The organism is Desulfovibrio sp., from assembly GCF_041907885.1.
Taxonomy (GTDB): Bacteria; Desulfobacterota; Desulfovibrionia; order Desulfovibrionales; family Desulfovibrionaceae; genus Desulfovibrio.
The window spans coordinates 229,549-287,219 of record NZ_JAYRGM010000001.1; the positions used below are offsets into that span (position 1 = coordinate 229,549).

Below are 57,671 nucleotides of genomic sequence, written 5' to 3' on the forward strand. Positions count from 1 at the left end.
AGCACCGGGCGCGAATCGGCAGACATGGAATTGCCAAAATCAAGCTGCACAATGCGCGTCAGCCAGTCCCAGTACTGCACATACAGCGGGCGATCGAGGCCGTACAGCGCCTCAAGCCGCTGGCGCGCCGCAGCACCAGCCAGCGGATTGAGCGTGGTTTCCAGATCTGTGGGCGAACCCGGGGCCAGATGGATGACCCAAAAACTGATAATGGTAATGCCCCACAGCACAAGCAGCATCCACAGCGTTTTGTGAAAAACGTGCAGAAGCGGGCCAGAAAGGCGGCTTTTTGCGGCAGGCTGGGGCAGGGTGCTCATGAAAAAAGCTTACTCCGTGCGGGTCATCCACTGGCGCATGTCGTCCACTTCCTTTTGCCAGCCAGAAGAAAGGCGCAGCTTGAGAAAGCGGGCGTACAGAGAATCCAGCAGACCGGTACACACTTCCATAAGATAGAATTTTTCGAGCAGCAGGGCATCGGGGTCGTCGTCGCTGTCACTCTGGTCGAGCTTTGGCGTTTTGAGGCTGTTGAGGCAAAAATCCTCTGCCTTCAGGCTTACCTGAAAGGCCAGCTCTTCTTTTTCTAGGCGCAGCAGGGCGCGGCTGACCTGCTTGCCATTGCCAAGGCCAAAGCGGGCCTCGCGAAGAGGGGAGAGCGAGCCGGAAACAGAGGCTGTTTCGCGGGCATCGCCTTCGCCGCCTTCGACCACGATACGCTGCTCCATCGAAACGGCAAAGGGCGCGCCGTCCTTGTCGGTAAACGCGCCGGGGGCGGTGTCGCTCTGGTACCAAAGCCAGGTCAGAAATTCCTTGCCGAGAATACTGTCTGTTGATTCACCAAGATAAGGCATATTCATGGGGGCTCCGTGCCGTCATCAGGAAAGGGGCGCGAACTGCGTGGGTTCCAGCTTATCCAGGCGGATAAGGCTTTCTTCATCCAGCATGGAAACCGCCAGATTATAAGGAGTCAGCTGCTCCAGATGCAGTTCGAAGGATTTAAGAAATTCTTCCATGAAGAGGTCGATCATCTTGTTTTGGGTAGATGCGAACCAGACTTCGTTTTTGTCCGTGGCCCACAGCACGTTGAATTCGCCGGGAACCGGCAAAAAACGCGAGCGCAGGCGCAGCAGAACCTGCTCCTTGAGCTCTTTTTTGCGTTCGCGGGCAATGTAGTTTTTGCCCTGTTGGGCCATTCGCGCTTTTTCTTCCTTGAGCGCCATGGCCACATGCTTTTTGACCACGCCCGCAGGAATGCGACGCATATCGAGCCGCAGCGAAAAAACGATGTACGCGCCTTTTTGGGGCGGGGCAGTAACCCAATCGGTATCAAGCATGTCCTCAAAGCATGCCCAACCCTGGGCCTGCATTTCGGGAATATCGTCAATGTCGCGCATGGCGAACTGCTTCAGCTTGTCCGGTATTTGCGGCCAGAGCGTGGCCGGAACGGGATCAAGAATACGAAACCGTGTAAAGCTGCAAGAGCTGTTGGCAAAGCCCATGTAAACTCCTTGCTTGTAAAACCTGTGTTGGCAGTGTTGTACGTCAGAGCCGCTTCGGGGGCAAGTGCAGGCAGATGCCCTTGTTCGTGGCCGGGCCGAGTTTTTCCGCACCAGACGCGCAGACGGGGAAAGCATTGCTGGCAGCAGAATTTTCAGATCATTCATTACTATAATGATGGAAACCCGTCTGCCAGGCCTCAAAAATGGCTGCGGCTATGGCGACACCAAATGCCACAGGCGTGCTGCAAGCGGTGCGGTTGGTCTACAAGGCGGCCAGATTCCCGCAGTGTACAACTAATTTGTCAGATTTTTCATCAGATGCAAGCCCGTTTCGGGCTGACAGATTGGATGAAAAAGTGCGTGAGAAAGGGTTTCGCCAGTGGCGATCTGAGGGTGGCTTTGCCCCTTTTTCGAGGCAAGGGTTGCGCTGCGCCGTGTATTTATAAATGTCCCATAATGATAATTATGTAAACTTTTGAAGATGGAAAGGGTTTTGATCCCTTAATTTCGGTGACAACCAAGGTCGCCCGCCCTTGACGGCATGCCCCACTTCACGCACGATGTGCGCATCTTGCCAAGGAGAATTACCGTGCCGCCCAAACATTCCGGCAATGCCGGATCATCAAATAATAATCGTCCCCAAACCAGCTCGTCTTCAAGGTCATCAAAAAAGGAACCGGTTCGGGATTCGACGCGGAATTCGACACGGGACTCTTCAAGGGAAATTTCCAGGGGAAAACCTGGAGATCATTCATCTGGCGCGCACAAAAAAAATGCTGCCCGGCCTGATGGCCGACCCGCCAACGCCCCTCATGGCCGCCGCGAGGCCCGGGCCGAAGGTTCTGCTCTGCGCAGGCCCCAACCTGTGGCTGAACCTGAAGCGCCGGCAGGCGTGCGTCTCAACAAGGCCATTGCCGCCACAGGCCATTGCTCACGCCGCAATGCGGACGAGCTTATTCTTGCTGGCCGCGTGCGAGTTGACGGCCAACCCGAATCAAACCCGGCGCGGCGCGTGCTGCCTTTTGAAAGTATTGCCGTTGATGGCCGAATTTTGTCGGGCCCGCAGGCCTTTACCTATCTTATGCTCAACAAGCCCGTGCAGGTGGTTTGCACAGTAAGCGACCCGGAAGGCAGGCCCACAGTGCTGGATTGCCTGCCGCAGGAATTCAAGGGGCTGCGTCTTTATCCTGTTGGAAGGCTTGATTATTTTTCTGAGGGCATGCTGCTTTTGACCAACGATGGCGATCTGGCGCAGCGCCTTACCCATCCCCGGCACCACCAGCCCAAAACCTACGAAGTGCTGGTGCGCGGCGCAGTGCCGGAAGACGCCCTTAAAACCATGCGGCGCGGCATGCGCCTTGCTGAAGGCGAAGACCTGCTGCCCGTGGATGTGACCGCCCAGCCCGCCGCTGGCAATACCTTGTTGCAAATGGTGCTTCGTCAGGGCTTTAACCGCCAGATTCGCCGCATGTGCCGCGATTTGGGGCTTACCGTGCTGCGCCTGTGCCGCGTTGCCCAGGGGGCCTTGCGCCTTGGCAACCTGGCAAGCGGCAAGGCCCGGCCCCTGACAGATGCAGAAATTACCAACTTGCGCGAAAGCGCAGGCCTGACCGCCATCCGCTAGGTGTAGTGTTCCAATAGGTTGCAGCCTGCCCGGCTCCACGTTATTTGCCTAAAAAAAGCGCAGCCGCACCCGGTTTAACGGTATTGCGGCTGCGCCTATATCATTTTTTTGGTATATCACTTAATATATACAAGAAATCTCTCGACAGTCACGGTGTCAGCCTTTGTCACCAGCGCTTGACTTCCCGCACGGGAATCAGTCCTTGCTTTTCAGCAGCTGCTCCAGAAAATCAATGGCGTCCTTTTGCACGGCCTGAAGGTGATCCTCACCCTTGAAGCTCTCTGTGTAGACCTTGCAGATGGCTTCCGTGCCAGAGGGCCGCACGGCAAACCAGCCATCATCGCTGACCACCTTTACCCCGCCAATGGAAGCATCGTTGCCGGGTGCGCGGGTGAGCACACTGGTGACTGGCGAGCCGCCCAGGGTTTTGAGAGTGACGCTTTCGGGCGTAAGTGCCGCCAGTTTGGCGCGCACGTGGTCGTCTGCCGGGGCATCGAGCCGCTGATAGGCGGGCGCACCCAGGCGTTCGGTCAGCTTGGCATAGAGTTCGCCGGGTGACGACTGCTCCACTGCCATCATCTCTGCCGCCAGCAGGCACATGAGAGGGCCGTCTTTGTCTGTGCTCCAGGGCGTGCCGTCAAAACAAAGGAAGGACGCACCAGCGCTTTCTTCGCAGCCAAGGCCGCAACGCCCGTTGAGCAGATAGGGCACAAACCACTTGAAGCCCACGGGCACTTCCACCACCGGGCGGCCAAGCTCCTTGGCTACCCGGTCGAGCATGGCGCTTGTAACCAGTGTTTTGCCAATACCGCGCTGCGCGGGCCACTGCCTGCGGGTGCGGAACAGATACCAGGCGGCAACGCTCAGGTAGTGGTTGGGATTCATGAGCTCCTGGCGCGTCACTACGCCGTGGCGGTCAGAATCGGGGTCGCAGGCAAAGCTGAGGTCAAAATGGTCGCGCAGATCCAGCAGGCGGCTCATGGCATAGGGCGAGGAACAATCCATGCGGATTTTGCCGTCCTTGTCGCAGGGAACAAAGCGAAAGGTGGGATCAACCGCCCTGTTCACCACTTCCAGATCAATGCCGTAGGCATCGGCAATGGGTTCCCACATGGGCAGGCTTGCGCCGCCCAGCGGGTCAACGCCAATGCGCAAGCCCGATGAGGCAATGGCCTTCATGTCCAGCACCCCGGCCAGATCCTGCACATAGCTGCCAATAAAGTCGTACTCTTCCACCAGAGACGATGCGCGCGCGGCGCGCAGATGCGTAAGCTTTACGCCCTTGTTGCCGTTCTCAAGGTAGGTATTGGCGCATTTTTCAATCTGGCTGGTTACCTCAGACTCGGCAGGCCCACCGTGGGGCGGATTGTACTTGAAGCCGCCGTCGCGCGGGGGGTTGTGTGAAGGGGTGATAACAATGCCGTCGGCAAGGCCGTTGACACGGCCCGCGTTCCACTTGAGCACCGCATGCGAAATGGCGGGCGTGGCCGTGTAGGTTCCGCCCTGCGCAATGCGCACAGAAACGTTGTTGGCTACCAGTACTTCAAGCGCAGAGCGAAAGGCCGCCTCGGAAAGAGCGTGCGTATCGCCGCCCAGAAACAGAGGGCCATCAATGCCTTTGGCGGCGCGGTAATCGCATACTGCCTGGGTGATGGCATAGATGTGCTCTTCGTTGAAGCTGCACAGCACCGAAGTGCCACGATGCCCCGAAGTGCCGAATGAAACCCGCTGGGCCGCAAGCGCCGGATTGGGAAATTCCGTGTAGTAAGCGCTCATGAGCGCGGGTATGTTCTCCAGCTTTTCCAGCGCGGGCAGATGCCCGGCATCGCTATGCACAACCGGCATTGATATTCCTCCAAAAGAGATGGCTGATCAGACTATAGGCCCAATTGTACGAGGCCGCAACGCTGCACTGCTGCCGGTGCGGCTGGTATGGGCAACCCAGAAATGGCTGTACTCGCGCAGATCGGGCCCTAGACTTCGTTAAGACACAATTTTTTAAAAAATTCGCGGTGTTGTTGCAGATTGGGGTCGGTAATTTCGCTGGCAAGTATGCCGTAGGCCGCCCTTATGAGGGTAGATCTTTTTTCAAGCGACTGTTCAAGCCGTTCTTTGTGCGCGTGGGTTGCGCACAGCTCGGCCAAAATCTGGGTCAGCCGCACGGCGCGCACGGTGTCGGTATGCCGCTGCCTCACTGCCCTGCTGCCCGCACTGGCCACATCGGCCAGCATTTGCGGCTGGGCGAGCGCACTGGCCGCAATGGCTGCCGCCGCTCGCGCATCGTTGCGCGGAAAAGTGGGCAGAATCTCCTGCTCCGGGGCAAACAGCTCTTCAAGGCCGTTGCCGCAGGTTTCCATCAACAGAGCCGCGCCGCAAGACATGGCCTCAAAACAACGAAAATTCACTTCGGAGGCTGCGGTCTGGTTCAGGGCAATGCGGCTGCGCCCAAAAATGGGACGATAATCGCCGGTAAGAATAACCAGCGGTTGCTGTGCGCGAAAAGCCTTGAGAAAAGGTTCCCGGTCAGGATTGTTTTTGTGCCCCAGGGTTCCCACAAAGCTTACGGGAATATCGCGCTCGTCAAAATCTGATTCGGCGGGCGAAAACTGCGGGCAAAAAAGCGGAAACCACTGTGCGGCCATGCCCTCTTGCGAAAAGAGCTCCACATATTCCTTTTGAGCCACAAGGGTGGCGTCGAAACCCCAGGAATAGGGAATGTGCCAGGGATTGCAGTAGGTATCGATGGAATAGCGCACCGCAGGCCACGGCACATTTTGCGGGTCAAGCAGCTGGGGCATGTTGCCATCGTCACAGTAAAACAGGGCGTCCGGCTTGAAATCGGCAGCCTCAAGGCGTTGCAGCAGATGCCGCACGGTATAGGGGTGTGGGGTGGGTAAATCCGCGTGCGAACCGGGGTGGACGGTAAGCGTGCGGTGCCCTAGACGGTTGAGGGCGGGAACCAGCAGTGGCGCGCCCATGCAGAGTATGCGTAAGCTCATGGATAAAAAAAAGGGCTGCCCCCCGCTAGAGAGGCAGCCCGAATGTTTGATGCCTGTTATTTGCCCAGGCTCACTGTGCGGAAGTACACATCGCCACGCCGCGAGATTTGCAGCATCACGGCACCGCGCGCAGCGCCCTCGTCGTTGACGATCTTGGACAGTTCCGCAGCACTGCGAACCGGCTTGAGGTTTGCCTTGAGAATCACGTCGCCAGGCCGCAGATCGGCTTCGGCAGCGGGTTTGTCAGGGTTTACGTCAATAATCAGCAGGCCTTCGTTCTTTTCTATCTTGAGGTCACGGCGTTCTTCATCCGTAAGCTGACGGACAGAGATACCCAGCAGACCTTCATTCTTCTGCTTCTGATCCTTGTCATTCTGGTCGGCAGACTGGTTGGTTTTGCGCTCGCCAAGGGTCACCGTAAGGTCGGTGGTCTTGCCATCGCGCCACACCGTGATAGCCGTTTTGCTGCCAGGGGCCTTGTCGGCAATGGCACGCAGCAGGGCTGCGGCATCGTCAATGGCCTTGCCGTCTACGGCAACAATGATGTCACCGTCCTTCATGCCAGCCTTTGCGGCAGGCTCGCCTTCCATCACGTTGCCCACAAGTGCGCCCTTGGCTTCCTTGAGGCCCAGTGCCTTGGCGGTGTTTTCTTCCACATCCTGAATGCCCACGCCAATCCAGCCACGGCTGATCTTTTTGCCCGACTTGATCTGGTCAACAATCTTGGCGGCCATGTTGCTGGGTATGGCAAAACCAAGGCCCTGCCCGCTGGCAAGAATGGCCGTGTTTATGCCTATGACCTGACCGGCCATGTTGAGCAGCGGGCCGCCGCTGTTACCAGGGTTGATGGACGCATCCGTTTGCAGAAAGTTATCAAAGGGGCCAGCGTGTATGTTGCGGTTTTTGGCCGAAAGAATACCCGCCGTCACCGTATGATCGAGGCCAAAGGGGTTGCCAATGGCCAGCAGCCACTCGCCCACCTTGAGTTCGTCAGAATTGCCAAACGAAAGGAAAGGCAAGGTTTTTTTGGTTTCAATCTTCAGCAGGGCAAGGTCGGTTTCTTCGTCCGCACCAACCAGCTTGGCTGTTACGGGTTCGCTCTTGCCGTTGCTCTGGTCAAGGGTTACGCGAATAACATCCGCATCGGCAACCACATGATTATTGGTAACAATATAGCCATCGGCGGAGACAATAAAGCCAGACCCCAGAGACTTCTGCTTCGACTGGGGGCGCTTGCCACCGCGCTTGCCGCCAAACTGATCAAAAAACTTGTCGAATCCTGGCGGCATATTGCGGAACATTTCCCCCATGAGATCGTCCTGGCTGTTGCCGCTGGCCTTCTTTTCCGTACCGATATTCACGACCGCCGGGCCGCTTTTGGCCGCAAGATCGCTAAAATCGGGCAGATTAACTGCCTGGGCAAGCTGCGATGCCGCGAGAAAGGTCACGGCAAGCATGGCTGCAAGACATTTTTTTATCATCATGGAAAAGCTCCTGGTTACTTATTTTTCAGAGCCTTTTGCAAAGCCTGTGCCATGATGTTCATTCCAGAGCCGCCGGTGGAGCTTCCGGCTGCTGCATGCTGCTTCCAGGCCTTGTCTTCAGCCGGTTCGGCAGGCTGCTCGCCTTCGGGGGCCAGGCTGATACGACGGGCTGCGGTGTCCAAATTTTGTACAGTCAGGGTAACGGCATCGCCCTTGTCCAGTTTGCTGTACTGCTTGCCCTGCTTGGAGTTTTTGATAACCCCGGCAGGCAGCAGGCCGGTGATGCCGGGCGCCAGCGTGATAAACAGGCCATAGGGGGTGCGGCTTTCAACCGTGCCGTTGACCGTGGAGCCCACGGCAAACTGCTGGGCGGCTTCCTTCCAGGGGTCACCTTCGGCATCGCGCAGGCTCAGGGAGATACGGCGGTTTTCAAGGTTGATTTCCTTAACCTTGACCGAAACGGTATCACCGGCAGTCAGCACGTCTTCGGCCTTGGCCACGCGCTTGGTCCACGACATTTCAGAAATGTGAACAAGGCCTTCAATGCCGGGCAGCACTTCCACAAAAGCGCCAAAGGGAGCCAGGCGCACAACCTTGCCGGAAACAACCGCGCCGGCTTCAAGGCGTGTGGCCACGTCCTGCCAGGGGTCGCCCTCGGCCTGCTTGCGCGAAAGTGAAATGCGCACATGGCCCTTGCTGTCCTTGCTGATGGAGATAACCTTGGCGCGCACGGTGTCGCCCAGCGTCAGGGCTTCGTCAGGAGCCCCCACCCGCGACCAGGAAAGCTCGGAAAGGTGGATCATGCCTTCAACAGAAGGCGCAAGTTCCATAAATGCGCCAAATGCTGCAAAACGCGTGATCTTGCCCTCAACGGTATCGCCGGGCTTGAGGCTTTCAAGCAGTGCGTCAAGTTGTTCGGCGCGTTCGCGTTCAATAATGGCACGGTGCGAAACCACAACATTTCTGCCCCGGTTTTCAACCCGGATAACCAGAAACTGCATGCTGCGGCCCACAAGCGCGGTTGCGTCTTCTGTCGCAGCAACGCCGATCTGGCTGCCGGGGCAGAAAGCCGATTTGCCAAGCACGTCAACAGTATAGCCGCCCTTGCACACGGCGGTTACGCGGCCATCAACCGGAACTGCCGCATCGCGGGCTTCTTCAAGCGCGGCCACGCCGCTGCCGCTCATGGAGCGGGAAAGGCGAATCTCTTGCGAAGAAACGCCGGTCACCCACGCTTCGAGGCTATCGCCGGGCTTAACGCTTTCATTGCCCTCAGCGTCAAGAATGTCCTTGCGGTCAATGATGCCGTCAACCTTGATGCCCACGTCCACAAAAACGCTGTCGCCGGTAATGGCAATTACAGTTCCGGTCACTTTTTGGCCGGGCTGCAAACGGCTGGATGCGGTTTCGTGGGCCGCCAGCATGGCGGCAAAATCCTCAGCGCCTTCCTCCGACATGGAGGTTGCGATCTTGTCCTCGGTCATAGTTTTCCTGCTCCTTACAAGCTGGGCTTATTGCTCAAGTCCGTTATATTACGCCATCCGCACAAGGAAAACAATTGTCTTTTTGAGCCATGTTTTTGAAGGCTGCCGCTGGGCCCCTGAATCAAATTTATACAGGTGGATATTTTTTGATCACACCGCTCAAAAAAAATGTGGACTCATCCTGTAGGTCTTGTTTTCAGGCAAGGCTTGGATGCAATAATATTTATAATTTTACATGACACACTGTTAGCTACTATTTTCTATTATACTGTGTAAACAAACAATACCATGAACAAGCATATGTTAAAAAAATAATTTTATTGCTTTTTAATCGCATGTTTTGCTATAGCACTTTTCGACTGATGCTTTATATTGCATGTTGTTCCCAAGTAGAATGAGCAATCAGTTTATGTTAAACAACGCTTATTCATTTATTTGTAGGCAATAAATGAATTAAAATATTTTTTTGACAATTGTTAAGAAGTTTTCTTGTAGTTATATTTTAAAAGAAGAAAATTTTTTATAACCAGAGAAAATATATTTTTCTGCAATAAAGGAGGAAATAATATTTATAATATTGCTTCAAGCAGTATTAGTAAAAATTTATGAGGGAATATGCTGTATAACAAGACATTATAAGGCCAACAGCCAGGATAACAGCTATGAAGTATTTGAATATTTTGTATGTTCAGGTTCTCATTGCCATATTCATAGGCATTCTTTTGGGGCATTTTTATCCTGAACTGGCCGTTAAAATGCAGCCCTTGGGCAAGGGTTTCATCAACCTGATCAAAATGATCATCGCACCGCTGATTTTCTCAACAGTTGTTACCGGCATTGCCGGTATGAAGGACATCAAGGCTGTTGGCAAAACCGGCGGTATGGCCCTTGTTTATTTTACGGTTATTACCCTTACGGCCTTGGCCATCGGCCTTGTGGTGGTAAACCTGGCCCAGCCCGGCGCGGGCATGAATGTTGACGTAAGCACCTTCAACGCCGCCGACAAGAACATTGCCGCCCAATACGCCGGCAAGGCCAAAGACAATAATATTGTCAGTTTCTTCCTTAATATTATTCCCAACACCTTTGTTTCGGCCTTTACCAGTGGCGAGATTTTGCAGGTACTGCTGGTGGCTATTCTGTTTGCCTTTGCCCTGAATTACAGCGGCGAAAAGGGCAAGCTGTGTTTTGACCTCATCAAGAGCCTTTCTGAAGTGTTGTTCAAGGTCATCGGCATCATCATGCATGTGGCCCCCATCGGCGCTTTTGGCGCAATGGCCTTTACCATCGGCAAGGAGGGTATTGGCTCTGTTCTTGTGCTGGGTGAGCTTATTGTGTGTTTTTACGTCACAAGCATTCTGTTTGTGGTGTTCATTCTGGGCAGTATTGCCTTTAGCTGCGGGTTCAATATCTTCAAGTTCCTGCGCTATATCCGCTCCGAGCTGTTCATTGTGCTTGGCACTTCTTCTTCAGAATCTGTGCTGCCCAACATGCTGCGCAAAATGGAAAAAGCCGGTTGCAACAAGAGCGTGGTCGACCTGGTCATCCCTGCCGGGTACTCGTTCAACCTGGACGGTACGGCCATTTACCTGACCATGGCCGCCATCTTTCTGGCTCAGGCCACCAACACCCCCATGCCCCTTGGTGATCAGCTGGTGCTGCTGGGCATCTTGCTTATCTCGTCCAAGGGTGCGGCGGCTGTTACCGGCGGCGGCTTTATCGTGCTTGCCGGTACGCTAAGCTCGGTTGGCAGCATCCCGCCCGAAAGTATCGCCGTTATCTTTGGTATCGACCGCTTCATGTCTGAAGCGCGCGCCCTTACCAACCTGGTAGGCAACGGCGTTGCCACCATCTTTATCTCAAAAGTTACTGGAAACCTTGATTCTGGTAAGCTCAACGAGGTTCTGGATCAAAAAAAACAAGCAGGTGAGGCTGTGCCCGCAGTGCAGCCCTAGCAAATCCCTCAAAAATCTGTGCCCGCCTGTAGAAAATTGTCTGGCGGGCGCAGATTTTTTCAATTCCCGCCAACCAATCCAACTCCTGATTCGTCTGTCAGCCACGCGCCAGCAGGCGATTTTTCTTTATTCTCGCCCCATCTCGCTGTAGGCTTGCGTATGTGCTGAGTGGTGTTTTGCTGCATGGCAAATACAAGCAGGTGAAAATGTATGGATACCAGCATATTTGACGCTTACTGGGCAGATAGGCAACCCGACCGCTCTGATATGGCAGATTTCTGGACCCGCCGCGCAAGCTCGTTTAACGCGCACGGCAACGAGCCGGATTCAAGCGCCTACCGGCAGGCCCTTGTTGCCAAGATTGCCAAACGGGCAGGTATTGACGGGCAAAGCGCCGTGCTTGATGTGGGCTGTGGACCAGGAAGGCACGCTCTCGACTTTGCGCAACTGGCTGGTAACGTTGAAGGCTGCGATATCGCCCCCGGCATGATCGAGTGCGCCACTGCCAATGCCGCAGAGGCCAGCGTGGGCAATGCCAGTTTTAGGGTGCTGGACTGGGCAGCGGCTGATCTGGAAGAACTGGGTTGGAAAAAGCGTTTTAACCTTGTATTTGCCTCGCGCACCCCTGCGATTTACGACCGCTCTACCCTCAATAAAATGACCGAAGCTTCGGCGGGGCATTGCTGCCTTCTCACTCAGGTGACGGGTGACAATTCTGTACGGCGCGCGCTTGCGCCCATTGCGGGCGAGGACAAACACGATGAAATGAGACGCCGGGGGCTTTATTGCGCCTTCAATATTCTCTGGCTTCAGGGGTATTATCCCGAAGTGGAATATTGGGAACGTTCGTGGGATTCTGAATGTGCGCTGGACGAGGCCATCTTGATGTACACGCGCCACTTCAACAATAGTGGGCAGCTTACGGAAGAACAACAGACTGCCATTGCTGACAGGCTGCGTCACATGAGCAATAATGGAGTTATACGCGAACAGGGCCAGTCGCGGGTTGCCCTGCTGTTTTGGAGCGCCAGATCATAGGCGCAGCATGCAGGGGCGGTAAAACTGGGCCAGATTAACCAGACATGTGGCCAGATTTATGGTCAGAATCAGGCCAGAATCGGGGGCCAGTCATCAGGCAGATATCAGGCCAAAACAAAGGCTGTCCACAGGGCTGATTGCTGGCCAGACCAGGTGGCCAGACTAGGTGGCAGATTACCGGCCAGCCAACTGGCCAAACTGCTGAACCATCCAGCGCAGGCCGCTTTTGCCCGTGCATCGCCCCCCTGCCCGTCTAGCTCTTTTCGATCAGCCAGGTTCTGAGAGGAAAGGCCGTTTCTGTCCAGTGCGATTTATATTGCATCTTTGGGCCATCGAGAGGCCCCATGTCATAGCGTTGCACGCCTTCCTCGCAAAGCCAGCGTATTTTTTCGATCTGCATGAGGTTGCCGAGCGACAAAGCCTGGCAATCGTGCGCGTAGCTGAATTGCTGCCCACGGTACACCTGCCCCGCCAGACCGCCAAATATAAAACCCACGTCCTTGTCATCGCGGCGGGCAAAGATCACCCTGGCCCCCTTTTCCGGGGCCAGCCTTTCAAGCAAAAATGCATAAAAATCGCATATGCCGGGTTCGGCCATGCCGCAGTGGTCAATGCCCTTCCAGCTGGTGCGCTCCACGGCGATCATGCGGGTGTAGGTGCTTTTTGCTTCCTCGGCAGTGGCGGGCAGCACACGTTGGTAGTAGATGCCATGTTCTGCCGCTTTTAAGGTGGCCCGTTTGAGATTGCGGCGCAGATTGGCTGAGCGGCGCGAAAGAAAGCCATCGAGCCCGCCCGCAAGCGAGGCAGAGCCCTGAATACCGGCCTTTACCAAATGCGCCTGAAGCTGCAAGCCTGTTTTGTTCAGCAACTGCTGCACATAGGTGAGCCCCGGCCCAAGCCCCCCCACCAGAATTTTGGGAAAGTTCGGCGCGTAGGTTTTTGCAAAAAAATGTACTGCTTCGGCAAAAAGCTGCGGGGCTGCGTCACCCAGCAGGGGGCAGCCAAAAAACCACGAAGGCTCAAGCGGTGTGATGTAGATTTCGTCAGCTGAAACAAGGCCTTCGGCAAAGGCAATAACACTGCCCTCTGCCTGGGCTATCAAGAGCCGTCTTTTGGGGCCAAAAGCATCATGAAAGGCCAGCTGCCACGATGGCGTGCAGCAGAAAGGGTCTGTATGGCTGCCGTGCAGGGCGGCTTGCAGCCAGGTGTCGTACTGCTCCGGCTTGGCGTTGTGGGGCAAACTTATAAACTGCATGTATTCAACCGGGCAATAACAAGGCGTCTATGCCATGCGCACTGCGCAACAAAAGCATAAAAACGCAATGAAAGTTGATTTAAGGGTATTACGACAATGATTGGGGCCCGCTGCGGCAGCACAAAACTGACCAGTCAGTCCTTTGTCGCAGAATCCCGCTTCTTCTTTTCTTCAAGGTACTGCTCTTCATCAATCAGGGTGCTGCCGCACCTGGGGCAGCACAGCAATTTAAAAAGCAGGCGGAATTTAAAGATCACTTCGTCCACAAATCCTGTCGGGCAATAAAAAACATCACCACAGCGCTTGCAGCGGTAAACGGTTTTTTCTTTCATATTTATGCCCCCAGTGCAAACGTGGATGATTCTAAAATTAGCACGCATCATAATTATTATCAATATGATTGGAAATTGAGCATTATGCGACACAAACAATACAGGAGCGCAAAACCCAAGGTTTTATACTTCTCGGGCGCTGCCAGATTTGTATAATCGTCCTTAACGCACGGATTCTGAAAAAAGAGGAGGCAGCCCCCTCCTTGGGGACTGCCCTCCGCCCTATGAATAATGCCGAGAATGCTAGCTATTGAATGTATACTCTTGCCAGGGGATGCGTGCAGGATCGATATTGCTTAAAAAATTAACAATATCTTTTCGGCCAAAATATTCTGGCGTTCCCTGTGAATCTTGCCGCATGAGAATAATTGGCATGTCGGAAAAGTAGACGCTAAATGCATTGGCAGCTTCATCTCTGCTGCCAGGTGTGTTGAAAACATGGTTTTTGACAACAACGATGGCAAAGGTGACACCCTGTTCCTTGATAACTGCGCCGTGTATTTTTTCCATACTATCTCCTATATTGTTTTACTGATAGTATGCCAAGTTTAGCTGTTCATCAAGTCCTTTTGGGCTATACCGGCTCTTTGGGGCTCTACCTCAAAGTCCCGGCATAGCGGCATCAAAAACATCGACAAACAAAACAAAGGCGCTCATGATTCCTGTATCAACAGAAAGCATGAGCGCCTTATATATTTAGCACGTTATGTGCTGTATTTACTGGTAGCAAGGGAGGGATTTGAACCCCCGACACTGCGGGTATGAACCGCATGCTCTGACCAACTGAGCTACCTTGCCGTGTCTGCGCCTCGTTAGCGCGACGATTTATTTATAAAATTTGTCGCACCTTGGCAAGCATTTTTTTTAGTTCACCATAAAATAATATACGAAGGGGGCAATCAGCAGCCGGTAAATGGCAAAAGGTACCAGCGTAAGCCGCCCCATCAGGCGGATAAAAACCTTAACAGCCAGCAGGGCCGCCAAAAACGAGCCGATCATACCCACCGCAAAAAAGGGAATATCGGCAGAGCTGAACAGATGCCAGCTTTTCAGCATGTCGTAGCCGGTGGCGGCAACCATGATGGGCACGGCGGCGATAAACGAATACTCTGCCGCCAGCGAACGCTTGGAACCAAGCAGCATGGCCCCCATGATTGTCGATGCCGAGCGCGAGAATCCGGGCCAGAGGGCAAGACACTGAAAACAGCCAATACCCAGAGCAAGCTTTGGGGTCATGTCATCAAGCGAAATATACGAGGGCTTGAACTTGCGGCGTTCAACCAGAATCATCACAATGGCACCCACCACCAGAGCGCCCAAAACCGTTACGGGGCGAAAAAGGTAGGTTTTGATGGTTGAATGCAGCAAAAGCCCCAGCACACTGGCGGGCAGCGATGTAAGAATAAGCAGCATGATGCCCCGCATGCCCGCAAAGCGCACGTAGGGCTGGGGCCGCACAAGGCCCCAAAAGCGCTTCCAGTACAGCACCACAACGGCCATGATGGCACCGAGCTGAATAACCACTTCAAAGGTGGCGGCCTTTTCACCCGAAAAATTGAGCAGATCGCCCACCAGAATCAGGTGTCCAGAGGATGAAACGGGCAAAAACTCCGTCAGGCCCTCAACGATGCTCAGAATCAGCGCAGTAAACAAATTGTCCATAAAACCCTCTGGCCCGCTATGCTGTCGCCGACTGAGGAATGTTTTGCCCAGCAAGGGCGCAGCATTGCCAAAAGACGGCACAACGGCTATGGGTGAACAAAAAAGGATATCTCCATGACAACCATTATGCCGCAAGGCGAACTTGTGCGTAAAGCCGCTGCCTTTTTGGCAGAACAGCGGGCTTTGCAACCCGGCAAAAGCCTGGCTGCCCTGCTTGACGAGGCAGGCATGCGTTTTAACCTTACCCCGCTTGACGCAGCCGCTCTTGAGCGTTTGTTCCGCGAGGAGCAGGCAAAGGCCAACTGATCAGCCAGCATTGGCTGCCTTCGCAGTATGCCTGCGGGCCTGCGCAGACGTCGCGCTTCTTTGAGCAAGAGGCGCGACGCCGCATTATTTAGACAAATCAGGCAATTTCGCTGCCGTCGGGCACGTCGCGGTCTACGGCCAAAAGGCCCAGCGCGCTGTCTGAACCGGCGGTGAGCACCATACCGTGCGAAACCAGCCCGCGAATTTTGCGCGGGGCCAGGTTGAGCACAGCGCACACCCTTTTGCCCACCAAATCTTCAGGCGCATAGTGCTCTGCCAGACCAGAAAGAATCTGGCGAAGCTCACCCTCTCCAAAATCAATTTCAAGCCGCAGAATGCGGTCGGCGTTGGGGTGCTTTTCTGCCACCTTTACCGTGCCAACCCGCAGATCCAGAGCCTTGAACTGGTCAAATTCCACATTGGGCTTGGCTGCGGTGGCTGCGGCATCCGCCTCGGCGGGCTTTGCTGCCGTGCTGGGGGCGGTTTTTTCCTGCGGCTTCTTTTCCTGCGCCTTTTTCTGGGGCTTGGGTTCCTTTTCCTGCGCGCCCTCTTTCTTTACCTCAATGCGCGGAAACAGGTTGGAGCTCTCTGCCACCACAAGGCCCGGTTCAAGGCCGTCAAAATGGCCGAGCTCGTCTTCGATATTGCCAACAGGGGGCATGCCCTCCTGCACGGGCTGGGCAAGCTGGGCCAGCATTTTGCCCGAAGCCACGGGCATGACAGGCCAGAGGCACAGCGCGGTTTTGCGCATGGCCGCAAGCATCACGTACATGACTGTGGCGAGGCGCTCCATGTTGCCCTGCTTGTAAAGCGCCCACGGGGCCTGCGTATCCACATATTTATTGAGCGCACGCACAAGTTCCCACAGCGATTCAAGCCCTTGCGCAAACTGCACGTTGCCAAAAAGCTGCACAAAATTGCGCATGGAGTTTGCACACAGGTCGGCAATGGCCTTGTCGTCTTCCTGCAACTGCGCAGGCATGGGCACGCGGCTGCCAAAATATTTGGCGGTCATGGAAAGCACCCGGCTGAACAGGTTGCCAAGGTCGTTGGCAAGGTCGGCGTTGATGCGCCCCACAAGGGCCTCGTCGCTAAAGCTGGCATCAGACCCAAAGTGCATTTCGCGCAGCAGAAAATAGCGGAAGGCATCGGGCCCAAAACGCTGTGCCATGTCGCTGGGTTCCACAACATTGCCCAGTGATTTTGACATTTTTGTGTCGCGCACAAGCCAGTAGCCGTGTACGTTCAGGTGTTCGTACTGCGGCAGACCGGCAGATTTGAGCATGGTGGGCCAAAATACGGCGTGGGGCTTCAGAATATCCTTGGCCACCAGGTGTTCGCCGGGCCAGAATTTTTTAAAGGCATCGCCATCGGGCCATTCCAGGGCGCTTATGTAGTTGAGCAGTGCGTCAAACCACACATAACACACGTAATCCTTGTCAAAAGGCAGCTCAATGCCCCAGGTGAGGCGCGACTTGGGCCGCGAGATGCACAGGTCTTCCAGCGCGCCCGACTCCAGCATGGCCAGCACTTCGCTGCGGTAGCGTTCGGGCCGGATAAATGAGGGATTGTCGGTAATGTGCTGCTTGAGCCAGGGCAGATATTTGGACATGCGGAAGAAGTAGTTCTTCTCGCTGATAAATTCAGGCTTGGTCAGGTGCTGGGGGCACAGGCCGTTTTCCAGCTCTTTTTCTGTATAGAAGCGCTCGCAGCCGTAGCAGTAATGCCCGCCAAATTCGCCAAAATAGATGTCGCCCGCGTCGTAGACCCTTTGCAAAAAGGCCTGCACGGCCTTGATATGTTCCGGGTCGGTGGTGCGCACAAAGCGGTCGTTGGCCACATCGAGCTGGGGCCACAGGGCACGGAACCGGGCGCTGATGGCGTCCACAAATTCCTTGGGCGTCTTGCCTTCCTTTTCCGCAGCCTGAACAATCTTGTCGCCGTGTTCGTCCGTGCCGGTGAGGAACATGGTATCCTCGCCGATGAGCTTGTGGTAGCGGGCCATGGCGTCGGCAACCACAGTGGTATAGGCATGCCCAAGGTGGGGCTTGGCATTAACGTAGTAGATGGGCGTTGTGATGAAAAAGCTGTTCACTCAAGGCTCCGTAGGCTTTGTTGGCTACTCGTGGTCGGGGCGCTGCGACTTGCGGCGACGTTTGCGGCGGCTTTTGCCAGGCTCTGCCTGAGCATCTGCACCAGCGCCCCGCTCGCCCGGTTCGGCTGCAGCGGGTTCGTCGGCCTGTGCATCGCGTTCGTCCTGACGGAATTCATCCATAAAATCAAGAGAATCAAGGGTGTCTGGCGTGGCAGAAACCACCAGCAGGCTGTCGCCCACTGGTCCCTTGGGCGGCTGCTTTTGCTGCACACCCTGGGGAGCTTCTGGCCGGTGCGGCGAAAGCGCCTGCCAGTCGTCGAGACTCAGTTCCACTTCTTCGTTGTTTTCTGTGAGCACAGAAAGAGAATTGCGAAACATGTTGGCCCGCAAAACCTTCATGGGGCCTTTGTCTGTCTGGTATTTTTTTCCAAGGCGGGGGCACATGCGGTGGAAGTGGTCGTAGTTGTCCTGCTCGTAAGAGAGGCAACACAGCAGGCGGCCACAAATGCCCGAAATCTTAGCCGGGTTCAAAAAGAGGTTCTGCTCTTTTGCCATGCGTATGGTCACCGGCGCAAACTTGCGCAGATAACGGCGGCAGCAGCACACCATGCCGCAGTTGCCCACAGCGCCCACCATCTGCGTTTCGTGGCGCACGCCGATCTGGCGCAGCTCGATACGGGCGCGGTATTCGCGCACCAGGTCTTTGACAAGGTCGCGAAAATCAATGCGTGAGGGGGCGGTAAAGTAAAAGATGAGCTTGCTGCGGTCAAAAAAGACTTCCACATCCACAAGCTTCATATCAAGGTTGCGGTCGCGTATGCACTGACGGCAGAATTGCTGCGCTTCACGCGCCATCTGCTCGTTGGCTTCGCCACGGTGGATGTCTTCGGAACTGGCGTGCCGCAAAATGGAAGGCAGCTCCTGTTCCATCTGACCGGGCAGATGTTCTGCCGGGCCAGATACTATCTCGGCCAGGGTTTGCCCCTGTTCGGCCTCGATAAGCACATGATCTCCCCTTTTGAAGCCGGGGAGGCCGCAATAATAGCTTGTCTGTCCAAGCGTTCTGAAACGGAGGCCATATATGGGCATAAGTAGTCGCTTCGGCAAAGGTAGTAGAAAATGAATTCTGAAAAGGTTCTTTTCCGTCATTAATGCCGTGCTGTCAACTGGGCTGCGGCTGCGGCCACGGCTGGGGCCGCGCGGAGAAGAGACGTTTTTGTGACAGCGGCTTGCAAAGCAGGGTTGCCTGATTTACATTTTTGAGCATACGGGAGTAATTGCCATGATACAACGTCAAGCGGCCCTTGATCTGCTGGCCGAAAACAACACACCACCCTCACTGCTGCAACATGCCCTTGCCTCAGAGGCCATCATGCGTGCCCTTGCCGTGCGCTTTGGCGAAAATGAAGACCTGTGGGGCCTCACCGGCCTGCTGCACGATCTCGACTACCCCACCACTGCCGAAAATCCTGCCCGCCATGGGCTTGATACCGCTGATATGCTGGCTGGCCAGCTTCCCGACGAAGCCCTTGCCGCCATTCGCGCCCATAATGCCGAAATGAACGGCGCAGGCGCTCCGTCCTGCCGGTTTGATTACGCCCTGCGCTGCGGCGAAACCGTTACCGGGCTTATTTCTGCGGCAGCCCTGATGCGGCCCACCGGCATGGAGGGCATGGAAGTAAAAAGTATAAAGAAAAAGATGAAGGACAAAGCCTTTGCCGCCAGCGTATGCCGCGATAATATTCGCCAGTGCGCCGAAGCCGGGCTTGAACTTGATGATTTTCTCTCTCTGGCCATCGAGGCCATGCGCACCCATTCTGCCGAACTCGGTCTAAGCAAATAGCCAGAGGCGCAACATGCAAGAATGCTCGCTGCAAACGGAAATTCGCACACTTGGCCCCTGCAAGCTTGATTCTGTTCTGCCCTACCGCACATGGGCCGACAACAAGACCGTGCAGATAGTTGTGGATGAAGAACTGTCGGAAGAAGTGGGCGCGCCCTTCAGTGTGTGCCTTGAGGCGGCTGGCCCGCGCAAAAAACTGTATTTCGACACCACGCGGGCCAAGTGCGCCATAGTTACCTGCGGCGGCCTCTGCCCCGGCATCAACGACGTTATCCGCGCCATAGTCATGGAAGCCTTCCATGCCTACAACGTGCCTTCCATTCTGGGCATTGCCTATGGGCTTGAGGGCTTTATTCCCAAGTACGGGCACGCTCCCTTTGAGCTTACGCCTTCAAGCGTGGCCGATATCCACCGTTTTGGCGGAACCATGCTTGGCTCGTCGCGCGGGCCGCAGTCGCCGGAAGAAATTGTCGATACCCTTGAGCGCAGCAATGTCAACGTGCTCTTTGTCATTGGCGGTGATGGCACCATGAAGGCCGCGCTTGCCATCAGCAGCGAGGTGCAGTCGCGGGGGCTCAAGATTTCTGTTATCGGCATACCCAAAACCATTGATAACGATATCAACTTCATCCCGCAGTCTTTTGGTTTTGAAACTGCCGCATTCAAGGCCACCGAGGCCATCGAATGCGCCCATACCGAGGCCTGCGGCGTGCCCAACGGCATAGGGCTGGTCAAGCTGATGGGGCGCGAATCGGGCTTTATTGCCGCACGCGCGGCGCTTGCCCTTAAAGAAGTGAACTTTGTGCTGATTCCAGAGGCTCCCTTTGCCTTTGAGGGCGAGGGCGGCCTGCTGCCTGCGCTGGAAGAAAGGCTGCGCTCTCGCGGGCATGCCGTTATTGTTGCTGCCGAAGGCGCGGGCCAGCACCTTATGGAAAGCCACACGGGCAAGGATGCCTCGGGCAACCCGGTGCTGGGCGATGTGGCCGATCTGCTGCGCAAAAATATCAGCAGCTACCTTGGCAAACGCGGCATTGAGCATTCCATGAAGTATATCGACCCAAGCTATATTATCCGCTCTATTCCGGCCAATGCCAACGACAAGGTTTATTGCGGATTTTTGGGCCAGTACGCCGTACACGCCGCCATGGCTGGCCGCACCGACATGGTTGTGGGCAAAATTCAGGATCGCTATGTTCATCTGCCGCTTGAACTTGTTACCCGCAAGCGCCGCAAGCTCAATATCTATTCGGATTTGTGGCGCGCCGTGCTTGAATCAACCGGTCAGGGCATGCTGCAAGGCATGCTGCCCCCGGAGTAAGCTGGCAGCATGAAGCACCTCAGACAGGTTAAGGCCTCTGCCGGTTCCGGCAAGACCTATGAACTGACACGCTGTTTTCTGCAAAGGCTGGTGCAGAGCGGGCCGCCCCTCAGCGCTTCCGCATCCTCGGCCTGCGTCCTTTCGTCTGGCGGCACTGGCGGTTGGGGCGATATTCTCGCCATCACCTTTACCAATGCCGCAGCCGCAGAAATGCGCGACCGCGTTATCCGGCAGCTCAAGGGCACAGCCCTGGGGCAGGCCACAGACGGCTTGCCGCTTTCGCCAGAGCAGGCCGCCCGCTGGGTAGATGTGATTATGCGCGACATGGGCGCGCTCAACATTCGCACCATCGACAGCCTGCTGCACCTCATTGTGCGCGCTGCTGCCCTTGAGCTTGATCTGCACCCTGATTTTCAGCCGGTATTTGCCACAGAAGAAGTGCTTACGCCCTACCTTGATGCCCTGCTTGAACAGGCGTGGCAGGGCAACGATGTCATGCGCGATCTGCTGCGCGATGTTTACCGGGCCCTTGCGTGGCGCGAAAACAGCTCTGGTTTTCTGGCGGGCGAAAAGCTGCTCAACCAGCTGCGCGGCCTGCTGGACGATGTGCTGCTGGGGCGTTTTGACAATGTTTCGTCCGAGGAAAGCCTGCGCAACAGGCTGAACGAGGTGGAAACCCTGGCTGAAACCCATGCCAGCAATTTTCAAAGCATTGCCTTTGCAGAGGGGCTGAATTTTAACAAAAACGCCCTTGCCGCTGTAACGGCCATTATCAATAAACAGTGCAAATCTTCGGCATTTTTAAGCAAAGAAAGTGCCTCAGAACTGTTTTTAAAAAAGCCCGTGGTCAGCGACCATGTGCAAAAAGCTTACGAGGCCTTTGCCCGCGCGGCCTGCGTGCTGGTTGAAACTGCGACCATGCTGCGGCAGGCGCTGGGGCTAGCCCCTGTGCTGTTGCTGGCACGCATGCTGGTAGAGGCTTTCAGCTCAAACCAGCAGCAAGAGGGCAGCCTGCCCGGCCTGCTCATACCGCACAAGGCGCGTCAGGTACTCGAAAACGAAAACGGCGTGCCAGAAGCCCTGTGCCGCATGGGCTCGCGCCTCACGCACTTTTTGGTGGACGAATTTCAGGATACCAGCCGCGAACAGTGGCATGCCCTGCGCCCCCTGCTCGAAGAAGCCCTTTCGCGTGGCGGTTCGCTTACCTGGGTGGGTGATGTAAAGCAGTCCATTTACGGTTGGCGGGGCGGCGAGCCGGAACTTTTTGACGGCGTGTTTGACGATCAGGGCCTGACCGCGCTTGCGCCAGACAGCCAGCGCGACAATCTGCCCTACAACTGGCGCAGCCGCCGCGAGATCGTGCAGCACAACAACGGCATCTTTGGCCCGCTGGCAAAGCAGGATGTGGCCTTGCAGGTCATGACCGCCCTTCTGTCCTCGTCCACACCGCCAGAAATATGCAAGGAGGCCGCCAGGGGGCTTGCCCGGGCCTTTGAAGGCACGAAGCAGCAATGCCCGCAGAGCGCCCTTGAGGGCGGGCTTGTGCATGTTGAAACCATCCATTCACTGGATGCGGATGCCCTGAACGATGACGTGCTTGAACGCCTGTGCTCCCTGCTGCACGAGGATATCCAGCCCGGCCATCCCTGGGCCCATGTGCTCATACTTGTGCGCAGCAATGACAAGGCCACTCTGGTGGCCGACAGGCTGATACACGAAAATATTCCCGTCATTACAGAGAACAGCCTGCGGCTTGCCAACCACCCCCTTGTGGTGCAAACCGTGGCCCTGCTCTCCTTTCTCGATAATCCTGAAGACGACGTTGCCTTTATGAGTTTTGTGTGCGGCAGCATCTTCCGCGAGCACCCCGAAGCGGCAGAACTGGCGCAGCAAGACATTGCAGGCTGGTGCGCGTCATCGGGGCGTGGGCCGGTGTTCCAGCGTTTTAAAAAACACTGGCCGCAACTCTGGCAGCGTTTGATCGCGCCCTTTCACAGCCAGTCTGGCCTCATGACCCCCTACGACATGACGCTTGAATGGTATGCCCGTATGGATGTGGCGCGGCGCTACCCGGAGGCGGAAACATTTTTGCGGCGTTTTATGGAAGTGCTGCACAGCGCCGAAGAAAAAGGCCTTGCCACCCTGCCCACCTTTCTTGAGCACTGGCGGGCAAAAAGCGGCGAAGAAAAAGTGCCCATGCCCGAAAACATGGATGCCGTGCGGGTTATGACCATCCACAAATCCAAGGGGCTTGAAGCCCCGGTGGTCATTGTACCGTGGACAGATCTGCGGGCACGCATGGGCAGCTCCACCGTGCTGGTAGAGCGCGATGGCCTGCGCATGGTTGTGAGCAACAAAAAAAGCCTGGGCACGCCCTATCACGAAGAAATGGCCCGCCAGTGCCGCGAAAACGTCCATCTGCTCTACGTGGCCTTTACCCGTGCGCGCGATGCCCTGTATGTGCTGCGCACAAGCACCCGTGGCGGGCGCGGCTCTGCCACCGATGCTCTGGATTTGCTGATGGCCGAGGCCGGGTACAATGCCCCCTACGCTGTGGGTGAAGCACACGCGCCCCAAATGGATCTGCCCGCTGACGAATCTGCCTCTCTGGCCGCACAAGGTTTTGGTGAGGATGCCCCTGCGCTGGCTGCGCCGCCTGTTGCGCCGCAACTGCCCGGTGCTGCTGCGGGTCAGGCCCTCAATGCGTTTGATCCAGACTGGCGGCCCATGCAGTGGCTGCCGCGCCTCAAGATTTTTCGTAATCCGCTTGCGGGTTTCAGCTTCAAGGGCGAAGACCGGGGCAGTTTTTTGCACCTGTGCCTTGAGCATCTGCACATAACCGGCAATCCGCAAGAGGATGCGCAGGCCGCGCTCAACTTTGGTCTGGGGCATTTTTCGCTGCCAGTGCCGAACGAGATTGCCCTGCGGGACAATGCGGCCGCAGCCCTGCAATGGTTTGCCTCGCAGCCGCAGGCGGCCCGCTGGCTGCAAACCGGCTGGCCGGAGCATTCGCTTATGGATGCCGAGGGGCAGCTTTTGCGGGTTGACCTTCTTGTACACGAGCCTTGGGGCCCGCTGGTGCTCGATTATAAAAGCGGCCAGCCAGAGGCCGGGCATGTGGCCCAGTTGCAGACCTACCTTGCCTGCCTTGAGGCCAGCGGCAACTGCGCGCCGGGCAGCGCACGCGGCCTGCTGGTATACCTTGATTTACGGCGCTTTCAGCTGGTTGAGGCGCAGCGGGTTTCGGCCCTTGCCGAACGCTGCGGCGACCTTTTGCCCGCGCAGGAGACGCAAGAATGAGCGCATCGCCCTTTCTGATATTTCCGTGGCAGCGCCCGTTTCTGCCTGATCTCAAGAATTTTCTTGCAGCTTCCCGCACGGGGCGGCCCGGCGCAACCCTGCTGATCGTGCCGCACAACCGGCCCTGGCGCTACCTCACCAAATTGTACGCCGACGAGGGGTTTCAGGGTTTGCTGCCACGGGTCATGACCCTGGCCGATGTTATTTCGGCGTGGCGTTCACAAACAAGTGTGGTTCCCCTGCACACGGCCAATGTGCTCGACAGGGTGGCGCTGCTGCGCGATTGCGTTAAAACGCTGGCTCAGGATGATGAATCGCTTGCCATGCGCTTTGCCAGCATGAAGATGGAGCACTTTTTGCCCTGGGGCATGCGGCTTTCAAACCTGCTGGAAGAAATGTTGGGGCAGCGTGTGGCGGCTGTGGATCTTGCGCATGTGGAGCAGGAAGTCTCCGGCCCTGCCGCAGCCCTGCTGGGCGCATTGGGGCGCATAAGCAAGGCCTATGTGGCAGAGCTTGCACATCGCGGCTGGACAACCCCCGCCTTTGATGCCTTTGCGGTTACAGAGCAGGATGCCCCCCTTCCACAGTTTTTTGTGCCGGGTGAAGACCGGCCCGTGATCATGGCCGGGTTTTCGCAGCTCACCGGCAGCGAGGATGCCCTGCTGCACAGGCTGTGGCAGGCTGGCGGCCAGATATGCCTGCACACCGACCCCGCGCTGGCCCAGGGGACAGCCCCGCACTGGGCTTGCGAATCACAGGCCGCATGGCTGCGCCGGTGGAAGGCCAGCGCGCGCCTGGCAGTGGAACCCACATCGGAAGAAGCAGCGCACAAGCCCAAAATATCTTTTTTTGCTGGCTACGACGGGCATTCACAACTTAAAGCATTGCATGAAGAATTAATGGCGGCCCCCGCCGCAGATTCCGCCATGTCCGCGCCCGGCGGGCTTTCTACCGCAGTGGTGCTCACAGACAGCGCAGTGCTCATGCCCGTTTTGCACCATCTGCCCAACAAGGATGTCAACGTATCCATGGGTTACCCGCTGGAGCGTTCGCCCCTCAACCGCCTGCTCGAAGCCCTGCTGCAATTGCAGGAAGGCAGGACTGAAGATGGCCGGTATTACTGGCGCAGTCTGCTCCAGTGCCTGCGCCATCCCTACCTGAATCTGCTGCGGGTGGATGATGGTGGATCGCCCCTGTATCTGCGCGACGTGCTGCGCCGTGTGGTGGCAGAGCTTCGCAAGGGCGCGCGCTTTGTGGATCTGAATGCGGCAGTGCAACAGTTTACGGCTGGCGTGCCTGCGGCGCTGAAACAACTGTTTGAATCGGTTGTGGATGTTCTGATCCATCAGCTTGGGCAGGCCGAAACCACAGAGGCCGTGGCCCTGTGCCTGCAAAACATCTGTGATTTTTTACTGTGCAACGGCGGCGACATGTGGCGGCATTTTCCGCTGGATGCCGAGGCCATGTACCGGCTTGCCCGCCATGCGGCCCCGGTGTTGCGGCAAAACTGCCTTGCGCAGACGCCCTTTGGCAAACATGTGCTTTACGGCATTGTGCGCCAGGTACTGCAACAGGAACGCGTACCCTTTGAAGCAGAGCCGCTGGCAGGCTTGCAGGTGCTTGGCATGCTTGAAACGCGCATGCTCCACTTTGACCGCGTGCTCATCGTGGACGCCACAGACGACAAGCTGCCCGGTAACCCGGCGCAAGACCCGCTGTTGCCCGATTCGCTCCGCCAGGTGCTTGGCCTGCCCGATGCCCGCAGACGCGAGCGTGCCACGGCGCACACACTCTACCGGTTGTGCGCTGGCGCGCGTGAAGTGCGTTTTTTCTGGCAGGAGGGCATCAGCCGCTCTGCCCTGTTTGACGGCAAAAAAAGCCGTAGCCGTTTTGTGGAACAGCTGCTGTGGGAAGAAGAACAGCGCCGTGGCCACCTGATCACCCCCGGTGAGGAGCCGCTGGGCATTGCCCGCTGTGTGGTGCGCAGTGCGCCTGCCGCCCCTAAAAGTCTGCCCCGCACCCCGGCCCTGCATGCGGCAATGCTGGCCCTGCTGCAAAAAAAGCTTTCGCCAACGCGGCTCGACGTGTACCAGCAGTGCCCGCTGCGCTTTGCCTGGCAGTACCTTTGCGGGCTGCAATCGCCGCAGGAGGTCAACGAGGGTGATGATCCAGCAGCCGTGGGTACGTGCATCCACGATACCCTGCGGGCCATGTACACACCCTACATAGGCAAAGAGGTGCAACTGGGCGACATCAGCAAGGCGACCATGCTTGCGTGCTTTTACGAAGAACTGGAAAAAGCCGATCTGCGCCGCAGCCTGCCGCCCGACAGCTGCCTCATGCTGGAAGAAGCCACCCCTGTGCGCTTGCAGCGTTTTCTTGATAACCAGCCAGAATCAACCAAGATTCTGGCTCTGGAAGATCCGCTGGACGCAACACTCTCGCTGGCGGGCGGCGAATACTTCTTTACCGGCATTATGGACCGCATTGACGAGCGCGATGGCTTTGTACACATTCTCGACTATAAAACGGGCAGCCTTAAAAAGCACGATGGCAGCCTGTGGGGCGATATTCCTTTTTTCCGGCGGGTTGAAAATCTGTTTACGGCCCTGCGCATGGCCCAGGGCGCAGCTGGTTTGGCCAGCGCCCCCCAGCCGGCAGCGATCGACAGTCAGCTTGTTGAAGACATGGAAACCCTGTTTGAAGAAATGCGCCCCCGGCTGCCCAGCCTGCAACTGCCCTGTTATGTGAGCATGGCGGCGGGCAGCAAGTATGGCTCGGTGGGCGACGCCGCCCTGGTTGAACTGCGGGATGCCGGTCGGGAATATCCCCTGTTTGGCGGGCTCGTGGGCGATGACCTTGACGATGCCATTGCTTATTGCCATGCGGCGCTTTCGCTCGTGCTGCTGCACATGAACCACGCACCCGCCTTTGTGGCGCGGCCAGACCAACATTGCGACTGGTGTCCTTATACTTCGCTATGCGCAGGGTAATGGGCCGAAATGAATATATTAAACAAGGCTGTTGCGTCTTGTGGCATTACCAGCTATGCTTCCTGCCAAACACAGGTATGCCCCTTAAATCACATGGTTCAACCGGCATGCCTCTTACGGACAGGACGGAGGTCTTGCAATGTCTCTTCCCGAACTCAAGATAGGTAATCTCACGGCCAAAATTCCCGTGGTACAGGGCGGCATGGGCGTGGGTATTTCTCTTTCCGGCTTGGCGTCGGCTGTTGCCAATCAGGGCGGCATCGGCGTTATCGCCGGGGCCATGATAGGCATGAGAGAGCCTGACGTGGCCAAGGATCCCCTTACCGCCAATCTGCGCGCACTGCGCAATGAAATACTCAAAGCCCGCGAACTCAGCAACGGTATCATCGGCGTCAATCTTATGGTTGCGCTTACCACCTTCAGCCAGATGGTGCGCACTGCCATTGAAAGCAAGGCCGACATCATTTTTTCTGGCGCTGGCCTTCCTCTCGACATGCCGCATCATCTGCTGCAACTGTGCGAAGAAAAGAAGGAAGAATTTAAAACCAAGCTGGTTCCCATTGTTTCTTCTGCCAGAGCCGCCACGGTAATCGCCAAAAAATGGGCATCGCGCTTTGGCTACACGCCCGATGCCTTTGTGGTCGAAGGCCCCAAGGCTGGCGGCCACCTAGGCTTTAAGGCCGAAGAGCTGCAAGACCCCAACCACTCGCTTGAAACCCTGGTTCCGCAAGTGGTTGATGCCGCCAAGGCCATGGAAGACAAGTGTGGTCGCGCCGTGCCTGTTATTGCCGCTGGTGGCGTGTACACCGGCGCCGATATCATGAAGTTTCTGGAACTGGGCGCTTCGGGCGTGCAGATGGGAACCCGCTTTGTGGCCACCCACGAATGCGATGCCGACGACCGCTTCAAGCAGAGCTACCTTTCGGCGCGTGATGAAGACATCACCATTATCAAAAGCCCGGTGGGCATGCCTGGACGCGCCCTTGGCAACGAATTCATCACCGCCTCGCGCGAAGGCAAGAAAAAGCCTTTCAAGTGCGTGTTCCACTGCGTACACACCTGCGAGCAGGAAAAAACGCCCTATTGCATCGCCCAGGCGCTTATCAATGCCATGAAGGGCAACCTGGAACGGGGCTTTGCCTTTTGCGGGGCCAACGTGGCCCGCGTGAACAAGATCATCTCTGTACACGAGCTGATGGACAGCCTGCAAAAAGAGTTTGATGAAGCCATGGTTTCGTTGAGCAAGAGCGTGCAGCAGATGCAGAGCAGGCTGAACCTGAACTCCAAGTAAGCTGCTCCTCTTCCGTAACTGTAGAAGCCGGGTCTGGATTTTCCAGGCCCGGCTTTTTGTGTGGTTGAGAATTCAAGATTAGCCGTACTATTTTGCAGCCATGAGGGCCGCGCAATCGGGGCAACGTTTGCAAAGGTCGTGCGCATTGGCGGCGGTATTGATGATCGCGCGGCCAGAATAGCCAGCTGCAAGCGCGGTACACTCCTGTGCATCAATGGGGGAGCTGTGCTTGAATCCCCTGCGGGTCATCTCACCGACCAGTTCTTCGTGTCTGGCAAAAAGTTGCGAAGGATCAACCAGCCCGCCGGTAAGAAAACCCTCAATGTTTTTTGCACGCCGCAAACTGCCCAGCAGCATATGCAGTTCAACGTGCTCACCCAACAGATGTTTGCGGCACATGCCCGCCGGGGGCAACATCCACATGCGCATGGCTTTCTTCCCGTATTTGAATGAAGGCAATGTTTGTCGGACAAAAAAGGGGCTTCGCAACCCTACCCTGCGGTGCTCAACTGTTCGTGAACACCTGGGGGCAGAATAACACGTGGCCGTTGGCCGGGCAAATTGAAAGGCCCGAATCCGAAGATCCGGGCCTTGAGTAATCAGCGGGGTTCGACCAGCTAAACTAGTCGTTGACCGTGCGGGAGTATTCGAGGGCCTTGGCCTGTTCCTCGAAGTTCTGGAAACCAGAGTGATGCAGGGCATCCTCCACCGTTTCGTCCCAGTTCCAGGTGGCGTAGATCACAGGCTTGTGGAAGGTGGAACGGAAGCTCTGGAGTTCGGAACGGTAGAAACCTTCCTTGGGCGTGTCGAGGTGCTCGCGGAACTGCTCGTGCCGACGCTGCAACTCGCCTTCGTACCATTCCTGAATATCCTGGGGTTCCTTGTACTTCTTGAGGATATGACCGTAACCGGTTTTTTCCATCAGGTCGGCAAGGCGCTTGTGGTGCTGTGCGGCAAGCCATTTGCCAAGATCAGAGGCAGAATGGCTCTCCGCTTCCACGGCGGCGATGTCGAACACAGTCTGGTAGTACGTGTCGGGCACAACCGAGGCGGAGGTGATGCCGGCAATGGCCACCAGACCGCGCAGGATAATGCTGTTGGATACGCCCTGACCGCAGAAACCAACCTTTTTGGCGTACTTCTGACCAGTAAAGATACTGACCAGAATGGCCCACACAACTGCCGGATCTTCTTCGTCGTAGATGTGCGACAAACGCGCGTTGTCGCGGTCGGTTGCCAGCACCATCTGGGTCATGTCGTTGGAGCCGATGGAGAAACCATCGAATTCCGTAATGAACTGCTTGGCCAGAATGGCGTTGGAAGGCAGCTCGGACATGAGGATGATCTTCAGGCCGTCCTGACCGCTCTTGAGCTTGTGAACCTGCTCAAGGTAGCTGCGCATGGAGCGGGCTTCTTCCAGGGTGCGCACAAAGGGCAGCATCATGCGCAGATTGGAGCCGCCGTAAACACCGCGTGCCAGCTTGAAGGCTTCAATTTCCCAGTCGTGGATATTGCGCGAAACGCCGCGATAGCCAAGCATGGGGTTGTCTTCCATATGTTCAAAGAGGCTGCCGCCAAGCAGATTGCGGTATTCGTTGCTCTTGAAGTCGGTGGTGCGGTAGGTGATGGGCTTGCCGTAGAAGGCCATGGCAAAGAGCGCAAGGTTCTGGGCCAGGGTCTGGACGTAGTGTTCCTTACCGGTACGGAAACCACGGGCCTTGATCATGCCCCGGATTTTGTCCGTAAGGTTGCGCAGGTCGTCCATTTCTTTTTTCAGACCAGAACGCAGGCTCACTTCTTCACGCAGGCGGTTGATATTCTCAAGCAGCTTGGTGACAGCGGGCAGCTCGCGGATGCGGCGTACCTGTTCATCAACGCAGGCTTCAATTTCAGCCGCACGCTTGCCAGCTTCGGGGTCAGCCGAGTTCAGCAGGGCCAGGGCGTCGTCGTAGCCCATGATGATGCGCACATGGTCGGCCAGATCATTGGAGGTCTTGAGCACTTCAATACGGCGCGAGGCCATTTCAAGGTGCTGGTCGATCTTGTGATCAAGCTCGCGCATTTTACGGTGCTGCAACAGCACGTCTTCTGCATTGAGGCTTTTGCTTGATTCTGCAAAGGCTTCAACTTCGGCAGCAAGGCCCGTAACTTCACCCACGTATTCACGCAGATTGAAGTTGAACACAATAAGACCGGCGGCCATCTGCTCGCGCAGTACCTTGGAAAGGCGGTCTTCAAGCTCTTTAAGCTTGTTGTGAACCACATTTTCCAGTTCGCCGCTGTCAAAGGCCTCAAGAGCCTGCGGATGAATGCTGATGTTGCCCAGCATGAATTCCGCACGCAGCAGACCCACCTCAAACTGCGCAAAGTTGCGCAGCCGCGAGAGGAACAGCGCCTGGCCCACGTCGGCCAGCACAAGGCCCACCTTGGTTTTGGTGGCAGGCAGCTTGGAGAGGTCCATTTCGCCGCCCACAAGGTGCAGGGGCAAAAGGCCGCGATATATTTTACCGCGCGTACCGTCAACGGTCACTTCCGCACCGTCGAGCGCACGCAGCACATCAAGACGCTGAATACCAATAACCGCAGCAATACCAAGCTCGCGCGAGGTAATGGCGGCGTGGCTGGTGTCACCGCCCACGTCGGCCATAATGGCCGAGGCCACACGCATGCCGGGAACCATGTCCGGGTCGGTGCGTTCGGCTGCCAGCACGTCGCCCTTGGCGATCTTGTTTAGTTCAAGGGCAGAGCGCAAAAAACGCACCGTACCCTGACCAGCACCACGCGAAGCGCCGTTGCCTTCAATCAGAACTTCTGCTTCGGCTGCGGCCTTGGCGTCCACCTCGCGGCGGCGCATGAAGATGGTGTGCGGGTGAAGTTCAAGGTCGTCGTTCCAGCGGGTTTCGGGCCGCGCCTGCACGAACCAGAGCTTGTCGTTGGCGTCGATGCAGAATTCCGTATCCATGATGATGCCGCCGTAAGCCTTGCTTACAGCACGCACCCCCTGGGCAACGCGTTCGGCCTGGCTGAGCGAAAGCGCCCAGCGCAGAGCCTCAAGCTCCGAAACTTCAACCTCGCGGGTTCCGCCCCGTTCGTCATAGACGATCTTCATGTCCTTGCAGCCCATCTGACGGATGACAACTTCGCCACCGTCGTCGCGCTGGAAGACATACAGCTTGTCGGGGGTAACCTTGCCGCCCACCACTGCCTCGCCGAGGCCGTAGCTGGCGTCGATGCTGACCAGCTCGCGGCGGTCAGTACCACGGCAGCCCGTGGCGGTATCAGCCGAGAAGGCCGTACCCGATATGACAGGGTTGATCATCTGCATCATGCAGACAGAAAGCGAGGTGTGCTCAATGGCCCACTCAAGCTTGGCGTTTTCTGCAATGCTCTCATCGCCGGTTTCTTCGGCCTTGGCCAGCGCATCGAGGATGGCCTCGCGGCGGTAGGTCATGGAACGCAGATTGTATGCAGAGGAGCAGTCCCAGTGGTAGGCTTCCACAACCCTGTCTTCGCCCACCATATTAAGGTAGGTATCCTGAAGACCGGCAAAAGCCTTTTTACGCGAGTCTTCGCCCGCAGCAGAAGAACGCACGGCCACGGGGGTCATGTCGTCTTCATTTTCGCGGCAGATGGCGCGGTACGCACCGCGCACAGCCTCGGCCACCTCTTGGGGAACCTCAACCGACAAAATGGCGGCCTGCACCATAACCGAGCGCTTGCGCAACTGGTCGATACCCTCTGGCGAGGTGGCGAAGCCTTCTACTATATTGTTTATAAAGGTGCGCAGCTTTGTGTGCGACTGCTCACCCTCCGCCAGCGCGGCCTGCTGAATCTGCTTGCCAAGCTGACGAACGAACTTCTGCAAGAAGTCCGGATCCTGGTTGATTTCCGGGTCGTTCCAGTCAATGCGCCCGTATTCACGGTCTACGACGCTACGAACCACCCGCCCGTTGACCTTTGTTTCATCAAGCAGATGATGAAAGGCAATGGACGAAATGGCGCGGAAATGGGGCGCCTGAATGCCCTGAATCTGGCTGATCAGAGCAGTGTTGTAGTTCTTACCACCAACAAGCAACTCCGCTTCGGGACCAATCTGCACAATTTCGGCACCGTCGAGCACCAATTTTTTGTGAACTGCCTCAGGCGCGTTGACCTTGGGTTTGTTCTGCGCAGGTTTGGCGGCGGGACTCTTAGACATGTCTTCCTCCGGTTTGGGAAACAGAAGCTTTACGACCTTGGAAATTGTATATCGCCATGAAGGAACTGTCCACAAATTCCAGCACAGTGCGTGCTAATTAGCTAACGCGTGCTCCACAGTAGGGACAGAAGGCAATGTTATCCATAGGAATGGGCTGGCCGCAGGCCTCGTTGCCGCACACACGCGGTACAGGCCCCAGCTCAACAATAAGCTCACCTTCTCTGACCGAAACCATTTGCTTGTTTTCTTTGAAATCAGCGGTTTTGAGCACGCGTTTTACCATGCCGTCCACAGGGGCCAGCACGGCTTTTTCCTGCTTCATGATGGACACGTTAAAGAGCTCTTCGCCCGCCTTGACCACATCGCCGGGGTGTACATACATGACCCACAAATCGCCATTGCTGGGCGCAGCCACATGCATCTTGTTGGCCGGATCAGCCATGAGCGTGCTTTTTGCGCCATTGCCCGAGGGCTGGCGAACCTGAACCTCACAGCTCATGAATTCAGAATCGAGCACATAGCGGCAAATGGAGATGCCCGCATCGTTGGGGTTGGAGATGCTGAGCAGCAACAGGTGGTGGGGCTTGCCGCTGCTGTCGTTAAAGTACAGGTCCTGCCCCACTTTCAGGCCTTCAAACCACACGTGCAGGGGCAGATTGTTGGGGTCGCCAAACTTTGCCTTGAACTGAATGGTTTTGAGCGCATCAGCCGGGTGGTTGAGGTAAAGCACGAACTCTTCGTCGTTGGGCTTGCGCTTGAGTATTTCGGCGCAGGCCTTTTCCTCGGCGGCAAGATTGACCTCTGCCAGCGATTCGAGGGGCGAATCTTCGGTGCGGGCCGCCATGGCGCCCTTCCAGTCAGAGCCAAAGGCGCTCTGGTAAACCCAGTCGGCGGGAAAACCGAGCGGCAGCTTGCCAAACTTGCCTTGCAGCAGATTGCGGAAGGCGTCGTTGCAATCCTGATAGATGTTCAGGCGCGCGCGGCGCATCTCGTCGGTAAGTTCGGCTTCGGGGGTGCGGGTAACCTGACCCAGCACTTCAAGCAGATAGCGCACTTCGTCTTCGCCGCCCCGCTTCCACGCGCCGGTAACAGCCAAAAAGGCCGTGTTCCAGGTGATCTGCGAACCGGGGGTTACGTCGTGATAGCGCACGATCTGGCGCGTGCCTTCGAGGAACTTGAGCATGTAGGGCAACAGGTGAATGTAGCCCTGCTTCATGGCTCCTTCCTGCGAAGAAGAAGTGGCCCCGCCAGGCATGCCGTGACGCGTCACGTCATAGTCTATGCCCTGGAAGTACGGCGCGCAGTAGCGGTCGTAATAAGGCATGATCTGCTTGCAGACAAAGTTTGCATCGCGGATGGCGTTTTTATCGAGGCTGCACTTGAGGCCCAGCTCGTCTTCAATATAGGCCATGGTGGCAAGCACGTCGCCCTGGCCGTAAGAACGCACCGCAGAGCCCAGGCCCACGTCGATGATGTGCGCGCCAGCCTTGGCGGCAGCACCGCACGAGGGCACGAACAGGCCATCGGTGTAATGCCTGTGGTAGTGCAGCACCAGCTCCGGCCAGGCTTTGCGCAGGGCCTTGACCAGTTCGTCCATAAAGCGCGGCGGGCAAACGCCTGCCATGTCCTTGAGGCCCAGAATGATGTTGCGCGAGGCTTCCTTGGGGGTTGCACCCATGATGTCGCCCACCATGCGCAGCATGGCTTCGGTAACACCCAGATAGTGCGGCACGTCAAAGCCCTTGGCCCACGACATGGAAATGGCGGGCTGGAAGATAACGTCCTTGCGGCTCATCACCACTTCGGCAATGGGGCGCATGTTTTCCACATGGTTCAAAAAGTCGAAACAACGCACAACCTGATAGTGGTCGCAGATCATCTCGCCGGTTTTGAGCATGAGGTTACGCGGCTGGGGCGTGTACCCAAGCACGTTGGTAGAGCGCACCAGCAGCTGCTTGAGCGTTTTGGGCGCAAAACGGTTCCATTCCCTGGCTTCGGTGAAGGGGTAGGTCATGTTGGCCAGCATGGCCACATGAAAGTGCGCCCCACCGCCGTTTTCAAGCGAGAAAAATCCCGCATTGTCAAGGTAGGGGCCCATGAGCCTGTCTTCGGCAAGGCGCAGCCTGTTGCCAGAGTTGGACTGCGTGAAATCGCGCGTGGTGGTATCGGAAAAATGCACCATGCCCGAATCGCGGATGTAATCAAGCGTAGCCATGCGGTCGCCCTGCGGGTACGGCGAGGGCTGACGGCGTGCAGCCGTGGTTATGGGCGGCAACACCGGCTCAAAGGGGCCAAGACATGGCGTGCTGCTTGAACGGTATTCACCAAGCTGCACATAGGGGTTAAAGCCCTTGGCCGAAATTTCGGCCACCAGCTTGGCAAGGCGCTCGCCTTCAGGCGCAAGATCTGTGTAGATCATGAGCTCTGGATGCGTGGCGATGAAGTTGGTATTGATGTCGCCCTGCTTGAACAGCGGGTGCTTGATCACCTGACGGAAGAAAGGAATGGTGGTTTTGATGCCGCCAATCACGTATTCGCTCAGCGCACGTTCTGTGATGCCGAGTATCTTTTCCCAGTCGGTGGCATACGAAATGAGCAGTGCGCCCGCCGAGTCGTAGTTGGCAGGAAACTCGTAACCGGCGCTGATATTGGAATCAAGGCGCACGCCAGGGCCGCCGGGCGACACATAGCGCGAAATGAGACCAGAATTGGGAGCAAAGTTATCCTGCGGGTTTTCGCAGTTGATGCGCACCTGCATGGCCCAGTAAGAAGGCCGCTGGCTTTCCTCGCGGTAGCGCAGTTCCGCGCCAAAGGCCACGGCAATCTGCTCTTCCACAAGGTCGATGCCGTAGCGGCATTCGGTAATGCCGTGCTCGACCTGCAAACGGGTATTTACTTCAATAAGATAGGGCGTTCCATCGGGGGTAACGAGGAATTCGACCGTGGCAAGCGAATGGTAGCCCACGGCGCGCACAAGGCGGCGTGAATAATCCTTGAGCCTGTCGCGCAGGTTCTTGGTCATACCCGGCCAGGGCGAAGGCGTGATTTCAATGAGTTTCTGGTGGTTGCGCTGCACGGTGCAATCGCGTTCGTCAAAGGCGAACACGTTGCCGTACATGTCGGCAATGACCTGAATTTCAATGTGGCGCACGCCATCAAGGAATTTTTCAACAAACAGGCGCGGGTTGCCAAACGAGGCCTGGGCCATGGTAGAGGCCTTGAAAAAGGCATCTTCCAGATCGGCTTCGTTGTGAATGGCAAAAATGCCGCGTCCGCCGCCGCCGCCCTCTGCCTTGAGCATGATGGGCAGCCCGATTTCGCTGATAAGCTTGCGGGCGGTGGGAATATCCACGGCTCCTTCAGAGCCGGGCACAACAGGAATGCCTAACTTGCGGGCCACTTCACGAGCCTGAACCTTGTTGCCCAACAGGTTCATGGCCTCGGCGGTTGCGCCGATAAAGGTAATGCCCGCCTCTTTGCAGCGCTGCGGAAAGCGCGTGTCCTCGGAAGCAAACCCCCAGCCGGGGTGAATGCCGACTACGCCACGTTGTTTGGCCTTGTCGATAATGCGGTCAATATCCAGATACGCACGGGGGTCTGTACCCAGCAGCATCAGTTCCTGCGCCGTAGAGGCCGCAGGGGCCGTTTTGTCCACATCAGTCGCAGTCATTGCCGCCACCGCGTCAAAACGTTCGCGGATCGAGCGACAAATACGACGGGCCGGAATACCACGGTTAGCAACCAGTATAACCTTGCCCTTCAAAAAATCCTGTACTTCCGAGAATGTCTTGTTGGCCATGCCTTTCAGCCCTTTTCAACCGGTACATTTCTGCCTACGCACCAGCGTTAGACGGCGAAAACACGCACACGTGCTTCGCATTGGGCGGCGATGCCCCCATGCCTAACCTGCCAAAATGAGCGTGATCCCGCATCATTTTTGCGCAGGGCTCAGCCGGAGACTACCGCAAATGAATTCCTCAAGCCGTCCGTTGATGTTAAGACACAGGCCGCCTGACGTTCCTAAGCCCGCCAGCCAGCCGCGCACGATATGGTCATCGTCACGCAGCTCCACGTTCTCGCCGCGCCAGAGCAAGAGAGACTCCGCGCGTGATCTCCACCCCTCAGGAAAAGAGTGGCAGCCAATATATGCTGAAAACATGCGCTTTACAAGGGTTTGCCACAGCGCTTCAGCCGTATAATGCACAATTGAGATCGATTTATGCAGATTTTCAAGGCAGGTTGCCTCCAGGGCGGCATCCGCACGCATCTGTTCTGCGGGTGGAGCCCAGCAAACATTAATGCCTATGCCCGCCAGCAGCACCCCACCCCGTTCTTCAAGCAAAATACCCGCCACCTTTTGCGGCTGGCTGCCCGCCCCGCACACCACAAGGTCATTGGGCCACTTAAGCCGCACCTGCCAGCCTTCCTGCGCCAGCGCCCCGGCCAGCAGCATGCCCACAGCTGGCGCTGCCGCAGTGCTGTCAAAAGGGGCGCAGAGCGGCAGGCGCAGGGCCGCATACAGATTGCCCACGGGCGAATGCCATTGGCGCCTGAGCTGGCCGCGTCCGGCTGTCTGGCTGTACACCTGCACGCTGTCCCACGGTTCAAGCCAACCCCTGGCGGCCAGGTTTGCAGCTGTATCCAGGCACGAGCCTACCTGACCGAAACGCCAGATACGCGGAACAAAATTTTCGTCAGCTCCAGCGGCAGTGCTTCCCTCGGGCTGGTGGCTGTGGCATACTACTGGCATGGAACTTTACCTCGTTGGCGGCGCGGTGCGCGACCTCTTGCTTGGGCGCAAGCCCACAGAATTTGATTTTGCCTTTGACGGAAGCATGGCCGATTTTCTGGCTGCACACCCCGATGCCGTGTGCGTGGGCAAAAGCGTGAATGTCTGCCTGTGGCACGGGCGCGAGTGCATGCCCCTGCGCGGTGGAACCCTTGCCTCAGACTTTGAGGCGCGCGACCTCACCATCAATGCCATGGCGCTCGACAGCGCCGGGCGGCTGCACATGCACCCGCAAGCGCTGGAAGATCTGCGCGGCAGCCTTTTGCGCCCAGCATCGCCCACTGCCTTTGCCGACGACCCCACCAGAATTTTCAGGCTGGCACGCTTTGCCGCGCGCTGGCCCCAATGGCGCATCGACCGCGAGGCATTTGTACAGATGCGTGCCGCAACGCCCGCACAACTGGCAGCCCTGCCCGCCGAAAGGGTCGCGCGTGAAATGCTCAAGGCTCTGGCAGCACCGCGCCCTGCGCGGTTTTTTCGGGTGCTGGCCCAGGGGGGCTGCCTGCTGCCCTGGTTTGAAGAACACGAGCGCGCACGGCACATTCCCGCTGGCCCCCGGCAGTGGCATGCAAACAGCGTGCTGGGGCACAGCCTGCGGCTTATGGATGAACTGGCAGGTGATGCCATGGCCGTATGGATGGCCCTTTGCCACGACATCGGAAAAATCGGTACAGACCCTGCCCTGCTGCCGCACCACTACGGGCACGAGGCCCGTGGTGTGCCGCTTGCCCTTGAGCTGGCAAAGCGCCTGCGGCTGCCGGCAGTGTATGCAAGGGCTGGGGCACTTGCGGCAGAAGAACACATGAAGGCGGGCATGTTCGCCACACTGCGAGCGGGTACGCGCCGCGATCTGCTCTGGCGGGTGAACCAGCTTGGACTTTCGCAGCCTTTCTGGAAGCTGGCAGATGCCGACAGCGGTTCGCCCATAAGTGAGTTGGCCTACCCAAGCCTTGAGGCCATTACCGCCGTGCGGCTGCCGCAAGAATGGCACAACCGGGGTGAGGAGTCGGCCCGAAAGCTGCGAGAAATGCAGTGCATGGCCCTGGCGGCTCTGCGCAAAATTCAGGCTGCCTGACTACCCTGCTCGGCTTCAGCCCACAGCTTCCATGGCGGCATCCATAAAAATCTGGCTTGCCATATCCATCTGTTCCCCATGATCAAGCCCGCACAAATGGGCCATGCCGTGCGCCAGCAGGCGCAAAGCATGTTCTGCGTAATCCTGCCCGTACAGCAGGCACTCCCTGCGCAGTGTGTCCAGCGAAAATAAAAGAGTGCCGGGGCTGTCGCTACCGCCGGGAAAAGAAAGGACATTCGTTGGGCCCGTGCAGCCAAGGCAACGCCTGTTTGCCACGCCAATGGCCGCATCGTCCACCAGATGCAGCTCTACAGCCGGAGGCGTACAGGGAACATGAGCCTTGCCGCAGGCCGCAAGCATGGCAGACAGTGCCGCGCCGAGCTCGCGCCTGTCGAGTGGCAACAGCCATGCGGCAGCAGAATAACGGACAAAGATTTTAATGGCTTCCGGTGGCTGGGCCTTGGGGCTTGCCTGCATGGGGCTATGCCTGCCCCTTGCCTTCAGGATGCAAAACCACAGCCGAAACCGCGCCGGGTTTGGCACTGGCCATACCACCGGGCAGAGATTTAATTGCCGACGACTGCTCGGCTGTTGGCATGTCTGCGGGCATGTCATGTGGCATATCTGCGGGCATATTGGCGGGCGCGCCTGCGGATTTTTCTGAAGGCAGCTGCTCAGCCCCCGTTTTATCTGTTGCAGATGCGTCTGGCCTTGTTGCACCCGACACTGATTTGTCATTGCCCAGTTTTTCAGCGCAAGATTTTTCCCCGCATGTTTTGCCCTGTCCCGAAGGCGTGAGCACCGTGGCTCCATGAGCAGAGGCCGCCGCCGTGCCGTTGCCATTTTTGCTGTTGGTCTTTCCTTCGGCTTTGGCGGCATCAATGCGTGCATCGGGATACGCTATGCGCTGGTGGAAAATACCGGTAAGAATACGCTGGAAATTCTCACTCAGGAAATGCAGATCCTTGAAAGTCAACTCGGATTCGTCCAGCTGGCCTTCTGAAAAAATGCCCTTGATGATGGTATCAATGTGCGTCTTGATGCGCGCGGGCGTGGGATCGCTGAGCGTGCGGCTTGATGCCTCTACCGAGTCAGCCAGCATGAGGATGGCGGCTTCCTTGGTTTGCGGGCGCGGGCCAAGATAGCTGAAGTCAGATTCACGCGGCTTTTCACCCTGGTTCAGGGCCTTCTGATAGAAATAACGGATAAGCCGTGTGCCGTGGTGCTGGCTGATGATATCGGCAATATCCTGTCCAAGCTTGTAGCGTTCGGCCAGCTCTGTGCCCTTTTTGACGTGCGAGAGCAGAATGAGCGCGCTCATGGAGGGGGCCAGCTTGTCGTGCTTGTTGGGGCCGCCAAACTGGTTTTCAATAAAGTATTCGGGGTACGAAAGCTTGCCAACGTCGTGGTACAGGGCCGCAACCTTGCACAGCAGGCTGTTGGCGCCAATGGCCTTGGCTCCGGCCTCTACCATGTTGGCGACCACAAGCGAGTGGTGATACGTGCCGGGCACGGTAACCATAAGCTCCTGCATGAGCGGCTGCTCAAGGCTCATGAGCTCCATGAGGCGGAAACGCGTGCTGTAGCCAAACGAAATTTCAAGCACAGGGCTAACGGCAAACAGCAAAATGAGCGAAAGTACACTGTTGACGAGCACGGCCAGCAGTTGCATGGGCATGACACCCGGCGCACTGTGGGCAAGCAGGGTTGCGCCAAACCAGATGATGGATTGCCCGATGGTGAGAGGTACAATACTCCACACCACGTCCTGGCGGCTCTGGGCATTTGTTACAAGCCATGTGGCAAGCATGCCGCCAAGAAAATGCAGCAGAAAGAGCGAAAACGGCGCCTGAAACATGAGCATGGTAAAGAATGATAGCAAGAGCGCCATGGTGCAGTAGCGCCGCGCCGCAAAAACCATGGCCACCAGCCCCACTGCCCCGGCAACGGGATATCCCACCGCCAGCGTGTTGAGAAACATGAGGCTGTCGTTGCGCATGCCCAGCACGTAAACAGCCTTCGCCCCAATGCTGAAAAGCAGCAAAAGCAGCGAGATAAGCAGCATATCCTTGCAGCGCAGGGGCGTGCCTGGCTTGCCGCTGGGGGCCACAAAAAAACCGATGGAGAGCACCAGCGAGCACAAAAAAGCCCCGGCGGCAATATCCCAGCGCATGGGATCAGAGGCAGATTTGTAGAGCGTTTGCAGTTTGATCTGCTGTTCACGGCTTACACGCTCGCCCTTGCGCAAAACAATTTCGCCCTTCTGTATCTGATAGTACACGGGTTCAACCATGGACATGACGGCATTGCTGCGCTTTTGGGTCGATTCCCTGTTCAGCGTAAGCGACGAGGGCATGGTTGCAGAAAGCAGAATGTTGATGGCGCGCCGCGATTGCGGATTGAGTGTGGCAACCTGACGTATCTGGGCAGAAATTTCTGCAAGGTACGACTGCACATCGGGCAGATTCGCCACGTCTGGGCGCAGCATTTCGGTGCTGGTGTCGAGATTGCGCACAATAACGCCCGAACGCTCAACCCTTGCAGAGCGTATATCACCCACCAGGCCTTCGGACATGTGGTCGCGTATCTGGGGCAGCAGCACCTTGAGCAGATAGGTTTGCGCTTCGGGCTGGGCGAGTTCGGGCAGAATTTCATCGGCCACCGCCGGGGTCAGTTCTTCCACCAGGCGGTGTACCGGGCCATCGTGCCCGGCATGGTAATCTATACCATTGTTAAGGCTGCGCAGTATTTCGACAATACGGTTCTGAAAAGCCGTAAAGGGTTCAAGACTCAGATCATACACAGGCGGCTGCAACAGCTGCACCTGCTTGCGGCGGGCCTTGGTGGCCTGCACATCTTCAATCAGAATATCGCGGTCGGCAATGATGTCCGTTTCTGCCACCTGCCCCGCCACATATACACGCGGCACGGCCTCAAAATTGGCCCCAGCCAGCAAACCGATAAACAGCAGGGTGAGCACCAGAGCCGAGAGCCCCAGACCGCAGTGGTGCCGGGCGCGCAACATGTGGATGAGGGCCGGGATGCTAGCTGGACGATCCGCTTTTTTCTGCATTATCATAGGCGTTTACAATAGCTCCCACCAAGGGATGACGCACGACGTCAGCCTTGGAGAAGTGGTGTACGGCGATGGTTGGAACTTTGGCAAGAATATTAAGGGCATGGATGAGACCAGAACGAGGGCGCTGGCCGCCGGGCTGCATGGGCAGGTCGATCTGGGTGGTATCGCCCGTTACGACCATGCGTGAGCCAAAGCCCATGCGGGTAAGAAACATCTTCATCTGTTCCTGGGTGGTATTTTGCGCTTCATCCAGAATGATAAAGGCATCATTGAGCGTGCGCCCGCGCATGAAGGCCAGCGGCGCTACTTCAATGGATCCCACCTCAAGCATGGATGCCACCTTGGGCTGCGGCATCATGTCGTGCAGGGCATCATACAGGGGGCGCAGATAGGGATTTACCTTGTCGGCCAGATCGCCGGGTAAAAAACCCAGACGTTCGCCTGCTTCCACCGCAGGGCGCGTCAGCACTATGCGCTTGACCCTGTGCTGCTGAAACATGGAAAGCGCCATGGCCACGGCCAGATACGTTTTGCCCGTACCGGCGGGGCCCACGGCAAATACAAGCTCGTTGCGGCGCAGCAGATCAAGATAGGTGCGCTGGGCCACATTGCGGGCCGTAACCGTTTTGCGCGGGGTATTGACGAATACCGCATCCTTGAAAATTTTTTCCAGATTCAGGCCGGGGTCGGCTCGCAGCATGTCGTAGCTGCGGCTGATGTCCTGCTGGCTGAGCGTGATGCCACCGCGCAAAAGTTCGTAGAGCTGCACAAACACGTTGCACAGCAACTGACGCACGTTCATGTCGGGGCTTTCAATAAGGATACTGGCGCCACGGCTGCCTATGGAGGCCCCGCTTGCTGCGGCCAGCAGCTCAAGATGCGCATTGTGAGGGCCAAACAGCTGGTTGGCTAAGGCGGGATCGTCGAATTCGACGGTCTCAAGCATGGAGGAATGTACTGCCATAGCCGCTCTCTAGCCTATTTCAGTGTGGCTGTCCATTGGTGGATTCGGTAACTGGATAATTTTCATACCAGCAAGCTGCAAAATACCGCAGGCAGGCAAAAAAATCTGGCCTGAAATATGCATAATCATGTGAAAATGAGTGAATAAGCCTGCCACGGCACACCATGGCGGGCAAAAAATGCCGAGGAGTCATCATGAGCAGCGTATCGGGCGTCAGTACCTACACCAGCGCACTGTACCAGTGGCAGAATCAGAAGCTGAGCACATCAACCTCTGGCAGCTCTTCTTCCAGTTCCAGCAGCTCCTCCTCCAGCTCTCTTAGCCAGCTGCTTAGCGGTAAGAGCATGTCCAGCCAGCTTTCAAGCATGGTTGAACTGACAAAATACGCCATGGACGCCATGGGTCTTGATAGCGACAGCCGCGTTACGTTTAACCAGATCACCAAGTACCGCGAAAAGCTGAATACAGAATTCAACACCGCCGTAAAGGATGGGCTGTCAAAACTTGGCGTCAGTGACCCTTCAAGTGTTACATTCACTTTGGCTGCGGATGGTTCAATGACCGCCACCAGCGCCAATGCCACAGATCAGGCCAATGTGCAGGCATGGCTCAAGAGCAATACCACCATTGGCAAAGACTTGCGCACTGCCATGACCGCTGCGGGCATAAGCAGCAACACAGCTGTTTCCATGACTGTTGACAGCAGCGGCAAACTCACCGCAGCCAGCAGTACCGACAGCGACAGCAAGACCGCAATCCAGGCTGTGCTTGATAATTCAAGCCTGGGCAAAACGCTGAACACCGGCATGAATAGCCTTGCCGTAAGCAGCGACGCAAAGTTTACCCTCAAGATGAATGAAGACGGCAGCGTGTCTGTTGAAAGCGCCGATGCCGCCACAAAGACAGCCGTGCAGAAATTTTTTGACAACAACCCTACCCTGGTAAAAAAGTTTGCGCAGATACAGGCCCTTTCCGGGCTGGACGACGCACGCAAATCCATGCAGATATCGCCTTCAGACATGCGCAAGCGAATCGAGGTGGAATCCATGGCCGCGTGGTGGTCTGATTCAGGCAGCACCAGCAATTCATTTGGCAATTATTCCAGTGGCAGCCTTTCCATGCTTTCTGGCCTGAATCTCAGCGTTTAGCAGCAGCGCGGCCATTTTTGCCACAAAAAACTCAGCGGAGCACCGGTATTGCCGGAAGCTCCGCTGAGTTTTTTCAGTTTGGTGGGGGGGGCTGACTACAGTTTTTTGGCCAGCAGCTCGTTCACCATGGCAGGGTTGGCCTTGCCCTTGGTGGCGCGCATGATCTGCCCCACAAAAAAGCTGATGAGCTTGGTTTTGCCGCCACGGTAGGCTTCAACCTCTGCGGGGTTGGCGGCGATAACTTCATCAACCGCAGCCTCAAGAGCTGAGGTATCAGAAATCTGCACCAGGCCTTTTTCCTTCACATAGGCTGCGGGCATGACGCCCAGTTCAAAAATATCGCCAAAAATATCGTTGGCAATCTTGGCGCTGATGGTTCCGCCGTCAACAAGGGCAACCAGCTCGGCCAGAGCCTCTGGCTTCATGGCCCAGGCGGCGGGATCAGCCGCGCTCAGCCCACGGGTGTTGCATTCGCGCAGCAGCGGGCCAAGCACAAAGTTGGCAACCTTTTTGGGGTCGGCCTTGGCAGCGGCTGCTTCAAAAAAGTCGGCCAGCCCCCTGCTCTGCACCAGCACCTCGGCCTCGGCCTCTGGCAGACCGGCCAAAGCCACAAAACGGGCAAGCCGCTGTTGGGGCAGCTCTGGCATTTCGGCACGCCAGCGGGCCATTTCTTCTTCCGAAATATCTATTGGCAAGATGTCCGGATCGGGGAAGTAGCGGTAATCGTGGGCTTCTTCCTTGCTGCGCATGGATGCGGTGGTGTTTTTGGCAGCATCGTACAGGCGGGTTTCCTGCACAACCTTGTCGCCGTCGTCCAGCACGTCCTGCTGGCGCGCAATTTCGTATTCAATGGCGCGCTGCACATTGCGGAAAGAGTTGAGGTTTTTCAGCTCGGTGCGCGTTCCAAAGGGTTCTGTGCCCACGGGGCGCAGCGAAACGTTGGCATCGCACCTGAAGCTGCCCTCTTCCATGTTGCCGTCGCACACGCCAAGATAGGTCACAATGCTGTACAGGGCCTTGAGGTAGGCCACGGCCTCGGCAGCAGAGCGCATGTCTGGCTCGGAAACAATTTCTACCAGGGGCGTGCCCGCACGGTTGAGGTCAACGTAGCTCAGATTTTCGCCCTGGGCATGAATATTCTTGCCCGCGTCATTTTCCATATGGATGCGGGTGATGCCCACGCGCTTGATGCGTCCGTCCACATTTACTTCAAGGTGACCGTGCTCGCAGATGGGCAGCTCGAACTGCGAAATCTGGTAGCCAGCGGGCAGATCTGGATAAAAATAGTTTTTACGCGCAAAAATGGAGCGTGTATTGATGGCGCAATTGGTGGCCAGACCAACCAGGGTGGCAAAATGAACGGCCTGCCGGTTGGGCACGGGCAATGCGCCGGGCATGCCCGAGCATACTTCGCAAACATTGGCGTTGGCGGGCTGCCCGAATGTTGTGGGGCAGGAACAGAACAGTTTGGAGGCCGTGGCAAGTTGCACATGCACTTCAAGGCCAATCACGGCTTCATAGGCGGCCATAGTCACATTACTCCCTCAAGCGGGGTTCAGCCCCGTAATCGCGCGGCAAAAGCGCCGCTCTGCGCATAAGCGCCAGCAAGGGCAGCTTCAGGATGAAGCCGCACCAAACCAGACATCCGGCAGCCAGAAGCTGCCATTTTAAACGCCGGAACGTCCGTGCGGAATGCTGGCATCAAAATATTTGCCCACCCCATATTCGCTCCTGCGGAAAAACCGCTGCGGATCGGGGCCGATAATCTGCATTTCTCTGTTTTTTGCCTGTACATCCAGGGCGATGCGCATTTCCTTGGTGCAGCCGGTGGAAAAGGTGGAATCCTTGCCCGACCACTGCGGCGGAACCTTGCGGCCCAGCAGCGCAAAACTTTCCTCAATGTCTTCAACGGTCTGAAAGCGCCACACATCGATAAAACCGCTGCGCTGCACCTGTTCCCACATATACATGAGGTCATCGCCGTCCATACCTTCAATGAAGTGTTCGGCGGGGTTGATTATCAGGATATTATCCATTTTTTTCCGCAAATTGTCCACAAAGGCGCGCACAAGAGCGGTCGCTGTGCCTGTTTCGCCGGGTATGCTGCCGATTACACAGCTGTAAAACATTACAGTGCGGCCCTGAGCCCTGGCCTCGCGCATGCCTGCGATAATGGTTGCAGCCTGGGCGGCTATATCGCTTTCGCTGAATTTGTGGGCGCTTTGGGCATGGGGCCGCAGCTTGATATGAAAGCCCGTTTCATCCTGCCAGTAGCAGACCACATCTCTGGTGTACTGGTGGCTGCTGCCCATGAGCACATCGGCCACACGCCAGCCCTTGCCAAGAACAAGGTCGGCCTCCTTCCACGCCCGCGAAAATGTTACGGAAACCCTGTACAGATTGATGCGCTCGCGTGTGCCGTCGCCGATAATCACAAGCCTGTGCTCACGCAACTGGCGCAGCAGATCGTTTTTGCTCATGCGCGGCTCGTGCAGCACCGTACCGCCGCCAATCATCTGCGCTATGGAGGGGTCAAGCTCCATATCCTCCAGCGTGGGCGAATAAAAAAAGAAGCCCGATTTGACGGCAAAAATAACCTTGTGCCCCATGCGGATCAGGCTTTTGGCAACGGCCAGATCAAAAACAACGCCGCCGTCGGCATCGCACAAAAAGAGCACAGTGCTCGATTTGCCCGCGCTGGCCTCAAAATACGACCGCAGATGGGCGCAGGTTTCACGCGCCTTTTCCATGGCAAGCCGTACTGCTTCGGCATCTGGCTGTTCGTCTACCCAGGGCCGCGACATGGCCGAGAGACACAGCAGGCGCGAAAGCTCCACATAATCAAGCTTGCGCCGCACCGTGGCAATGGAATCGGCCATGACATTCTCTGGCATGGCCTCCAGATTATCGCGTACAAAGGGTTCGCCGAGCATCGCAAGCTGGCGCTTGGCAGAAATACGGCGCAACTGCCGCCAGGGATCGTCCAGCTGGTTGCCCTGGGCAAGCACAAGGTCTGTCATGCGTTTGACCAGACGCGAGGGGATCAGGGTATGCTGGGCAACATACTGGTTAAAGCGAAACCGGCAAAACTGCAAAATACGCCTGCGTTTTTCGCCTTCTGGCGTAAAAGAACGCACAAGACGCATGATGATACGCCACGAGCGGTTATACTGACGCTGCAATTCTTCTGGTACAGTAGTTTTGCACAGCATTTTAAAGGTATTATCCGAGCACGGCAGGTACACCTGATCACGCACAAGGCTTACCATAAAGGCCATTTGTTCCTGGCTTGCAACAATATCAGGGTTCATGCCGTAGGCAATATTATTGTCCATCAGCATGCTGTAAAGCCAGGCATCTACCCGTATGTTCTGACCAAGCCGAAATTCGCGCACAGAATCAATGGAAATCGCGCTGCTCATGCATTATCCCCGCTTCTGCTGCATTCAGCGCCTTGCAAGACAAAGCCGCGCGAGCGCAAACGCTCAAAAAAAGTTGTTCCCTTGCCAAGAAAATGGACTGCTTCGGGCAGGCCCGCAACCGTTATTGTGTCGCCCAGCTCAAGCTGCTGCCCTTCCTGGCCGTCAACGGTAAGAAAACAGTCGGTCGAGCCCTGCAAAATCTGAAAGGTACACTCGGTATCGCCCGGAAACACCATGGGAGAAATACTGTTGAGGAATGGGCAGATGGGCGTGATGGCAAGGGCATTCATGGAAGGATGCAAAAGAGAGCCGCCAGCAGAAACACTGTAGCCAGAGCTGCCCACCGGGGTTGCCACAATGATGCCATCGCCGCGCAGCGGCCCAAGACGTTCGCCCGCAATAAAAACATCAAAAAGCACAAGCCGCGAAAGTGAACCACGGCTCAAAACCACGTCGTTTACGGCGCAGCCCTGGGCAATCTGCTGCCCCTTGCGGGCCAGCGACCAGCTCAAGGCCATGCACGAGCGCACAGGTTCCGAGCCGGTAAGGCATTCTTCCAGCTTTTCGCGCCATTGTTCGGGCTGGGCATCGGTCAAAAATCCAATACGGCCAAAGTTTATGCCAAGCACCGGCACTTTGCGGCCCACAAGCCGCCGTGCCACGCCAAGCATTGTTCCATCACCGCCAAGAACAACAACAAAATCAATTGGTTCTGCTGCGTAAACTGGCGAGTCAACCCCAGCACTTATGATCGCCGTAACTTCATGGCCTTTTTGGCGCAGCCACAGGGCGGCCTCTTGGGCAAGGGCGGCGGCCCTGTCATGCCGGGCCTTGTAAACCAAAAGAATGTGTCGGCTTGTTGCGTTTTGCATACCTCGGCAAGTTACGTTATCAAGGCTGTTACCGCAAGCCTGTGGGCGCTTGTCAGTTGCGGGGCTTTGACATAAGTAAATAGGCTTCCATGTCACGCATCGGCACTTGTGAGCAGCATGAACGATACAGCTCTTGAAATTATTGAACGTCACGCCCACGATGGCGCACGCCTGCGCGAGGATTTTTTTTTGTCGCAGGGCGACAATCTGCGCCACATCGCGCTGCGGGCGGCGGCCTGCCTTGCGGCTGGCGGCAAGCTGCTGCTCTGCGGCAACGGCGCAAGCGCCGCGCTGGCCCAGCACATGGCTGCCGAGTTTGTGAACAGGTTTTCAATGGACAGGCCTGCCCTGCCCGCCCTGGCGCTGTCGGCCGATGCCACATCGCTCACGGCCATTGGCGGCGACCTGGACTTCAGCCAGATATTTTCGCGTCAGGTAGAAGCCCTGGGGCGACCTGGCGACTTGCTGCTGGCCATCACTGCCAGCGGCTACACCGCCAACATTACAGCCGCCCTTGAGGCGGCCAGGCGCGGCGCACTGCTTGCCGTAAGCCTGTGCAGCCCAGAGAGCGACCTGGCCCGCTGCGACATGCGCATTGAAGCGCCGCAGGCAGAGCCCGCGCTTGTACACGAGCTGCACCTTGCAGCCGGGCACATGTTATGCCGGCTGACCGACTATTATCTTTTTGAAAATGCTGTCGCGCTGACCCCCTATCTGCAAGGCCGACACACAACCGAGGTTTGACCATGCCCATCTACGAGTATTCTTGCCAAAAATGCGGACGGGATTTTGAAGAACTTGTATTTGACGAAACCCCGCCCACGTGCCCGTATTGCGGCTCCAATGACACGCAAAAGCTCATGTCGTGCTGCGCCCGGCACAAAAGCGGTGCGGAAGGCGGCGAATATGCGGCTTCAACCGGCGGTGGCGGCGGCTGTGCGGGATGTTCCGGCGGCAACTGCGCAAGCTGTGGGCATTAGGGGCAGGCATGCGTAAATCTCTCATTATCGCTACCCGTGGCAGCCAGTTGGCCCTGTGGCAGGCAGAGCACGTAAAAAGCCGCCTGCTGGCGCTTGATCCCGAACTGTCGGTTGAACTTTCCATCATCAAAACCAGGGGCGACATCATTCAGGATGTTCCGCTGGCAAAGGTGGGGGGCAAGGGTCTTTTTGTAAAAGAAATTGAAGAAGCCCTGCTTGAAAACCGCGCCGACCTTGCCGTACACAGCATCAAGGACGTGCCCATGGAACTGCCCGAAGGGCTTATTCTGGGCTGCATCCCCAAGCGTGAGGCCCCTACGGACTGTATGCTTTCGTGCCATTATGCCGATCTGGCGGCCTTGCCCCAGGGGGCCTGCGTGGGCACAAGCAGCCTGCGCCGTCAGGCACAGCTGCTGGCTCAGCGCCCTGACCTGCGCATTGAAAGCCTGCGCGGCAATGTGGACACGCGCCTGCGCAAACTGCGCGAGGGCGTGTACGATGCCATTATTCTTGCCTCGGCGGGCATGAACCGCCTGGGCCTCAGCGCGCCTTACATGCATGCCCTTGACCCGCAAACCTTTTTGCCCGCTGTGGGCCAGGGTGCCATTGGCATTGAATGCCGCGAGGACGACTACGAGCTCTTTACCCTGCTTGCCGAGATAGAAGACACCCCCACCCGCGTGTGCGTGGAAGCCGAAAGGGGCTTTCTTGCCGGGCTTGAGGGCGGTTGCCAGGTTCCCATTGCTGGCCATGCCCGGCTTGAGAATGACGAATCATTTGTTCTTGAAGGTCTGGTGGCAGAGGTGGACGGCAGCCTGATTCTGCGCGAGGCGCAGCAGGGCCATACTTCCAAGGCCCGACAGGTGGGGCTTGAACTTGCCGAAAAACTTCTTGCCAGAGGCGGCCGCGCCATTCTGGAAAAACTTTATCAACAATAACGACTAACTATGCCAACTATCGCTCCTCTGTCTGCGTCGCGCCTGCACGCCACCATTGATCCTGCCCGTATTCCCTGGGATTCGAGCAAGGATATTCCGCTGCCGCGCAATGGACGCCAGAATCCCTTTCAGCCACGGGCCATGCAGGCACTTGATCTTGCCCTGCAAATCAACACCCAGGGCTACAATGTCTATCTGTCTGGCGAGGCCGACCTTGGCCGCAGCCACATGCTGCTGAGCTATCTAGGCCCGCAGGCAAAAAAGCTGCCTACGCCCAACGACCTGGTATATGTGCACAATTTTTCCGATCCTGACAGGCCGCACCTTTTTGCCCTGCCCGCTGGCATGGGTAAAAAGTTCAAGCAAAACCTTAAGGAGCTTGTTGAGCACATCCGCGTTGAGCTGCCGCGCCGTTTTGAGGCCAGCACCTTTGTAAAGCGCCGCGCCAAGCTGGTAGACAACTTTCAGAACGCCCGCATGGGCCTGCTGCGCAAAATGAATTCTGTGGCCGTAGACAAGGGCTTTAACCTTGATATGGACGAAAGCGGCGGCCTTACCCTGCACCCGCTGGTAGAGGGCAAGCGCCTGAGCGAAGAAGAATTCGACAAGCTTGACACAAACGTGCGCCTGAGCCTCAAAAGCCAGGGCGACAACCTTGTGCAGGCCATGTCTGGCTTTATGCGCCAGCTCAACAAGGCGGAAGAAAGTTTTCAGGACGACGAACGCGGCCTGGAACGCGACGCCATGAACCAGGTACTGACCTCGTACCTCACGCCCATTGAGCAGCGCATGCTCAAGGCTTGTCAGGTCAAGGGGCTTGATGCCTACTTTGCGGAGCTGCGCGAGGATATTCTTAAAAATACCGATGCCTTTCTGCAAAGGGACGGCGGCATGGGCCCCATGGGTGATATTCACGGCGGCCCTGCGGTCGATGCCGTGCTGTACCGCTACGAGGCCAACCTGCTGGTTGACAGCAGCAGCCTTGAGGGTGCGCCCATCATTGTGGAAGACCACCCCACCGCCGTCAATCTGCTGGGCTGTGTGGAGCGCGAATCCGAAATGGGCGCGCTGGTCACAGACTTCACCCTTATCCGCGCGGGCAGCATCCACAAGGCCAACGGTGGCTTTCTGGTGCTGCACATAGAGGATCTTTTGCAGCATCCCAATGCCTGGGAAGGCCTGCTGCGCGCCCTGCGCTCAAATGTGGCGCGTATTGAAGATGCTGGCGAAGGGCCGGATACGCCCATCCGCACCAAGGGCATCAACCCCGAACCCCTGCCCCTGAATCTCAAGGTGGTGCTGGTCGGTGAAGAAGAACTTTACGAAGGCCTGCTGGTCAACGACGACCGGTTTTCCAAGCTCTTTCGCATCAAGGCCCACATGGCCGATACCACCGAGCGCAGCGCGGGTAATATTCGCGCCTATCTTGGGCATATCGCCACCATCATCAAGGAAACAGAGCTGCCCTGCTTTGACCGCTCTGCCCTGGCGTGGCTTATCGACCTTGGTTCGCATATCTGCGAGGATCAGCGCCGCCTCTCGCTGCGCTTTCCCGAACTGCGTGAACTCATGATCGAGGCCTCGGCCCTGGCCCGCATGAAAAAGCAGGATCACATCAGCGCCCCCGTGCTGGAAGAAGCCTACGCCGCACGCGTCTACCGGGCCAACCTGGTGGAAGAAATCTACATGGAAGAATATGACCGCAACATGATCAAGGTGCAGACCTCTGGTCAGGCCATTGGGCAGGTCAACGGTCTTTCTGTGACGTGGCACGGCGACTTTGAATTTGGCCTGCCCCACCGTATTTCGTGTACCGTGGGCGTGGGGCACGAGGGTATCATCGACCTTGAGCGCGAGGCCGAGCTTGGCGGGCCCATCCACACCAAGGCCATGATGATCCTTAAGAGCTATCTCACCGACCTTTTTGCCCGCAAAAAACCGCTGGTGCTTTCTGGCTCGCTCTATTTCGAGCAGAGCTATGCGGGCATCGAGGGCGACAGCGCCTCTGGTGCCGAGCTGGCAGCCCTGCTCTCGGCCATTGCCGATGTGCCGGTACGGCTTGATCTGGCCTTTACCGGCGCTGTCAGCCAGACCGGGCAGATCATGGCCGTGGGCGGCGTAACCCGCAAGATTGAAGGTTTTTACAACGTATGCGCGCGCCAGGGGCTTACCGGCACGCAGGGCGTTATCATTCCCTTTGACAACGTTGACCATCTCATGCTTGCGCCCACGGTTATCAAGGCGGTTGAAAATGGACAGTTTGCCATCTACCCCGTGCGGCGCATAGAAGAAGCCCTGAGCCTGCTGACCGGCCTTGCCATTGGCCGCAGGCTTAAAAATGGCGGCTTTACCAAGGGCAGCCTGTACGACATGGTTGACAGCAGGCTTGAACAGTTGGGTGCTTACGCGCAAAATGCCTTTAGGCGCAGCAAAAAGACCAAGGAAGGATAAAATTCCGCAACGTGCGCAGGTGCGCGTAACGCGGAAGAACAAGTTAATAACCCCACACATATCTTGACTTTATGCTCTTAATATGTAAGGGGTCAACGCAGGGAAAATCCTTATGCCTCACTCTAACCCAGCAAAAGCCGTGATGAACAAAAACAAGAAAGAAGCGTTGCTGCAGGCGGCCAAAGACCTTTTTGGCGAATGCGGGTATGTGGAAACCACCTTCAAGAAAATATCTGACAAAGCAGGCGTTGCACTTGGCTTGCTAACGCACCACTATGGCAACAAGGAAAAGCTCTTTCTTGCCTCTGGGCTTGATGTTCTTGAACGCTTTCTTGTAAGATTGCGCGCTGCCACCGCCGAAGCCACCTGTGGCTACGATGGTGTGATGCGTTTTTGCAGGGCATATCTCGATTTTTCTATCGACAAGGATTCCAACTGGCTGGTGCTTGTGCGCTGCTCACCTTACAGCGACATGAAAACCAAGACAGACCGCGATATTATGGATTCCATGTTTTCGCAGGTACACAACGAGCTTGAACGGGTTATCGCCAAGGGTGTGGAAGACGGCAGCATCCAGAAGATAGACAGCAAAAGCACCGCTCAGGTGATCATATCACTCATGGTCGGTTCAAACCGTACCCGCGTGCTTACGCCCTATGCCGTGCCCAACCTGTACGAAGACGTACTTGATTTTATTTCGCGCTCCATCAAGGCCTAGCGCCTTGCCATTGCAGACTCAAAGCCGCCGGTTGACTGACCGGCGGCTTTTTTGTTGGTGCTGCCTCAGGTATCTTTTTGTGGGCTGGTAACATTCGCTCACCGAGAAACTACAGGAATTGCTGTACCGAACAGGCAATAGGGCTTGCCGAGTAGATACGCTTTGAAGTAAATTCGAAATGTTCAGGGTACATTATGCGCGAGTGGGTAGTTGAGCCCGTGCTGTGGTTGCACGGGTTGCCGTGAGCTCTGGGCAGACATGCCATGGCGCTCGTAGACTCAACCTTTATTGAGGAGACGGTTTTTATGCAAAGGCTTGCGAGCATTCCCATGTGCCTTTTTCTTACCGCAGGACTCTTGGTCTCTGGCTGCACCAGCCAGTATGGTCCACAAAAAACCAAGGTCAACTATTATCCCCAGTGTTATCAGCCTGTTAATCAGCTGCGGCAAGACGAAAACAGCACAGGCAAAAGCACGGCTGCCGGTGCAGTGGGCGGCGCCCTGCTGGGTGCGCTTATCGGCGGCCTTGCCACGGGCAAGGCTAGCGGCGCCATTGCTGGCGCAGTGGCGGGCGGTGCTGCTGGTGCGGTTGCGGGCAACGTGTACGGCAAATCCAAGGCCAAAGAACGCGATGCCGCCTACATGCAGCAGTACAGCCAGCAGCTCGGCACCGAAGCTGCCAGCATGAACCGCTCTACGGCAGCTGCCAAGGTTGCGGCCAAGTGCTACGATGAACAGTTCAAGCTCGCCGCCAACCAGTTCAAGGCTGGCCAGATTTCGCGCATAGAATTCCAGGACAAGTACAACGAAATTCGCAGCGGCCTTGAGGAAACGGCGTTTATCCTTAACGATACCGCCACCACCATGGCCAAGAAAGATACCGAATATCAGGAGGCTTTGTCCGAGCCCTATACCACGGCCCAGGCAAAACCTGTTGTTTCCACCCCCAGCGCTGGCAAGTCCAAGAAGGGCGCAGCCGCCCAGCCCAAAGCCAAGCCCATTCCCACTGCCAGCACCAACCGCTCGCCCGAAGAAAGCAACGTGGCCACGCAGGCTGCGGAATGGAAGACCTCCCGCGAAGATCTTGAAAGCACGCGCCGCGATGTGAATTCGCGCATGTCGAGCTACGAAGAAACCGTCAATAATCTGCTTGGATAACTCTGCCGCCGCGCAGCCGCCCTGCCTTGTAGCGGTGGCTGTGCGGCATTTTACTGCGCCGCATGCCGCGCGGAGCCATACATGAACGAAAACCAACAATCCATGCCTCCCGAAACCCCGCAAACAGCTGCCGCGCCAGAAGCCGCAGCGGCGGTGAGCGTGGTTGCCCTGCCCTGGTACCGCCGTCCTCTCTTTTGGGGAATACTTCTGTTTCTGGGGCTTTTGCTGCTGGCTGGCTGGCTGTTCTGGAAAGAATGGCAGCAGGCCGAAGCCACAAAGGCATCCGTGGCCGCGCAGACAGAACAGTGGCGCGAACACAACGCAGCTCTGGAATCGTTCATGCAGCAGCTACGCGCCCTGCTTGCCAAAGATCCCTGCGAAGTAAAGCAGGGGCTTGGCCGCATTACATCGCCCGCAGGGGTGATGTGGCCGCCGTTGGCTTCGGGAGCAGACCGGTCTGATGCCGTGCCTCAGAAACCCGGTGATCTGGCCGATAAATCGGGATCCGGACGGTCAGATACGCCTCCTGCTCCTGCGCAGAACAATGCGGATGCCCAAAAGCAGATACCGCCCGTTCCTGTGCAAAAGCAGACTCCCCGCAATGTTTCTGAACTGATGGAGCAGGCAACCGTTCTGGTGCTTGCCATGAAAGAAGAAGGCCTTGCCATGGGCACGGGCTTTTTTGTGGCGCCCGGCTATGTGGTTACCAACGCCCATGTGGTGGGCGATGCCACAGAGGCGGTTGTTGTCAACAAGGCCATGGGCAGGCCGTTTGCGGCCACAGTGCGCCTAGTTGCTCACGACAATGGGCAGGATTTTGCCCTGCTGGGCGTTGACGGCACTTCGGGTATTGTGCCGCTCAAGCTGGCGCAGAGTGTGAGCCGTACCGAGCGCGTGAGCGCCTGGGGCTTTCCCGGTGCGGTGACCAACGACGACCCCAAATTTGCAGCCCTGCTCAAGGGCGATGAGGCCGCAGCCCCCGAAGTGGTGTACACCGAGGGTGTGGTGAGCGTTATTCTTGAACGTAATCCCCCGCTTATCGTGCATACCGCAACTGTTTCGCAAGGAAACAGCGGTGGGCCGCTGATCAACGAAAAGGGTGACGTGGTGGGCATCAATACTTTTATCAAACTTGATGACGCCTCGTACCGCCAGTCCAGCCTTGCCATTGTATGTTCCAGCCTGGCTGCATTTTTACGCGGGGCGGGGGTTTCCATCACCATGGCGCAGGCCAGTGAATCTGCGGGAGGCAAGCAATGAGTATCCGCATTGCCGTAAGTTTGCGCGGCCAGATGCGCGCGCTTGCCAGCCAGGGCATTTTTGCCACTGACTGCTACGAACAGCTCAAGGCCATCCTGCAACAGAAACTTGGGGCAGATCATGCCGCCCTGCTGGCCGAGCCACAGCACAATTCAGAGGGTAACAGTGTAGACTGGTATGCCGAGGGCACAGGCCCCGCCATCCCGCTGGCCGATCTTTCTGAACCCGATGCCCAGGCCCTGCGTGCCCAGGCGGGCGCTCTGGCAACAGACATTGCCAAACTTGCCAAGGAGATGACTGCCGATGCCCAGGCACGGCAGGCTCTTTCGGGTCAGCTGTTGTGCATTGCGCTGCAACACCCGGATGACGCCGATATCTGGTCTGTTGACGGCAAGCCAGTGATTATAAACTGGGGTTTTGCCCCAGGCAGCGTGGGTGCCCAGCCGCAGGATCTCACCCGCCTTGGTGGCATGCTGCCTGCTGTTCCCACCGCGCCTGTACCTGCCCCCGTTGCTGCGCCGGTTCCGGTTGTTGTTGTGCAGCGCAGCGGCTGCCTGCCCTGGCTGCTGCCCCTGCTGCTCTTGCTGCTTCTGCTTTGGCTGCTGGGCGCGGCGCTTGGGCTTTTGCCCTCGCCCCTGCCCGCAGGCTGCATGCCTGTTGACCGCAGCGCCCTTGAAGCCGAAAAACAGAAAGCCGCCGCCAACGAAGACCAGCTGGCCTTGCTGTGGCGGCAGTTGCAGGAAAAAGCCGCCCTGTGCAAGCCCGTACCCCCGCCGGTTGTGCCGCCCAAGGTTGAGCCCAAAAAAGAGGAACCCAAGAGGGAGGAACCCAAAAAAGAAGAGCCCAAGCTGCCTGACCCAGAGGTGGTGGAGCCCTTCCTTGGCGAAACACCCGTGGAACCTCCCAAGGTGGCCGAAGCCCCCAAGCTCAAGCCCAAAATGGAGCCAAAGCAGCAGCTTGTGGAAGAACCCAAGCAGCAAGAGCCGCCCAAGCCCAAGCCCAAAAAGGATGACAAGCTTTCCATTCCTGAAGACGCGGCCAAGAAAAATGACCTGACCTTTCTGGAGGGTTGCTGGACAAGCGAAACCGGCCTGTATTCGCACCCCTCCAACGAGCCCATTATTGCCGAATACTGCTTTGACAAGTCCGGCAAGGGTCGCCGCATGGTGCGCGAGCGCAACGGTCAGGTATGCAGTGGTTCGGCCTCGGCCCGTTTTCAGGGCAATCAGCTGCAATTTGATTCCAGTCAGGCCCGTTGCCCGCGCGGCGGAACCTATGTTCCGCAAAAAGTTGAGTGCACCGGCCAGGAAAATTCCACCCAGTGCAAGGGCAGAGAGCTTGGCGGGGCCAATCTCAAGTGGGATGCCCGCTTTAAAAGGAAATAATGATGGATGTCATACCCCGTTATCTTTCGCCGGTAAGCATCATTCCCGGCGGCTGCCCGCAGTTTCTTGATTTTGCCATAGCCGAAGATGCCGTTAAGAACATGACGCGGTATTTTCGTGAAGAAAGAAAAAAGGAAACGGAAGATCAGACGCGTTATACCCATTATCTGCGCTGTCTGGTAGCATCGGAAGACGGTTATATTGACCAGTTGACCGGGCAAAAGTGCGCAGAAGACTACACGGTTGCCCCGGCCAATGCCCTGAGCTTGTGGGAGGGCCACTGGCTGCCCGTTCCTTTTTTGCGCACGCTCGACCAGCCCTGGTCCGACGGCGGCAAGCGCTTTGAGTGCGGGCCTTCCAACTGGGCGCGTGCCCGCGTTATGCGGTCAGAGAAGCACCCGGGGCAACTGCGTGTGGTGCTCATGTTTGACACCAATGTGGAAGAGCGCCCCGCCCAGGGCGAGCAGTACCACGCGCTTTCTCCCCAGGATGTGACCGCGCACGGGCATTTTATGCTTGCCCACCTTGTGCGTGACAATTCGTGGTTTCTCAATGCCGCCTGGGTAGACGAATGGCTCTACGGCATCTACGACGCATGGAAGCAGGCAAAGCACAACAAGCGCGGAGCCTGGAGCGATGACAATCCCTATATGCTTGAGCATCTTGCCAACTATCTCACCTGGCTGGATGTGGTACGCCTTGCGCTCAACGATCTGGCCGTACAGGTCATCAACCCCGACCGCGACACACCGGTGGATGT

Annotated in this window: 43 protein-coding genes and 1 tRNA gene (2 of these 44 only partly in view); 20 read left to right on the forward strand and 24 right to left on the reverse strand. The window is 57.0% G+C overall.

From position 1 onward, the window contains the following. The 3 genes in view from ACE3NW_RS00955 to rdgC are tightly spaced (at most 18 nt apart) and all read right to left on the reverse strand, a layout consistent with a single transcriptional unit that may run on beyond the window. Positions 1–317, reverse strand: partial view of an ABC transporter permease gene (locus tag ACE3NW_RS00955; protein ID WP_374279505.1) — the 5' portion only. It extends 715 nt beyond the left edge of the window; only the first 317 of its 1,032 coding nucleotides appear in the window; it begins with the start codon at positions 315–317; its stop codon lies off the left edge, out of view. A gap of 9 nt (positions 318–326) precedes the next feature. Continuing rightward, positions 327–854 carry a hypothetical protein gene (locus ACE3NW_RS00960; RefSeq protein ID WP_374279507.1) on the reverse strand — a complete coding sequence of 176 codons (528 nt, stop codon included), beginning with the start codon at positions 852–854 and terminating at the stop codon, positions 327–329. An 18-nt stretch (positions 855–872) separates the two neighbouring features. Continuing rightward, entirely contained in the window at positions 873–1,496 is a 624-nt protein-coding gene (gene rdgC / locus ACE3NW_RS00965) for a recombination-associated protein RdgC (protein WP_374279508.1), read from the reverse strand. An 865-nt stretch (positions 1,497–2,361) separates the two neighbouring features. On the opposite strand from rdgC, the gene ACE3NW_RS00970 reads away from it, so the two are divergent. Beyond that, positions 2,362–3,120 carry a pseudouridine synthase gene (locus ACE3NW_RS00970; RefSeq protein ID WP_374279509.1) on the forward strand — a complete coding sequence of 253 codons (759 nt, stop codon included), beginning with the start codon at positions 2,362–2,364 and terminating at the stop codon, positions 3,118–3,120. Between the two features lie 195 nt (positions 3,121–3,315). Here ACE3NW_RS00970 and pgm read toward each other — a convergent pair whose 3' ends face one another. From pgm to ACE3NW_RS00990, 4 genes are all read right to left on the reverse strand, one after another. Next, positions 3,316–4,965 carry a phosphoglucomutase (alpha-D-glucose-1,6-bisphosphate-dependent) gene (gene pgm / locus ACE3NW_RS00975; RefSeq protein WP_374279510.1) on the reverse strand — a complete coding sequence of 550 codons (1,650 nt, stop codon included), beginning with the start codon at positions 4,963–4,965 and terminating at the stop codon, positions 3,316–3,318. Positions 4,966–5,093: 128 nt separating this feature from the next. After that, positions 5,094–6,119 (reverse strand): glycosyltransferase, encoded by a 1,026-nt coding sequence (locus ACE3NW_RS00980; protein WP_374279511.1) that lies wholly within the window; start codon positions 6,117–6,119, stop codon positions 5,094–5,096. Between the two features lie 56 nt (positions 6,120–6,175). Next, positions 6,176–7,603: a DegQ family serine endoprotease gene (locus ACE3NW_RS00985; RefSeq protein ID WP_374279512.1), complete on the reverse strand. Its 1,428-nt coding sequence runs from the start codon at positions 7,601–7,603 to the stop codon at positions 6,176–6,178. A gap of 14 nt (positions 7,604–7,617) precedes the next feature. Next, on the reverse strand, positions 7,618–9,087 hold the full coding sequence (locus ACE3NW_RS00990; RefSeq protein WP_374279513.1) for a 30S ribosomal protein S1: 1,470 nt from the start codon (positions 9,085–9,087) through the stop codon (positions 7,618–7,620). 662 nt (positions 9,088–9,749) lie between these two features. Between ACE3NW_RS00990 and ACE3NW_RS00995 the strand changes: the two genes are divergently transcribed. Together ACE3NW_RS00995 and ACE3NW_RS01000 are read left to right on the forward strand one after the other, a co-directional pair. After that, the gene (locus tag ACE3NW_RS00995) at positions 9,750–11,042 is read left to right on the forward strand and encodes a dicarboxylate/amino acid:cation symporter (RefSeq protein WP_374279514.1); all 1,293 of its coding nucleotides are present in this window, start codon (positions 9,750–9,752) and stop codon (positions 11,040–11,042) included. A gap of 210 nt (positions 11,043–11,252) precedes the next feature. Then, positions 11,253–12,080 carry a class I SAM-dependent methyltransferase gene (locus tag ACE3NW_RS01000; RefSeq protein ID WP_374279515.1) on the forward strand — a complete coding sequence of 276 codons (828 nt, stop codon included), beginning with the start codon at positions 11,253–11,255 and terminating at the stop codon, positions 12,078–12,080. A 253-nt stretch (positions 12,081–12,333) separates the two neighbouring features. Here ACE3NW_RS01000 and ACE3NW_RS01005 read toward each other — a convergent pair whose 3' ends face one another. The 5 genes from ACE3NW_RS01005 to ACE3NW_RS01025 all read right to left on the reverse strand — a co-directional run bounded on the left by ACE3NW_RS01005 (position 12,334) and on the right by ACE3NW_RS01025 (position 15,329). Next, positions 12,334–13,335 carry a GNAT family N-acetyltransferase gene (locus tag ACE3NW_RS01005; RefSeq protein WP_374279516.1) on the reverse strand — a complete coding sequence of 334 codons (1,002 nt, stop codon included), beginning with the start codon at positions 13,333–13,335 and terminating at the stop codon, positions 12,334–12,336. 134 nt (positions 13,336–13,469) lie between these two features. Beyond that, positions 13,470–13,667: a hypothetical protein gene (locus tag ACE3NW_RS01010; RefSeq protein WP_374279517.1), complete on the reverse strand. Its 198-nt coding sequence runs from the start codon at positions 13,665–13,667 to the stop codon at positions 13,470–13,472. 243 nt (positions 13,668–13,910) lie between these two features. Then, entirely contained in the window at positions 13,911–14,177 is a 267-nt protein-coding gene (locus tag ACE3NW_RS01015; RefSeq protein WP_374279518.1) for a hypothetical protein, read from the reverse strand. A gap of 211 nt (positions 14,178–14,388) precedes the next feature. Then, a tRNA-Met gene (locus tag ACE3NW_RS01020) sits at positions 14,389–14,465 on the reverse strand. Between the two features lie 66 nt (positions 14,466–14,531). Continuing rightward, the gene (locus tag ACE3NW_RS01025) at positions 14,532–15,329 is read right to left on the reverse strand and encodes an undecaprenyl-diphosphate phosphatase (protein WP_374279519.1); all 798 of its coding nucleotides are present in this window, start codon (positions 15,327–15,329) and stop codon (positions 14,532–14,534) included. A gap of 114 nt (positions 15,330–15,443) precedes the next feature. Between ACE3NW_RS01025 and ACE3NW_RS01030 the strand changes: the two genes are divergently transcribed. Continuing rightward, entirely contained in the window at positions 15,444–15,635 is a 192-nt protein-coding gene (locus ACE3NW_RS01030; RefSeq protein WP_374279520.1) for a hypothetical protein, read from the forward strand. A gap of 97 nt (positions 15,636–15,732) precedes the next feature. Here ACE3NW_RS01030 and metG read toward each other — a convergent pair whose 3' ends face one another. Both metG and ACE3NW_RS01040 read right to left on the reverse strand, forming a co-directional pair. Next, a complete protein-coding gene (metG, locus tag ACE3NW_RS01035) occupies positions 15,733–17,730 on the reverse strand; it encodes a methionine--tRNA ligase (protein WP_374279521.1) in 1,998 nt (665 codons plus the stop codon). A 24-nt stretch (positions 17,731–17,754) separates the two neighbouring features. Next, positions 17,755–18,819 carry a stage 0 sporulation family protein gene (locus ACE3NW_RS01040; protein ID WP_374279522.1) on the reverse strand — a complete coding sequence of 355 codons (1,065 nt, stop codon included), beginning with the start codon at positions 18,817–18,819 and terminating at the stop codon, positions 17,755–17,757. Positions 18,820–19,012: 193 nt separating this feature from the next. On the opposite strand from ACE3NW_RS01040, the gene ACE3NW_RS01045 reads away from it, so the two are divergent. The 5 genes from ACE3NW_RS01045 to ACE3NW_RS01065 all read left to right on the forward strand — a co-directional run bounded on the left by ACE3NW_RS01045 (position 19,013) and on the right by ACE3NW_RS01065 (position 28,475). Then, the gene (locus tag ACE3NW_RS01045) at positions 19,013–19,573 is read left to right on the forward strand and encodes an HD domain-containing protein (protein WP_374279523.1); all 561 of its coding nucleotides are present in this window, start codon (positions 19,013–19,015) and stop codon (positions 19,571–19,573) included. A 13-nt stretch (positions 19,574–19,586) separates the two neighbouring features. Next, positions 19,587–20,891 carry an ATP-dependent 6-phosphofructokinase gene (locus tag ACE3NW_RS01050; RefSeq protein WP_374279524.1) on the forward strand — a complete coding sequence of 435 codons (1,305 nt, stop codon included), beginning with the start codon at positions 19,587–19,589 and terminating at the stop codon, positions 20,889–20,891. A gap of 9 nt (positions 20,892–20,900) precedes the next feature. After that, entirely contained in the window at positions 20,901–24,191 is a 3,291-nt protein-coding gene (locus ACE3NW_RS01055) for a UvrD-helicase domain-containing protein (RefSeq protein WP_374279525.1), read from the forward strand. Then, positions 24,188–27,184 carry a PD-(D/E)XK nuclease family protein gene (locus ACE3NW_RS01060; RefSeq protein ID WP_374279526.1) on the forward strand — a complete coding sequence of 999 codons (2,997 nt, stop codon included), beginning with the start codon at positions 24,188–24,190 and terminating at the stop codon, positions 27,182–27,184. Before ACE3NW_RS01055 ends, ACE3NW_RS01060 begins: the two co-directional genes overlap by 4 nt. A gap of 139 nt (positions 27,185–27,323) precedes the next feature. Then, positions 27,324–28,475: an NAD(P)H-dependent flavin oxidoreductase gene (locus tag ACE3NW_RS01065; RefSeq protein WP_374279527.1), complete on the forward strand. Its 1,152-nt coding sequence runs from the start codon at positions 27,324–27,326 to the stop codon at positions 28,473–28,475. An 87-nt stretch (positions 28,476–28,562) separates the two neighbouring features. On the opposite strand, the gene ACE3NW_RS01070 is transcribed toward ACE3NW_RS01065, so the two are convergent. The 4 genes from ACE3NW_RS01070 to ACE3NW_RS01085 form a co-directional block, all read right to left on the reverse strand. Continuing rightward, entirely contained in the window at positions 28,563–28,904 is a 342-nt protein-coding gene (locus ACE3NW_RS01070; protein WP_374279528.1) for a pyrimidine dimer DNA glycosylase/endonuclease V, read from the reverse strand. 193 nt (positions 28,905–29,097) lie between these two features. Next, positions 29,098–32,673, reverse strand: a complete 3,576-nt coding sequence (locus ACE3NW_RS01075) for a PEP/pyruvate-binding domain-containing protein (RefSeq protein WP_374279529.1) — start codon at positions 32,671–32,673, stop codon at positions 29,098–29,100. Between the two features lie 97 nt (positions 32,674–32,770). Further along, positions 32,771–36,472, reverse strand: a complete 3,702-nt coding sequence (locus ACE3NW_RS01080; protein WP_374279530.1) for a pyruvate carboxylase — start codon at positions 36,470–36,472, stop codon at positions 32,771–32,773. Positions 36,473–36,604: 132 nt separating this feature from the next. Beyond that, positions 36,605–37,423 carry a biotin--[acetyl-CoA-carboxylase] ligase gene (locus tag ACE3NW_RS01085; protein ID WP_374279531.1) on the reverse strand — a complete coding sequence of 273 codons (819 nt, stop codon included), beginning with the start codon at positions 37,421–37,423 and terminating at the stop codon, positions 36,605–36,607. Between ACE3NW_RS01085 and ACE3NW_RS01090 the strand changes: the two genes are divergently transcribed. Beyond that, a complete protein-coding gene (locus tag ACE3NW_RS01090) occupies positions 37,422–38,537 on the forward strand; it encodes an HD domain-containing protein (protein WP_374279532.1) in 1,116 nt (371 codons plus the stop codon). The two genes, ACE3NW_RS01085 and ACE3NW_RS01090, sit on opposite strands and share 2 nt — an antisense overlap. A gap of 15 nt (positions 38,538–38,552) precedes the next feature. Here the strand turns inward: ACE3NW_RS01090 and ybeY are convergent, their stop codons facing one another. The 3 genes from ybeY to ACE3NW_RS01105 are packed head-to-tail and all read right to left on the reverse strand — an operon-like array spanning position 38,553 to position 42,580. After that, positions 38,553–39,014 (reverse strand): rRNA maturation RNase YbeY, encoded by a 462-nt coding sequence (ybeY, locus tag ACE3NW_RS01095; protein WP_374279533.1) that lies wholly within the window; start codon positions 39,012–39,014, stop codon positions 38,553–38,555. A 4-nt stretch (positions 39,015–39,018) separates the two neighbouring features. Continuing rightward, positions 39,019–41,616 carry an HD family phosphohydrolase gene (locus tag ACE3NW_RS01100; RefSeq protein WP_374279534.1) on the reverse strand — a complete coding sequence of 866 codons (2,598 nt, stop codon included), beginning with the start codon at positions 41,614–41,616 and terminating at the stop codon, positions 39,019–39,021. After that, the gene (locus tag ACE3NW_RS01105; RefSeq protein ID WP_374279535.1) at positions 41,582–42,580 is read right to left on the reverse strand and encodes a PhoH family protein; all 999 of its coding nucleotides are present in this window, start codon (positions 42,578–42,580) and stop codon (positions 41,582–41,584) included. The genes ACE3NW_RS01100 and ACE3NW_RS01105 overlap by 35 nt, the downstream gene beginning before the upstream one ends. Before the next feature lie 194 nt (positions 42,581–42,774). Between ACE3NW_RS01105 and ACE3NW_RS01110 the strand changes: the two genes are divergently transcribed. After that, positions 42,775–43,728 (forward strand): hypothetical protein, encoded by a 954-nt coding sequence (locus ACE3NW_RS01110; protein WP_374279536.1) that lies wholly within the window; start codon positions 42,775–42,777, stop codon positions 43,726–43,728. A 95-nt stretch (positions 43,729–43,823) separates the two neighbouring features. Here ACE3NW_RS01110 and gatB read toward each other — a convergent pair whose 3' ends face one another. The 3 genes from gatB to ACE3NW_RS01125 form a co-directional block, all read right to left on the reverse strand. Further along, on the reverse strand, positions 43,824–45,257 hold the full coding sequence (gene gatB / locus ACE3NW_RS01115; RefSeq protein ID WP_374279537.1) for an Asp-tRNA(Asn)/Glu-tRNA(Gln) amidotransferase subunit GatB: 1,434 nt from the start codon (positions 45,255–45,257) through the stop codon (positions 43,824–43,826). 138 nt (positions 45,258–45,395) lie between these two features. Continuing rightward, positions 45,396–47,150: an ARMT1-like domain-containing protein gene (locus ACE3NW_RS01120; RefSeq protein WP_374279538.1), complete on the reverse strand. Its 1,755-nt coding sequence runs from the start codon at positions 47,148–47,150 to the stop codon at positions 45,396–45,398. Further along, positions 47,147–48,022: an NAD(+)/NADH kinase gene (locus tag ACE3NW_RS01125; protein WP_374279539.1), complete on the reverse strand. Its 876-nt coding sequence runs from the start codon at positions 48,020–48,022 to the stop codon at positions 47,147–47,149. The genes ACE3NW_RS01120 and ACE3NW_RS01125 overlap by 4 nt, the downstream gene beginning before the upstream one ends. Positions 48,023–48,139: 117 nt before the next feature. Between ACE3NW_RS01125 and ACE3NW_RS01130 the strand changes: the two genes are divergently transcribed. The 9 genes from ACE3NW_RS01130 to ACE3NW_RS01170 all read left to right on the forward strand — a co-directional run. After that, a complete protein-coding gene (locus tag ACE3NW_RS01130) occupies positions 48,140–48,766 on the forward strand; it encodes an SIS domain-containing protein (RefSeq protein ID WP_374279540.1) in 627 nt (208 codons plus the stop codon). Between the two features lie 2 nt (positions 48,767–48,768). Then, positions 48,769–49,002 (forward strand): zinc ribbon domain-containing protein, encoded by a 234-nt coding sequence (locus ACE3NW_RS01135; RefSeq protein WP_374279541.1) that lies wholly within the window; start codon positions 48,769–48,771, stop codon positions 49,000–49,002. Between the two features lie 8 nt (positions 49,003–49,010). Then, positions 49,011–49,940, forward strand: a complete 930-nt coding sequence (hemC, locus tag ACE3NW_RS01140; protein ID WP_374279542.1) for a hydroxymethylbilane synthase — start codon at positions 49,011–49,013, stop codon at positions 49,938–49,940. A gap of 9 nt (positions 49,941–49,949) precedes the next feature. After that, complete coding sequence (locus tag ACE3NW_RS01145) at positions 49,950–52,391, forward strand: Lon protease family protein (protein WP_374279543.1); 2,442 nt, start codon at positions 49,950–49,952, stop codon at positions 52,389–52,391. 142 nt (positions 52,392–52,533) lie between these two features. Beyond that, positions 52,534–53,109, forward strand: a complete 576-nt coding sequence (locus tag ACE3NW_RS01150) for a TetR/AcrR family transcriptional regulator (RefSeq protein WP_374279628.1) — start codon at positions 52,534–52,536, stop codon at positions 53,107–53,109. Between the two features lie 263 nt (positions 53,110–53,372). Next, positions 53,373–54,266 (forward strand): hypothetical protein, encoded by an 894-nt coding sequence (locus ACE3NW_RS01155; RefSeq protein ID WP_374279544.1) that lies wholly within the window; start codon positions 53,373–53,375, stop codon positions 54,264–54,266. An 81-nt stretch (positions 54,267–54,347) separates the two neighbouring features. Beyond that, on the forward strand, positions 54,348–55,526 hold the full coding sequence (locus tag ACE3NW_RS01160; RefSeq protein ID WP_374279545.1) for a serine protease: 1,179 nt from the start codon (positions 54,348–54,350) through the stop codon (positions 55,524–55,526). After that, on the forward strand, positions 55,523–56,911 hold the full coding sequence (locus ACE3NW_RS01165; protein ID WP_374279546.1) for an SrfA family protein: 1,389 nt from the start codon (positions 55,523–55,525) through the stop codon (positions 56,909–56,911). Before ACE3NW_RS01160 ends, ACE3NW_RS01165 begins: the two co-directional genes overlap by 4 nt. A gap of 2 nt (positions 56,912–56,913) precedes the next feature. Next, positions 56,914–57,671 carry the beginning of a virulence factor SrfB gene (locus ACE3NW_RS01170; RefSeq protein WP_374279547.1) on the forward strand. 2,362 nt of this gene lie beyond the right edge of the window, so only the first 758 of its 3,120 coding nucleotides appear in the window; its start codon is at positions 56,914–56,916; the stop codon falls past the right edge of the window.

Coding starts and splice junctions, on each gene's coding strand:
- ACE3NW_RS01000 (WP_374279515.1), top strand. CDS start 11,253: ATGGATACCAGCATATTTGACGCTTACTGGGCAGATAGGCAACCCGAC.
- ACE3NW_RS01100 (WP_374279534.1), bottom strand. CDS start 41,616: ATGATAATGCAGAAAAAAGCGGATCGTCCAGCTAGCATCCCGGCCCTC.
- ACE3NW_RS01110 (WP_374279536.1), top strand. CDS start 42,775: ATGAGCAGCGTATCGGGCGTCAGTACCTACACCAGCGCACTGTACCAG.
- ACE3NW_RS00980 (WP_374279511.1), bottom strand. CDS start 6,119: ATGAGCTTACGCATACTCTGCATGGGCGCGCCACTGCTGGTTCCCGCC.
- ACE3NW_RS01015 (WP_374279518.1), bottom strand. CDS start 14,177: ATGGAAAAAATACACGGCGCAGTTATCAAGGAACAGGGTGTCACCTTT.
- ACE3NW_RS01105 (WP_374279535.1), bottom strand. CDS start 42,580: ATGGCAGTACATTCCTCCATGCTTGAGACCGTCGAATTCGACGATCCC.
- ACE3NW_RS01040 (WP_374279522.1), bottom strand. CDS start 18,819: ATGCCCATATATGGCCTCCGTTTCAGAACGCTTGGACAGACAAGCTAT.
- ACE3NW_RS01010 (WP_374279517.1), bottom strand. CDS start 13,667: ATGAAAGAAAAAACCGTTTACCGCTGCAAGCGCTGTGGTGATGTTTTT.
- ACE3NW_RS01070 (WP_374279528.1), bottom strand. CDS start 28,904: ATGCGCATGTGGATGTTGCCCCCGGCGGGCATGTGCCGCAAACATCTG.
- ACE3NW_RS01030 (WP_374279520.1), top strand. CDS start 15,444: ATGACAACCATTATGCCGCAAGGCGAACTTGTGCGTAAAGCCGCTGCC.
- ACE3NW_RS01155 (WP_374279544.1), top strand. CDS start 53,373: ATGGCGCTCGTAGACTCAACCTTTATTGAGGAGACGGTTTTTATGCAA.
- ACE3NW_RS00960 (WP_374279507.1), bottom strand. CDS start 854: ATGAATATGCCTTATCTTGGTGAATCAACAGACAGTATTCTCGGCAAG.
- ACE3NW_RS01045 (WP_374279523.1), top strand. CDS start 19,013: ATGATACAACGTCAAGCGGCCCTTGATCTGCTGGCCGAAAACAACACA.
- ACE3NW_RS01085 (WP_374279531.1), bottom strand. CDS start 37,423: ATGCCAGTAGTATGCCACAGCCACCAGCCCGAGGGAAGCACTGCCGCT.
- rdgC (WP_374279508.1), bottom strand. CDS start 1,496: ATGGGCTTTGCCAACAGCTCTTGCAGCTTTACACGGTTTCGTATTCTT.
- ACE3NW_RS01050 (WP_374279524.1), top strand. CDS start 19,587: ATGCAAGAATGCTCGCTGCAAACGGAAATTCGCACACTTGGCCCCTGC.
- ACE3NW_RS01080 (WP_374279530.1), bottom strand. CDS start 36,472: ATGGCCAACAAGACATTCTCGGAAGTACAGGATTTTTTGAAGGGCAAG.
- ACE3NW_RS01090 (WP_374279532.1), top strand. CDS start 37,422: ATGGAACTTTACCTCGTTGGCGGCGCGGTGCGCGACCTCTTGCTTGGG.
- ACE3NW_RS01065 (WP_374279527.1), top strand. CDS start 27,324: ATGTCTCTTCCCGAACTCAAGATAGGTAATCTCACGGCCAAAATTCCC.
- pgm (WP_374279510.1), bottom strand. CDS start 4,965: ATGCCGGTTGTGCATAGCGATGCCGGGCATCTGCCCGCGCTGGAAAAG.
- ACE3NW_RS01025 (WP_374279519.1), bottom strand. CDS start 15,329: ATGGACAATTTGTTTACTGCGCTGATTCTGAGCATCGTTGAGGGCCTG.
- hemC (WP_374279542.1), top strand. CDS start 49,011: ATGCGTAAATCTCTCATTATCGCTACCCGTGGCAGCCAGTTGGCCCTG.
- ACE3NW_RS00985 (WP_374279512.1), bottom strand. CDS start 7,603: ATGATGATAAAAAAATGTCTTGCAGCCATGCTTGCCGTGACCTTTCTC.
- ACE3NW_RS01150 (WP_374279628.1), top strand. CDS start 52,534: ATGAACAAAAACAAGAAAGAAGCGTTGCTGCAGGCGGCCAAAGACCTT.
- ACE3NW_RS01005 (WP_374279516.1), bottom strand. CDS start 13,335: ATGCAGTTTATAAGTTTGCCCCACAACGCCAAGCCGGAGCAGTACGAC.
- ACE3NW_RS01145 (WP_374279543.1), top strand. CDS start 49,950: ATGCCAACTATCGCTCCTCTGTCTGCGTCGCGCCTGCACGCCACCATT.
- ACE3NW_RS01135 (WP_374279541.1), top strand. CDS start 48,769: ATGCCCATCTACGAGTATTCTTGCCAAAAATGCGGACGGGATTTTGAA.
- ACE3NW_RS01060 (WP_374279526.1), top strand. CDS start 24,188: ATGAGCGCATCGCCCTTTCTGATATTTCCGTGGCAGCGCCCGTTTCTG.
- ACE3NW_RS01160 (WP_374279545.1), top strand. CDS start 54,348: ATGAACGAAAACCAACAATCCATGCCTCCCGAAACCCCGCAAACAGCT.
- ACE3NW_RS01120 (WP_374279538.1), bottom strand. CDS start 47,150: ATGAGCAGCGCGATTTCCATTGATTCTGTGCGCGAATTTCGGCTTGGT.
- ACE3NW_RS01055 (WP_374279525.1), top strand. CDS start 20,901: ATGAAGCACCTCAGACAGGTTAAGGCCTCTGCCGGTTCCGGCAAGACC.
- ACE3NW_RS00990 (WP_374279513.1), bottom strand. CDS start 9,087: ATGACCGAGGACAAGATCGCAACCTCCATGTCGGAGGAAGGCGCTGAG.
- ybeY (WP_374279533.1), bottom strand. CDS start 39,014: ATGCAGGCAAGCCCCAAGGCCCAGCCACCGGAAGCCATTAAAATCTTT.
- ACE3NW_RS01075 (WP_374279529.1), bottom strand. CDS start 32,673: ATGTCTAAGAGTCCCGCCGCCAAACCTGCGCAGAACAAACCCAAGGTC.
- ACE3NW_RS01125 (WP_374279539.1), bottom strand. CDS start 48,022: ATGCAAAACGCAACAAGCCGACACATTCTTTTGGTTTACAAGGCCCGG.
- ACE3NW_RS00995 (WP_374279514.1), top strand. CDS start 9,750: ATGAAGTATTTGAATATTTTGTATGTTCAGGTTCTCATTGCCATATTC.
- gatB (WP_374279537.1), bottom strand. CDS start 45,257: ATGGCCGCCTATGAAGCCGTGATTGGCCTTGAAGTGCATGTGCAACTT.
- ACE3NW_RS01130 (WP_374279540.1), top strand. CDS start 48,140: ATGAACGATACAGCTCTTGAAATTATTGAACGTCACGCCCACGATGGC.
- ACE3NW_RS01165 (WP_374279546.1), top strand. CDS start 55,523: ATGAGTATCCGCATTGCCGTAAGTTTGCGCGGCCAGATGCGCGCGCTT.